The organism is Pararoseomonas baculiformis, from assembly GCF_017813395.1.
Taxonomy (GTDB): Bacteria; Pseudomonadota; Alphaproteobacteria; order Acetobacterales; family Acetobacteraceae; genus Roseomonas; species Roseomonas baculiformis.
Genome location: NZ_JAGIZB010000005.1, coordinates 112,774 through 167,079 on the forward strand (window position 1 = coordinate 112,774; position 54,306 = coordinate 167,079).

Sequence of the window (54,306 nt, forward strand, 5' to 3'; positions counted from 1 at the left end):
AGGGGGAAGCAGGGTGGATCATGCGAATCATCCGCAAACTCGAGAGCGCCCTTCTTCCATAAATGCAATTGGTTCGCAATAACGACACGGCGCCGAGCCGGCGCTATGTGTTTTCCCGGCAAGACGCGCGCCAGCGGGGCCACGGCATTCCGCCATGCGGCGGCCATCGCCTTGCCCTATCCTTCCGCGAAAGGGAGGCAGGCCGATGCAGACGCGGGATTTCGGCAGGCTGGCTATCACCGAGACGGGGCTGGGCCTGTCGCTCGCCTTCATCGCGGGCGCGGTGAATGCGGGCGGTTTCCTGCTGGTGGGGCAATACACCTCCCATATGTCCGGCATCCTCTCGGCCGTGGCCGATGCGGCGGTCACGGGATCGCTCGCCCTGGCCATGGCAGGGCTGGCGGCCGTGCTCTGCTTCATTCTGGGCGCCGCGGTTTCGGCGGCGCTGATCAACTGGGGCCGGCGCAACCCAGGGCATCACCCCTTCGCCCTTCCCCTGCGCCTGGAAGCGGGGTTGCTTCTGCTCCTGGGGCTGCTGGGCGGCCTCCTCAGCGCCGCGCCGGCAGCGGCGTTCGCCATTCCCCTTCTCTGCTTCCTGATGGGGTTGCAGAACGCCACCATCACCAAGATCTCCGGCGCCCGGATCCGCACGACGCACATGACCGGGGTCGTGACCGATCTCGGGATCGAGCTCGGCAAGCTCCTCTACTGGAACCGGCGCCCCCCGGGCCCGGGCGGCCATGTGGTCCGGGCGGACCGGGCGAAGCTGCGGCTCCTGTCCGGCATTCTCTCGGCCTTCCTGCTGGGCGGCCTGGTCGGGGCGATGTCCTTCCTCAGCCTCGGCTTCGTTTCCACCGTGCCGCTGGCCCTGGCTTTGCTGGCCCTTGCCCGGGCCATGATCAGGGCGGAGTTCCATGAACGGCTGGCCCGTCCTGTCGGTGACGCCCTGCGGGGACGGTGAGCCCCGCGCTGCGCGCATTTGTCGTCCCAGCTGCGAATGATTATCCTCTGCGACATCCCCTCCACCCGGAGATGTCATGTACCGCCGCAGCCTGCTGCGCCTTGGCGCCGTTCTCCCGACCTTTTCGCCCCTCCGGCCGGCCCGGGCGCAATCCCCCGGCCCGATCCGCCTGCGGGACATGGCGGGGCGCGACGTCACCCTGGCCGGGCCGGCCAGGCGCCTGCTCCTCGGCGAGGGCCGGCTGATCTCGACCATCGCCCTGCTGGAGCGCGACGATCCCACCAGGGTGGTGGCAGGCTGGATGGGGGAATTCCGGCGGCTGGACCCGCAGGGCTACGCCCAGCTGACCACGCGCTTCCCCTCGGCCGAGCGCATTCCCGTCGTCGGCGCCTCCTCCGCCGACAGCTTCTCCATCGAGAGCGCGCTGACCGCCCGGCCGGACCTCGTCATCCTCGGGCTGGACGGCCATGGGCCGGGCCAGGGCAGCGAGGCGGTGGCGCAGTTCACCCGCGCCGGCGTGCCCGTGATCTTCATCGATTTCCGGCAGGACCCGCTGAACAACACCCTTCCCAGCATCGAACTGATCGGGAAGGCGCTGGGCCGCGACCGCGAGGCGGCCGAATATGTCGCCTTCGCCCGGGAAAGGGCGGACCGCATCCGCACGCGGCTGGAGGAGGCCAGGCCCGCCCGCCCCCCGGTGCTGATGGAGCTTCGCGCAGGCGGCAACCGCGAGTGCTGCGGATCCCCGGGCAAGGGCAATCTGGGGGGCCTGATCGAGCTGGCGGGCGGCGTGAATATCGGGGCCGACATCATCCCCGGCGCGCTCGGGCCGCTGAACCTGGAATATGTCGTCTCGCGCGATCCGGCGGTCTACATCGCCACGGGCGGTGCCGGTGGCGAGGGCACCCAGCCCCGCGTGGGCCCGGGCGTGACGCCGGAGGAAGCCCGGGCCGCCCTGGCGCGCACGGTTTCCCGCGCTGGCATCTCCGGGCTTTCCGGGGTGAAGTCCGGGCGGGCCCATGCGCTGTGGCACAGCTTCTACGACAGCCCCTTCAACCTCCTGGCGCTGGAGGCGATGGCCGGCTGGATCCATCCGGCGCTGTTCCGGGACGTGGATCCGGCCGCGACCATGGCGGAGATGAACCGCCGCTTCCTGGCCCGTCTTCCCCTTGAGGGCACCTATTGGGCCTCGCTGCGATGAGCGCGGCGATGCTCTCGGCCGCGGAAGCCGCCTCGGGCTATCGCCGCCTGATGCTGCGGCGCTCCGTGCTCCTGGCGGCGCTAACCCTGGGCCTCGTCGCCGCCTTCCTGCTGGACATCGCCACCGGCCCGGCCCGGCTTCCCCTTGAGACAGTGCTGGAGGCGCTTCTGGCCGGGCGCGGCGCCGGCGGCCCCATGTCGGTCATCGTCTGGGATGTGCGCCTGCCCTATGCGGTGATGGCGATGCTGGTCGGGGCCGCGCTCGCGCTTTCGGGCGCCGAGATGCAGACCGTGCTCGACAATCCGCTGGCCAGCCCCTTCACCCTCGGCGTGTCCTCCGCGGCCTCGCTGGGGGCCGCGCTGGCCATCGTGCTCGGGCGCGGCATCCCCTTCGTGCCGCAGGACTGGCTGGTGCCGGCCAACGCCTTCGCCTTCGCGCTGGCCGCGATGTTCCTGCTGCAGTTCCTCGCGCGGCTGCGCGGGGCCGGCGTGCAGACCCTGGTGCTGTTCGGCATCGCCCTCGTCTTCGCCTTCAACGCGCTCGTCGCGCTGATCCAGTTCGTCGCCACGGAGCAGGCGCTGCAGCAGCTCGTCTTCTGGTCCATGGGCAGCCTCGCCCGCGCGACCTGGGACAAGATCGCCATCCTCGCGGCGGTTCTGCTGGTGGCCGTGCCCTTTTCCGCCCGGGCCGCCTGGCGGCTGACGGCGCTGCGGCTCGGCGAGGACCGGGCGCGCTCCTTCGGGGTGGATACCCATGCCACCCGGCGCGGCGCCTTGCTGCGGGTCAGCCTCCTCTCCGGCGTTTCCGTAGCCTTCGTAGGAACGATCGGCTTCGTCGGGCTGGTCGGCCCGCATGCGGCGCGGCTGATGGTCGGGGAAGACCACCGCTTCTTCCTCCCGGCCTCCGCGCTCTGCGGTGCCCTGCTGCTCTCGCTGTCCTCGGTGGCCGGGAAGCTCGTCATCCCGGGGCTGCTGGTGCCGATCGGCATCGTCACGGCGCTGATCGGCGTGCCGGTCTTCGTGGCACTCGTGCTCGGGCGGGGGCGCATGGCATGAGCGCGCCCGCCCTCACCGTGTCCGGCCTGCGCGTCGCCTATGGGCGCAAGGTGATCGTCAACGACCTGAGCCTGCCGCCCCTGCTGCCCGGCACGCTCACGGCCCTGGTCGGACCGAACGCGGCGGGCAAGTCCACCCTGCTGCGCGGAATCGCCGGGCTGGTTCCCGGCACGCGCGGCCAGGTGCGGCTGGGGGAACGCGACCTCCTGCGCATGTCCATCCCCGAGCGCGCGCAGCACCTGGCCTACATGCCACAGGGCCTGCCGGGCGGCGTGGCGCTGACCGTGATGGAGACGCTGGTGGGCGCGCTGCGCGCCGTGCCGACGGCCCTTGCTCCGGATGGCGCCAGCGCGGCGGCCCATGCCATCCGCGTGCTGGAACGGCTGGGCATCGCGCATCTGGCGCTCCGCACGCTGGACCGTCTCTCGGGCGGCCAGCGGCAGCTTGTCGGGCTGGCCCAGGCCCTGGCGCGGGAGCCCTCCGTGGTGATGCTGGACGAGCCGACCAGCGCGCTGGACCTCCGCCACCAGGTTTCCGTCATGGCCCTGGTGCGTGAAACGGTGCTGCGCAGCGGGCTGGTGGGCGTGGTCGTCCTGCATGACCTCGCCCTGGCCGCCCGCTTCGCCGACCGGCTGGTGGCCCTGAGCGAGGGCGCGGTGCAGGCGGACGGGACGCCCGCGGAGACGCTGACGCCCGATCTCCTCGCCCGCGTCTACGAGGTGGAGGCAAGGGTGGAGCGCTGTTCCCAGGGCCATCTGCTGGTGCTGGCGGATTCACCCATCCGGGGCGCCGCGTAGCGCGCCCTCAGGCCGGGCGCAGCATCCAGTCGGCGAGGGCCGCGAAGGTGGCCTTCGCGCCGCGCAGCACGCCGGAGGCGTCCGGCTCTGCCTCCAGCCGCTGCAGGAAAGCGCGCCACATCGCGCCCGTGGCGTCGCCATAGCCTGCAAAGTAGGAGCGGCCGCCCTCCCCCGGCAGGCCGAGCCTGTCGAGCGCCTTGAGGATCACCCGCCCGCCCAGGGTCGATCCTTCCATGACATAGAGGGAACCCATCGCCTCGGCACGCCCATGCAGGGCCGGCGGAGGGCAGGCCGGGAGGGATCTGGCCTCCAGGCCGAGGGTATGAAGGTCGTCCCGCAACAGGTGAAGCCGGCGGCGGGGGGCCAGGAAGGTCTCGTCCGAAAGCTCCGCCGCCACCCGCGGCTCCCAGCCTGCCCAGAAGCCGTAGAAGCGCGCCAGCACCTCGCGGTAGCGCTCCAGCGTCAGGCCGGGATCGGCCAGGCGCAGCCCGTCCTCCAGCCGGTCATGATCGATCCGCGTCCCGGCGCGGAGCCGGTCGCGGATGGAGAGGGTTTCGGCCTCCATCAGAGCATCGCCCGGATCCGGGTGGCCAGCACATCCATCGCGAAGGGCTTGGTCATCACCTGCATCCCCGGTTCCAACAGGCCGTTGCCGACGGCCGCGTTCTCCGCGTAGCCCGTGATGAACAGCACCTTCAGGCCCTGCCGAATCTCCCGCACCGCATCGGCCAGCTGGCGGCCATTCATCCCGCCGGGCAGGCCCACATCCGTGATCATCAGGTCGATCCGGCGCATGTTCCCGATGGCGCGGAGGGCCTGGGCCGCATCGGCCACCTCGACCACGCCGTAGCCGAGGTCGCGCAGCACCTCGCCCACCAGCATGCGCACCACGGGCTCGTCATCCACCACCAGCACCGTGCCGCCTTCCGGCGCCGTGGCCGGCGGCACCGCTTCCGCATCGGCCCCATCCGGCGCCGCATCCTCCATGGAACGCGGAAGATAGAGGCGCAGCACGGTTCCCTGCCCCGGCTCCGAATAGATCCGGACATAGCCGTTGGACTGCTTGGCGAAGCCATAGACCATAGAGAGGCCCAGCCCGGTTCCCTGGCCCAGCGGCTTGGTGGTGAAGAAGGGATCGAAGGCGCGCGCGATCACCTCCGGCGGCATGCCGGTGCCCGTGTCGGTGACGGAGATCGAGACATACTGCCCAGGCTCCAGGTCGTGGTGACGCTGCGCATAGGCCTCGTCCAGCCGCGCATTCGCCGCCTCGATGGTCAGGCGCCCACCATCGGGCATGGCATCCCGCGCGTTGATGGAGAGGTTGAGCAGCGCGTTCTCGAGCTGGTTGGCATCGCAATGCACCGTCCAGAGGCCGCCCGCCATCACCGTTTCCACCTGGATGGACGGACCCACCGTGCGGCGGATCAGCTCCTCCATCGAGGCGATAAGGCGATTCACGTCGGTCGGGCGCGGGTCCAGCGTCTGCCGGCGCGAGAAGGCAAGCAGCCGGTGCGTCAGTGCGGCCGCCCGGTTCGCCGAGGCCGTGGCAGCCTCGATATAGCGGTCCAGCTCCGTCACGCGGCCCTGGGCCATGCGGCTTCGCATCAATTCCAGGCTGCCCACGATCCCGGCGAGCAGGTTGTTGAAGTCATGCGCGATCCCGCCCGTGAGCTGGCCGACCGCCTCCATCTTCTGGCTCTGGCGCAGCCGGTCGTTCAGCTCGGCGATGCGGCTGAGGCTGCGGATGACCACCTCGGTGATGGCATGGCGCAGCGTGGCCGCCATCTCCAGCTCCCAGTCGGCCCAGGCGCGGGCATAGCCGAGCCGCTCCTCCACCCAGCGCTCGAAGGACTGGCGCGGCAGGATGGAGCCGCCCTCCGGAACCATGGGCCTGTGCGGATTGCCGCCCCAGCTCACGAGATGCGGCTCCTCCGGCCGGAACCAGAGGATCATGTCCGCCCGGTCGGCCGCCAGGAAAACGGCCAGCACGCCGCTCGCGACCGGCGCATGCACCCAATCCGGGAACGCCGCGGAGAGATGATCCGTGTGGAAGATCTCGTCGTCGCCGCGGGCGCGAAGCCAGTCGGCGAGGCTCAGGATATCGGCCTCCGGCGGTGCGGACCCCAGGCGCTCCACCATGCTGGAGCGTACCACCGCCGCCCCGACGCAACCGAAGAGCGAGGCGATGGTGACCGAGCCGGCGGTCAGCGCCGAGGTGACGTCATCCGCCTCCGCCATATGGGCCAGGAGCTCGGCCAGGCGGTGGGAGTCTGCGCGCCGGGCCTCGTCCACGCCGCGCTGCTCGGCGCCGCCGACGCGAAGGGCAAAGGCGTCCGTCAGGGCCGCCGCCGCGGCCCGCTGCCCGGGCGATGGCCGGTGGGGACGGCGGTGATGGCAGACCATCAGCCCCCAGAGCTGTCCCTCATGCAGGATGGAGAGGGACATGGAGCCGTCCACCCCCATGTTGCGGTGATACTGGAGATGAACCGGCGACAGGCTGCGGAGGCGGGAAAAGGAGAGGTCGATCGGCCGCTCCGGCATGCCGGGCGCCTCCCATCCGGCATCCCTGTGCAGCGCCACCGGCACGGCATCGCGCGAGGGAACCCAGCGGATCAGGCTGCGGCGGTACAGTTCCCGCGCCTGGGCGGGGATGTCGGAGGCCGGGAAATGCAGCCCGTCCAGTGACTGCGCCCAGTCCTCCACCTTGTCCTCGGCCAGGGTCTGGCCGTGCCAGTCCCGGTCGAAGCGGTAGATGAGAACCCGCTCATAGCCGGTGAGATGCCGGATCCCGGCCACGGCCACGCGCGCCAGCTCCTCCAGCCGGCCATCGGCGGCCCTGAGCCGGGCAATCTCCCGCTGCAGGGCGCGGCTGGCGGCCAGTGCCTCCGTCTCGTCGCGCGGCTCGACCGGCTCCAGCTCGATCAGCACCATGCCGTCCTGGCTGTGCACCGCCACTTCGAAGGCTCCGGCCGCGAGGACGATATCGGTTTCCCAGGGGGCCTCCCCCGGGATATCGCCCGTTCCCGCCTGCATCCGCAGCGATGCCGCGAACTCCCCGCCCAGTATCCCGGCCACATGCATGCCGAGCAGGGTGTTGGAGGAGATTCCGCCGGCCAGCAGGCCGGCATTCTCGCTGGCCGCGACGACCCGGAGGCCGTCGGACGGGTCCGCGACCAGAAGCACGCCATGGGGCTGGATGCTGCCGGGGATGTGGATCGGTTCCAGCGCGCAGAGCGAATCCGCGGTATCCGGAAGCAGGGCGGGAGTCTTTGCGGCAAGCCCACGCGGTGGCGGGGAGCGGAAGGTGGCGCTCATCCCGGCTGGCACGCGCCCCGAAGGAATCCGCCCGTGGATGATCCCCGGCCTTGCGCCGGCCCGCGGATGGCACGCCTGTCCAGGATAGAGCCAGGCCTTTCGGTCGCCCTCATGCGCTGTGTCGCCGCCTCAAGGACAGGCCCTGCCATCTGGCGGCATGGTGTGCGTTTCCAGGCTTGCGGCGGGATGGAAGCATGAAGGCGCCCCGGTGTCGTGCCGTGAGCCCCGCAAACCCGCGGGCCTCAACCATGCTCACCGCACCCCGCGATTGCCCGCAACCAGCCGGGCGATTTCGTCCACCCCCATGAAGCGCGGCGCGCTGCCGGCTGCCAGCGCGTCCAGGCTCGGCGAGGGAAGGCCCAGGCGGCTGGCATAGATCCAGGAATAGGCCAGCACGCGCTGCACATAGGCCCTCGTCTCGTTGAAGGGGATGCTCTCGATGAACAGGAACGGATCATCCCGGTGCCGGTTGGCGGGCATCCATCGAGAAAGATTCCCCGGCCCCGCATTGTAGGCGGCGAGCAGCCGGATCAGGTCGCCCTTCACATTCTCCTGGCCGGCGAGGTGAAGCAGGTAGCGCTGGCCAAGTTCGAGGCTGTAGCCAGGATTGTGCAGCCGGCGCAGCCCGCCGCCCTCGCGCAGGTTGGAATCCCCGGTGATGTAGGCGGCGGTGGCCGGCATCACCTGCATCAGCCCGCGCGCGCCGGCCGGCGAAACCGCGTCCGGATCGAAATTCGATTCCTGCCGCGCCAGCCCGTAGATGAGCGCTGGATCCGCGCGCCAGCCACCCTGCGGTTCCAGCCGCGGCACGGGGAAGCGCGCATAGTCACGCGGGCGCCCATCGGCCGCCTGCGCCTGGGAGGCGAGCATCGTCGCCAGTTCCGTCATCCCCGCGCCGGTGGCGGCGGCGAGCATGGCGCGCGCCAGGGCGGGGTTGCCGCCGGCCACGGACCAGAGGCGGCGCAGCTCCGCCTCCGCGCGGGCCTTCTGCCCGATCTGGATCAGGGCCAGGGCGCGCCAGCCCCCGGCGGTTTCCGCCAGGGCAGCCCCTTCCGCCTCGCCGGCCACCTCGCCTTCCCAGGCGAAGCCGGGCGGCAGCCCAAGGGCACGGCGCGCGACAAGGCCGTAGAAGGTGCGCGGCTCCTGCGCGGCCTGCAGCATCCAGGGGACATAGGCCTGGGGGCGCCGGGCGCGGACGGCCGCGCGTGCGGTCCAGAAGGCCGCCGCCGCGCGCATCACGGCCGGAGCGGTCTCCGCGCGGGCCGCGCGCTCGAAATAGGGCAGCGCGGTCTCGTACTGGCCGAGGCCCCAGGCAGAGAGGCCCGCCAGGTAGCTGGCCTGGGCGGGCGCCGCGGCAGAGCGCGCCGCCATGGAAGCTAGGCGGAAGGCATCCGCGTCGCGCCCGGCGGTGAAGAGCGAGAGCGCCATATCGGTCTGCAGCGCGGCCGCATAGGCCGGGGTCATGCCGCGCGTGCTGGCGATATGACGCAGTGCGTCCTGCACGTCGCCGCGGGCGGCCATCTCGGCCACGGTGCGGTCCAGCGCGGGGTTGCGGGTGATCGGCCGGGCTGCCGCGGCCGCCGGCTCGCGCTCCTCGGGCGGCACCTCCTGGCCAGGGGCCGGGACCTCCTCGGCAAGCGCGGTGCCGGGAAGGGGTGGGGGCGTCGCGTCACGCGGCAGGCGCGCGACCAGCATGGCGTGCAGCCGCGTGGCGTCCGGGTGATCGGAATGATCCGAGAGCCAGGCGCGCAGCTCGGCGGCGGTGGGCTCGATGCCGCCAAGGCGCCAGCGATCGGCGAGGACATGGCCGATCAGGCGCCGGTCATCCAGCCGCTCGGATTCACGGATGGCCTGCGCCACCTGGCCCCGCGCCTGCAGATCGAAGATGCGGCGCAGCCGGGCCGCATCCGAGGGCGCGAGAGGCTGGGGCAGGCCAGGCGCCGTCGGCGCGGCGACCCCGGCCAGGGGCGTGCGGGCGAAGGAGAGGGCAATCTCCTGCGGCGTATGCAGTTCCGCCAGCCGCGTGGAGGGCAGGCGCGACGGGGCGATCCGCTCCGGCACCGGGGAAGGCCGGGCCATGACCTGCCGCGGCTTGCTGCGGATTGCCTGCCGTGGCGTCGCCTTCGCCTGGTTGGCCAGCCTGCGCGCGGGGCCGGGGCGCAGGACGGTCCCCTGGGGCGCCAGGCGCCTCGGTGTGGCACGCGCATTCGCTCTCGCCGGAGCGTTGGCGTTGCGGGCCGGGGCGCCTCGCTGTGATGAATCGCGCGGCAGGACCTGCTCGCGCCGGGTCTGGCTCTCCTGTGCGCGCTGTGGTGCGGCCTGGGCGGCCGGACCGCAAAGGGCCATGGCCAGCAACAGGATCACCCGCGTCACGCGCACTCGCCGGGGGGGACGGCGACCGAGCCCGGGGGGGGAAGCTCGCATGGGGCGCAGCGTTAGGACCTTGTTCATGAGCGAGCAAGCCGCGAGCGCGTGATCGAATTTCACGATATCGTCTAGAATCAGAGACTTAGCCTCAATCAACCATTCACGTTCCGTTCATGCGGCGTCGGGACGGGCATCCAGGGCGCGCCGCAGGAGGCGCAGATCCGCCCAGGCATCACGCTTCCCCGCGGGCTGGCGGAGCAGATAGGCCGGATGCAGCGTGGCCAGGGTTGGCACCGGCCCGAGGCCCGGCACATCCAGCGAATGCCAGCGCCCGCGGAGGCGGGTGATCCCCTCGTTGCGGCGAAGCAGCGCCTTGGCCGCCGTGCCGCCGAGCAGGACGATGTGGCGCGGCCGGACCAGGGCGAGGTGGCGCAGCACGAAGGGCGTAAAAAGGTTCATCTCCGCATCCGTGGGGGTGCGGTTCCCCGGCGGGCGCCAGGGCAGGATGTTGGTCAGGTAGGCATTCCGGCTGCGCTCGATGCCGATGCTGGCCAGCATCCGGTCCAGCAGCTTGCCCGAGACGCCGACGAAGGGCTTGCCCTGCCGGTCCTCATCCGCGCCCGGCGCCTCGCCTACCAGCACCAGGCCGGCATCGGGCACGCCATCGGACAGGACAAGGTTGCCCGCCGTCTCGCGCAGCGGGTGGTTCAGGGCGGCCAGGGCTTCCCGCAGCGCCTCGATGCTGTCCGCCGAGGCCGCCAGTTCCCCGGCGCGCGTGGCGGCCGGGGCGAAGGCGGCGGCCGGCGTGGACGGCATGGGCGCCGGTCGCTGGGATGGGGGGGTGGGCGGCGCCGGAGCGGGCATGCCGGCTGCCGGCGGCTGCTCCCGCGGGCGGGTGCGGTCCAGCGGCGCCTCGTCCAGTGCCTCATCGGCACCCCAGGCGATCTGCAGTTCCAGCGCGGCGAGGAGGGCCGCGGTCTCGGCCTGATCCAGATCCATGGGAAGGGTATCGCTCCCGGGCGGCGCCTCGCGCAATGGCCGGGATGTGGATAGCGGGTTACGCGAAGGAGAAGGCGGAGCTAAATCCCCTGTCGCATCAGGAGGAGAGCCCGTGTCCGAACGCGAGAGCATGGAATTCGACGTGCTGGTGGTCGGTGGCGGCCCCGCCGGGCTGGCGACCGCCATCCGCCTGAAGCAGGTTTCCCCGGAAACCAGCGTCTGCCTCGTCGAGAAGGGGTCCGAGATCGGCGCCCATACCCTCTCCGGCGCGGTGCTGGAGCCCCGGGCGCTGGACGAGCTGTTCCCGGACTGGCGCGACGACCCGCCCGCCCTGGCGACCCCGGCCGGCGACGACCGCTTCATGTATCTGACGGCAAAGCGGGCCTTCAAGCTGCCCACCCCGCCGGCCATGAACAACCACGGGAACTACGTGGTCTCCCTGGGCAATGTGTGCCGCTGGCTCGGCGCCAAGGCCGAGGAGCTCGGCGTCGAGATCTATCCGGGCTTCGCCGCCTCCGACCTCGTGGTCGAGGATGGCGTGGTGAAGGGCGTGGTGGCCGGTGTCATGGGCATCACGCGCGAGGGCGAGGAAGGGCCGGACTTCCAGCCCGGCATGGAGCTGCGCGCGACCTACACCGTGTTCGCGGAGGGCTGCCGGGGTTCGCTGACCAAGCGGCTGTTCGAGATGTACGACCTGCGGAAGGACTGCCAGCCGCAGACCTTCGGCATCGGTATCAAGGAGCTCTGGGAAATCCCGAAGGAGAAGCACACGCCGGGCCTGGTGTGGCACTCCACGGGCTGGCCGCTGAAGAGCGACACCTATGGTGGCTCCTGGCTCTACATGCTGGGGGAGAACCTTGTCTCCATCGGCTTCGTGGTCGGGCTGGACTATCCCAATCCCTGGCTTTCGCCCTTCGACGAGTTCCAGCGCTTCAAGACCCATCCCGAGGTGCGGAAGTTCCTGGAGGGCGGCAAGCGCATCTCCTATGGCGCGCGCGCGCTGAACGAGGGCGGGATGCAGTCCGTGCCCCGCCTGGTCTTCCCGGGCGGCATGCTGGTGGGCGACACGGCCGGCTTCCTGAACGTGCCGAAGATCAAGGGCACGCACACCGCCATGAAGAGCGGCATGGTGGCGGCCGAGGCAATCGCCGCCGTGATCGGCCAGGAAGCGCGGCCGGAGGTGCTGGAGAGCTACCCCGAGGCCATCCGCCAGTCCTGGGTGTGGGATGAGCTGCATTCCGTCCGCAACATCCGCCCGGGCTTCTCGAAGTTCGGCTTCTTCGGCGGCATGGCCGCGGCGGCGCTCGACACCTATGTCTTCCGTGGCAAGGCGCCCTGGACCTGGGTGCACCATGCGGACCACGAGACGCTGAAGCCGGCCGACAAGATGGAGCGGATCGTCTATCCCAAGCCGGACGGGGTGCTGACCTTCGACCGCCTCTCCTCCGTGTTCCTCTCGAACACCAACCATGAGGAGAACCAGCCTGCGCACCTCGTGCTGAAGGATCCGGGCCGCTGGAAGGGCGTGAACTGGGACCAGTTCCGCAGCCCGGAGAGCCGCTACTGCCCCGCCGCCGTCTATGAGGCTGTGGGACCGGAAGCCGAGCGGGAGCTGAAGGGCACGCCCGATCCGGAAGCCACCGGAGAGGGCGCGCAGGTGGAAGCGGGGGATGCCGGGGCGCGCCTGGTGATCAACGCGCAGAACTGCGTGCACTGCAAGACCTGCGACATCAAGGACCCGACGCAGAACATTGACTGGCGCACGCCCGAGGGCGGCGGCGGGCCGAACTATATCGGCGGGATGTAGGCCGGAGGGCCGGTGGAGTTCTCCACCGGCCCTTCCCTTTTCCGGTCAGTCCACCGAGGCGCCGGAAGCCTGGATGATGGGCGTCCAGGCCGCCAGCTCGTCCCGCACGTATTTCTGCGCATCCTCCAGGAAGAGGCGTCCCGGGGCGGTGGCCGTGTCCTTGTAGCGGCGCAGCAGGTCTGGCGAGGCGAGGGATTCCTTCACCACCTCGGCCAGCTTCTCCACGATGGGGCGCGGCGTGCGGGCGGGGGCGGCGATGCCGGACCAGCCATCCACCACCAGGTCCGTGTAGCCCAGCTCCCGGAAGGTGGGGATGTCCGGGAAATCCGGCACGCGCTCGGGCCAGGAATGCGCCAGGGGACGCAGCGCGCCGGAGCGGATATTGGCGCTGGCCGCCGTCAGGCTGTCCACCATCAGCGGCAGGACGCCCGCCATCACATCGGTCGCAACCTGGGCCGCGCCGCGATAGGGCGCGTGCTGCATGGAGACACCGGCGGCGCGGCAGAAGCGCACCGCGGTGAGATGCGGCATGGAGCCGATGCCGGAGGTGCCATAGGTCAGCCCGTCCGGCTTCGCCTTCGCCTCCGCCACGAGGTCCGCCACGCTGCGGATCGGCAGGTCCGGGCGGACGAGCCAGAGATAGGGCGTGCTCATCACCATCGCGATATGCGCGAAGTCCGCCACCGGATCCCAGGTGATGCGCGGCCCGTAGAGCACCTTGCCCACCACCATGGCGCTGATGACCGAGAGGACGAGCGTGTAGCCATCCGGCGCGGCGCGCGCGACCTGCCCGGTGCCGAGCGTAGCCCCGGCGCCGGGCCGGTTCTCCACCAGCACGGTCTGCCCCAGCCGCTGCGACATCTCGGCCGCGAGAATGCGGGCGATGATGTCGGTGGTGCCGCCGCTGCCGAAGGGCACCACGAAGCGGATCGGTCCCGCCTTCGGCCAGGGTGCCTGGGCGAGTGCGGGCATGGCGAGGCCGCCTGCCAGCAGGGCGCCGGCGCCCCGGCGGGTGATGATGGGGTTCATGCGGCGGACTCCGTCCAGTTCCGGGTGATGTGCAGGAAGGCCGGCAGGGCGAGCGCGGCGAAGGTGAGGAGGAGGGGAGTCTGCGCCTCGTCGTAGCGGCCCGCCTCATCCAGCAGGTTCAGCCCGCCCAGCGTCTCCCCATTCCAGCGCACGGGCACGTTCACCGCGCCCTCGCATCCCAGGGACAGGATCAGCGGATGATCGGGGAAAGCGCGGATGATGTCCGCGCGGTCGCGCAGGAAGCGCGGGCGCCCGGCCACCACCACGGTCTCATGATACTCGCCGAAGGGCTCGATCGGCTTGTGGCCGCCGGCCGGATAGGCCTCGGGCTGGTTGGTGTAGTAGCGCTGCTTCTGCCCGGCCGCATGGTTCAGCACGAGCACGGTGAAGAGCTTGTGCCCGACCGTCGCGGCCAGGGCGCGGTCCAGCGCCTGCAACCCGGCCTGGGGCTGCCCGGGGGCCGCCATGGCCGCTGCAACGGCAGCCAGATGCGGGGCGGGGTCGTTCGTCGAGAGATCAGGCATCGGAGAGGTACGGGTTCCCAGCTTCGCGGATCGTCGCTGAGCCGCGCTTCGGTGACGTTAGCGCAAGGACTCGGGGTCGATCCACCGGACCGCCCCATCCGCCCCGGCGCTACAGGGAGCTGCCGCCGCAGATGGTGATCTGCTGCCCCGTGATGGCGCCAGCCTCCCCGGACAGGAGGAAGGCGGTGAGGGCCGCGACCTCCTCCGGCTGGATGAAGCGGCCGATCGGCGGCACGCGGGGCGGGACGCCCGCGCGGGCGGGGTCGCGCAGCATCGGCGTATCCGTGGCGGCGGGCGCCACCACATTCACGGTGATGCCGCGCGGGGCCAGCTCCGCCGCCCAGGAACGGGCAAGCGCCAGCATGGCGGCCTTGGTGGCCGCATACTGGCTGCGCCCCGCCGCGCCGGTGGCCGTGCGGCTGCCGATCAGGACGACGCGCCCGCCATCGCGCATCACCGGCACGACCAGGTTGGCCAGCCGTTCCGCCGCCGCGACGTGAAGGCGCCACATCGCCTCCCCGTCCCCGGCATCGAGCGCGCCGAGGCCGTTGGTGCGGAGCAGGCCGGCCGCATGCACCAGCGCATCCGGCCGCAGCCCCTGCACCGCCGCTTCCAGGCTGGCGGGATCGGAAAGGTCCGCCGCGCGATGGGCGAAGCCCGGCTCGGCCCGATCCGGGGCGGAGCGGCTGAGGCCGGTCACCCGCCACCCCTCCCGCAGCAGCCGGGCCGCGATGCTGGCACCGATGCCGGAGCTGACGCCGGTGACGACGGCGTGGCGGGTGGGGGCGGGCCCGTTCATGGGATGCGCGATCACTCCGGCTGGTAGTTCACGAGCTTCAGCAGCTCGCTGGCGCGGGTGATCTCGCTGGCGATGAAGCGCTTCGATTCCTCGATGCTCTCCGTCACCGGCTCCAGCACCTGGTTGGTCATGCGCTGCACGATGGCAGGCTCGCGCATCGTCTCCTGCATCAGGGCGTTGATGCGGCCGCAGATCTCCGCCGGGGTCCCCTTGGGCGCCCAAACGCCATACCAGGACTGGAACTCGTATCCGGGCAGGCCGGCTTCGCCCATGGTCGGCACGTCGCTCGCCAGGCCGGAGCGCTCGGGCGCCGCGATCCCGAGGACATTGATCTTGCCGTCGCCCCGGGCGGGCAGGATGGCGAAGCAGGGATCGATCAGCAGCTGCACATTGCCGCCCATCAGGTCCGTCAGGGCGGGCTGGGTACCGCGATAGGTCACCATGTCCAGATCCAGCCCGGTGCGGCGCAGGAACTCGATGGTGGCGAGATGGCCCGCGGAGCCGAGGGAGGAAATCGCGAAGTTCCACTCGCGCGGCTTGGCCTTGGCCGCCGCGATCACCTCCGCCAGCGTCTTCTCCCGCTTCTGGCCGGAAATCGCGAGGACGAGCGGCGCGCGGGCCGTGCGGGCGCAGACCTCCAGATCCTTCTGCGGATCGAAGTTGGCGCCCTTCAGCACCAGCGGCATCACCGCCGTGTTGAAGGCGGAGGCGAGCAGGGTGTAGCCATCCGGCGCGGCCTGCAGCACGGCATTGGTGCCCACCAGGCCCGCGCCGCCCGTGCGGTTCTCGGCCACCGCGGTCGCGCTCAGCTTTTCCGAAAGGCGCTGGGCCAGCAGGCGGCCCAGCGTGTCATTTGCGGCACCGGGCGGCCAGGGAATGATCACGCGGATCGGCTTGCCTTGCGGCCAGGCCTGCTGCGCATGGATGGCGGGGGAAGCCAGCACGCCGGTGCCGGCGGCGGAAGCGGCCAGAAGGAAATGGCGCCTGTTCATCGTGTCTCTCTCCCATTGAAAGGGCCGGCCCTTCTGCGGGACCGGCCCTGTTGCCGTTCAGGCCGCGAGAAGCTGGGCCGACTCCTTGGCGTTGAGGGGAACCAGCGGCGGGCGCAGGCGCGTCCAGCCCTGGTGGCCTGTTTCCTTCGCCAGCAGCACCTTCAGCGACGCCATCTGGGCGAATTTCGAGGCCTGGTTGCGCTTGGCCACCACGCGGGCCTGCGCCGCATCCACCTCGGCGGCCTTCGAAGGATCCTTCGCGTTCCGATAGATGAAGGCGAGGTCGGCGGCCACGAGGTTGGAGGTGGCGGTGATGCAGCCCGCGCCGCCCGCCCGCATCAGCGGCAGCAGCAGCGGGTCCGCGCCCGCCAGCACGGCGAAGCCGGGGAAGGCCTTCACCAGCATCTCCATGTTGGCGAAGTCGCCCGCGCTGTCCTTGATGCCGGTGAAGGTGCCGGGATAGCGCTTCAGCAGCGCCTCGATGATGTTGGCCGTGACCGGCACGGCCGACATCTGCGGGATATGATACAGAACCACGCGCAGGTCGCTGCTGCCGATCCGCTCCACGATCTCGGAATAGGCGGCGATCACGCCGGCCTCGCTCGGCGCCTTGTAGTAGAAGGGCGGCAGCATCACGACGGTGTTCACGCCGAGGGAAAGGGCGTGCTTCGTCAGCGCCACCGTCTCGGGGATGGCCACCACGCCCGTGCCGGGCAGCAGGCGGCCCGGCTCGATGCCGCCCTGCACGGACGCTTCCAGGATCGCCTTGCGCTCATCGGCGGAGAAGGAGTTGGCCTCCCCCGTGGTGCCGAGCAGCGCGATGCCATCGCAGCCCTGGGCGATCAGCCGCTTCGCATGGTCCACGAAGACGGGCAGGTCGGGATTCAGCGCATTGTCCAGCGGCGTCAGCGCCGCGGAAAAGACGCCGGTGGGATGAAGCATGCTCATGCGGGAACTCCGGTCCAGCCCTCGGCCACGCGGACGTATTTGATGGCCTGCCGGTAATAGGTGTAGGCGATGTGCAGCGCCCCATCCGGGGACTGCATGATGGTGGGGTAGGAGAACTCGCGGTTCGCCTTGTCCCGCGAATTGTTGGTCATGCAGTAGCCGTCGCCGGTCTCCAGGTTCCGGCGATACGGCCAGGTCCGGCCGCCATCGGTGGAGATGGCGAGCGTCATCGGCGCACGGGGCACGCCCCAGAAGGTGCTGCGCACGCCCTCCACCGGCACGGGCTCCGCGCGGTCGTCGCCCTCATCGCCCTCGATGTCGTCATAGAGGGAGAGGCGGCGCTCCCTGGCATCGGCCGCGCTGCTCTCGTTGAAAACCATGCCGATATGGCCATTGGCCAGCCGCACGGCCTGGATGGAGGAGTTGTTGTTCGGCAGCTCCGTCGTCTCGGGCGCCGTCCAGCTCCGGCCGAGATCGGTGGAGCGGGAGACATAGACATTGTCTGCCCAGCGGCTGCGATAGAAGGCGACGAGGCTGCCATCCTTCATGTCCAGCACGCTCATGTGCACGCAGCCCTCGCTGTTGGGCACGCCCACCTCGGTCCAGCTCCTGCCCTGGTCGGAGGAGATCTTCACCGCGCTGTAGTCCTTGTCCCCCACCCATTTCCGGCCGGGGGTGGTAAGGCAGACCCAGATGGGCAGCAGCCAGTCGCCATTTTCCAGCACCACCACCGGCTGGCGCATGAAGGTGCCGCCATCCGGGCGCGGGCCGAACAGCGTCTCGATCGGGCCCCATGTGTGGCCATGATCGGCGGATTTGCGGCAGCGGACGATGGCGGTGTCCTGGTTGCCGCTGATCTGCGCGGTCCAGATCAGCCAGAGCGTGCCGTCCGGCGCGGGGAAGAGCAGCGGGTTCTGCTCCGAGCGCGTCGGGTCGTCCGAGAGCTGCACCGGCTGGGTCCAGGTGTCGCTTCCGCGGGCGAGGCGGGAGAACTGCACGGAAATATCCGGCACGCCTTCCTGGGTTCCGCCGAACCACACGCAGGCGATGTCGCCATTCGGCAGTTGGGTCAGGTTCGCCGCATGGCTCTGCACGGTGGCGTGTGGGATGAAGGTCTCGATCCGCGCGGCATCGCCGGGATGCGGGGCGAGCCTGCCATTGGCGCTGAAATCGGGCGGAGGGCTGCCCGAGGGAGAGGTGGCGGCGGACATCAGTAGGCTGCCTCATACATGGCCAGAATCTCGTCCCGGCTGAGGTCACGGGGGTTGTTGTCCAGCAGGCGGCGGATGGCATGCGCCTCCGTCGCCATGGTGCCGAGGTCATCGCGCGGCACGTTCAGGCGGGAGAGGCGCATCTCCACGCCCAGGCGCTCGCAGAAGGCATGGGCGCCTTCCAGCACGGTGCCCGGATCCTGGGAGGCGGGGAGGCCCAGCGCCTCCAGCACCAGCGCCGTCTTCTCCGGCACGGCCGGGGCGTTATGGGCCAGGGTGTGCGGAAAGATCAGCGCGCAGGCCAGGCCGTGCGGAATGTGGTGCCGCGTGCCGAGCGGATAGGCCACCGCATGGCCCGCCGTGGTGTTCACGGGGCCCAGGCAGAAGCCGCCATACATGGAGGCCAGGGCGAGGCCCGCGCGCGCCTCCCTGTCCGACCCGTCCTTCACCGCGCGTGGCAGGAAGCGGCCGACAAGCCGGATGCCCTCCAGCGCGTAGAGGTCGATGATCGGATGCGCCTTCCGGCTGGTGAAGGCCTCGGCGCAATGGGCCATGGCATCCACGCCCGTCGCGGCGGTCACCGCGGGCGGCACGGTCATGGTCAGGTCGGGATCGACCACGGCGAGGTCGGCCAGCATGTGCCGGCTCTGGACCGCCAGCTTGTTCTGCGTGGCGGGATCGGTGACGAGGGAGCGCGTGCCGCCCTCGCTGCCCGTGCCCGCGGTGGTGGGCACCTGGATCAGCGCGGCGCTGCGGCGGCGCACCTTCTCGGGGCCGACGACATCATGCAGCGTCTGCCCGCTGCCCGGCAGCACGGCGACGAGCTTGGCCAGGTCCATGGCGCTGCCGCCGCCATAGCCGATGACGAGATCTGGCTTCATCGCCTCGGCGACCGCCAGCACCTTCTCCAGGTTTGGCAGGTCGGGCTCGGGCTTCACCTCCCCGAAGACGGTGACCTCGCCCGGAAGGCCGAGCAGATCGACGCGGCCCGCATTAAAGGCATCGGCCACCACCAGGATGCGCTTCAGGCCGCGCTCCTCCACCCAGGGGCGGATGACGGAAAGGGTGCCGGAGCCGAACTCGATGCGCTGCGGGCGGAGAAGCTCGATGGGGCTGTGGAGATCGGGCATCGCGTTGGTTCCGGCTGAAAGGGCTATCCGGCGCGGCGCAGGCCGATGGCGCCGAGGGAGAGGCGCACGCCCTCCGTCAGCTCCTCGGCCAGGCGGCGCAGATGGGGAAGGGCGGTTTCGACAAAGGCACCGATCGGCTGGCGCGCGGCCTGGATGGTGAGGCTGACCCCCGCCAGAGGCAGCCCATCCGTGCCGAGCACGGGCGCGGCGATGGTGCGGAGGCCATAGGCATTCTCGCCATCCGAAACGGCGTAGCCCTGGGCCCGCACCGCTTCCAGCCGCGCCAGCAGGGCGTCGAGATCCGTCACCGTGCGCTCGGAGAGCATCACCCGTTCCACCGCTTCCAGATGCTCGATCTGCCGGTGGCGCGGGAAGTGGGCGAGGATGGCGTGGCCCAGCGCGGTGGCATAGGCGCCCACCCGCGTGCCGGGGCGGCGCACCACGCCGCTCCGCTCCAGCCCCTGCTGGACGCGCTGCAGGTAGATCACCTCCCCGCCCTCGATCACGCCGAGGGAGCCGGCATCCGCCAGGCTGGGGACCAGCTCGCGCAGCAGCGGCTCCGCATGGCCCGGCAGGTCGTTGGCGGAGAGGGCGGCGAAGCCGAGTTCGAGGCAGCGCAGCGTCAGGCGGAAGCGCCGCGTGCCCGGCACGGCGCGCAGGTAGCCCAGGGCGATCAGCGTGTGGATCAGGCGAAAGGCGGTGCCACGGTCCAGCCCGGCCCGGGTGGCGACCTCGGTGACGGTCAGCTCCGGCAGGTCCGCCCCGAAGGCGCGCAGCACCGCGAACACCTTCGCCGCGGAGTGAACGAGGTTCTTGGGATTGCCGGTGGGGGCAAGCTGGCCGGGCGCGGCTGGCGCTTCGCCTCCTTCGCTCCTGGCCATCATCCCTCCTGAGCCGCTTTCCGCCGAAGTTCGGAATGCGAACAAATGTTGTTCTGTTGGGGCGAGTTTCAGCAGCCGCTGCGCGCTGCGTCAAGGCAAAGCTGCCGTCCCGTTCCGGCAGCCGGGCGAGGCCTGGCCGGGAGCCCTGTCGAGGCCGGAAGCACGGCTTTAGGAATCCCGCCGCAACGCCGTGCCCGGTGCACCGGGCAGCCATGGATGGAACAAGCCCGGATGCGCCCGCTGCTCGCCTCGGTCCTGCTCGCTGCCGCACTGGCCTTTGCCGCGCCCCCGGGGCAGGCCCAGCCCCTGGCGGATCTACGGGATGGGCGCTCCGGCCAGTTGGAGTTCCTCTCCGCCACGCCGACCGGGCCCAGCCAGATGCTGGCGGGCACATCGCCCGGCACCCCCATCACGGGCGTGCTGGCCATGCCGCCCCGGGCGCGCGGGAAGGTGCCGGCCATGATCATCTCCCATGGCAGCGGCGGCATCCGGCCCGGGCGGGAGATGGCCTGGGCAGAACGGCTGAACGCGCTGGGCATCGCCACGCTCGTGGTGGACAGCTTCACCCCGCGCGGGATCAGCGCCACTGGCGCCGACCAAAGCCGGCTCTCCCTCGCGGCCAGCGTTGCAGACGCCCTCTCCGCGCTCCGGCTGCTCTCGACCCATCCCGGGATCGATGCGTCGCGCATCGGCATCATGGGGTTTTCGAAGGGCGGCCAGGTGGCGCTGTACACGGCGCTGGAGCCCTTCCGCCGTGCCGTCCTGCCGGAGGGCCAGCGCTTCGCCCTGCATGTGGCCCTCTATTCCTCCTGCTCCATTCCCTACAAGGCGGAGGCGGTGACGGGCGCGCCCATGCTGCTGCTGCTCGGCGGCGCGGATGACTACACGCCCAGCGCCCATTGCACGCGCTACGCCGAATGGTTCCGCAGCAAGGGCAGCCCCGTGACCATGCGCGTGTTCGAGGGCGCGCATCACGGCTTCGACGTGCCGGAGCCGCCGCGTTTCCTTTCCATGGTGCAGTCCGCGCGGGATTGCGGCCTGGATATCGGGCTGGAAAGCCGGGAGGGGCGGATCTGGCACACGGGCGAAACCATCCCGGGCGATGCCATCCCGCGTTACCTCCGTGGCTGCATGCAGCGGGGCGGCACCTTTGGCGGGGATGGCCGTGCCCTGGCCGCCGCCATTCGCGAGGTGGAGGAGGCGGTTCGCCAGAACCTGCTGCGCTAGCCCGGCGGCGGCAGGGCAGCCCCAGCCTTCCGGCGCTGCACGGCGGTGGCAACCATCTCCTTCACCCCTCCCCGATCAGCAGGTGCAGGGCGCGCAGGATCAGGGCGCGCTCCGCCTCGTCGAAGGGCGCGAGGCGCTCGCGCTGATGCGCCAGGGCGGCGGCGAGCACCGGCTTCACGCGCGCCCGGCCCCTGGGGGTGAGATGGATCAGTACGCGGCGGCGATCCTCCTCCGTCGCCTTGCGGCGAACCAGCCCATCCGCCTCCATCCGGTCCAGCACCTTGGTCATGCTGGGCTGCTTCATCAGCGCCATGTCCGCCAGCTGCCCGACGCCCAGCCCATCCACATCCGTCAGGCAGGCCAGCACCCGCCATTCGGCCACGGAGAGGTCCCATTGCCGCAGGGAGGCGTGGAAGCTGGACGAGACCGAATGACTGGCCCGGGCGAGGAGATAGGGCAGGTATTCCTCGGTGAAGGCCACGGGCGGATTGCATCCCTTTTCATCTATCTTGACCGGCACGCCCTGTTTGCGCCCGAATGGCCGCGCACGCACAGGGTTTCCGAAGCATGTTTGCGGACCGCATCGAGCACAAGTGGATCGAGGCCTTCGCCGAGGTTCTGGCGAAATGCGCCGTGAAGCCCGGCGAGGCGGTGGCGATCCTGTCTGAGACGCAGTCGCGCGCGCTGAACGTGCATCTCGCGGAACTCGCCCTGCTCCAGCTCGGCGCACGGCCTTTCCACCTGGTCGTGCCCACGGGGCGGAACCCCTATCCCGTGCCCGTCCGCTCCACCGGGGCCAGCGAGGCGATCGGCGGGCTGGAACCCGTTGTGGGCGCGCTGGCCGCCAGCGGGCTGGTGGTGGACCTGACGGTGCAGGGGCTGATGCATGCCCGTGAAACCGCCGCCATCCTGAAAGGCGGCGCCCGTATCCTCTCCATCTCGAACGAACACCCCGAGGCGCTGGAGCGCATGCGCCCGGACGAAGCCCTGGCCGCGAAGGCGAAAGCCGCGACCAGGATGCTGCGCGGCGCCAGGCGAATGAGCGTGCGATCGGAAGCCGGCACGGCGCTGGAGATCGACATGGCCGGCGCCACCACCGTGGGTGTCTGGGGTTGGACGGACCGGGCGGGCACCCTGGCCCATTGGCCCGGCGGGCTGGTGGTGAGCTTCCCCGCGGCCGGCACGGTGAACGGCACGCTGGTGCTGGACACGGGCGACATCAACCTGACCTTCAAGCGGTACCTCGCCGCCCCGATCCGCCTGACCATCGAGAGGGACTATGTCACCGCCATCGAGGGCAGTGGCCCGGATGCGGAGATGATGCGCCAGTCCTTCGCCGCCTGGGGCGACAGGGAAGCCTATGCCGTCTCCCATGTCGGCTTCGGCATGAACCCCGCGGCGCGGTACGAGGCGCTCTCCATGTATGGCCAGCGCGACACCAATGGGACGGAGCTGCGGGCCGTTTCCGGCAACTTCCTCTTCTCCACGGGCGCGAACGAGTTCGCGGGCCGCTACACGCCCGGGCATTTCGACATCCCGGTCATGGGCACGGACATCCTGGTGGATGGCACCCCCGTGGTGGTGAAGGGCGCGCTGCAGGACGTGTTCGGCTGATTTTGTGCTGGACAGTTATATGACATTTCATATGATCCGGGGCAGGCAGGGCTGGTGCAGGCATGGCGGGTAAGGCTTCGGTCGTGATGCTGCACGGGATCGGCGCGGATTCGCGGCTGTGGCAGCCCCAGGCCGGGAGCTTTGCCGAGCGCGGCTACGACCCTGTTCCGCTGGACTTCCCGGGATATGGCGCCCGCCCACCGGTCGGGGCGATGGATTTCGAAGGGCTGGCCGCCGATGTGGAAGCCGCCATCGCCGCGCGCGGCCCGGGGCGTGTGGTGCTGCTTGGCCATTCCATGGGCGGCATGGTGGCCCAGGCCCTGCTGCGCCGCCGGCCCGGTGCCTATGCTGCCGCCATCCTCTGCGCCACCAGCCCGGCCTTCGGGAATCCCTCGGGCGAGTTCCAGCAGAAATTCGTCGCCGCCCGGCTGAAGCCGCTGGATGAGGGCCGGACCATGGCTGACATGGCGGAGGAGAACTTCGCCCATCTCACCGGCCCGCGCGGCGCGGGAACGCCCTGGCGGGACCATGCCATCGCCGTGCTGGGCGCCACCCCCTCCCCCACCTTCCGCGCCGCCGTGCGCTGCCTTGTCACCTTCGACGAGCGCGCCGCGCTCGGTGCCATCCGCATTCCCGTGCTGTGCCTGGCCGGGGAGGCCGATACCAACGCCCCGGCCCCGGTGATGGAGCGCATGGCCGGGAAGATCCCGGGCGCCGAATACCGCTGCATGCCCGGCATCGGCCACCTGCCGAACATCGAGGCGCCGGAGGAATTTGACGCGATCGTCCTGGATTTCCTGGACCGCCACCTGAACGAGAGGAATGCGTGATGGACAGCCTGCCGAGCGAGCTGGCCCAGGACGAGCCGATCTTCGCGCCCGAGGCCTTCAACCTCACCCCCCAGCAGGCGGAGCTGACCGCCCGCGCCCGCCGCTTCGGCAAGGCCGTGCTCGCGCCCCGCGCCGCGGAATACGACCGGGAGGCGCGCTTCCCGATCGAGAACTTCCGGGACATGCACGGCGAGGGCCTGCTGCGCATCTGCGTGCCGGAGGAGGATGGCGGAGAAGGGGCGGATTTCACCACCTACTGCCTCACCGCCGCAGAGCTGGGCCGCTATTGCGGCGCCACCGCGCTTTCCTGGAACATGCATGTCTGTTCCACCCTCTGGTCCGGCCTTCTCTCGGAAGACCTGGAGATGCCCGAGGGGGAGCGTGCCGCGCATCGCGCACGCCGCGCGAAGCACTACGCCCGGATCGTGAGGGACGGGAAGATCTACTCCCAGCCCTTCTCCGAAGGTGGCGCCGCGGCCGCCGGGGCCGTCGCCTTCGGCACGGAGGCCCGCCCGGTGGAAGGCGGCTACATCATCAACGGCAAGAAGATCTTCGCCAGTCTTTCGGGCTCCGCCGACTATTACGGCATTCTCTGCACCGAGCGTGTGGGCGACGAGGCGGCGAGCCGCCGCAACACCCTCTACCTCGCCGTTCCCGCCGATGCGCAAGGTGTCTCGGTGGTGGGCGACTGGGATCCGCTGGGCATGCGCGGCACGGTCTCCCGCACGCTGCTGCTGAAGGACGTCTTCGTGCCAGAGGACGCGATGCTGATGCCGCGCGGCGTGTATTTCCAGGCCGCGGGCCGCTGGCCGCACATGTTCATGACGCTGACGCCCACCTATATGGGCCTGGCGCAGGCAGCCTATGACTTCACCGTCTCCTATCTGCGCGGTGAGCTGCCGGGCATGCCGCCGGTGAAGCGCCGGATGTTCCCCACCAAGCAGATCGCGGTGGCGGAGATGCGGGTCATGCTGGAGCAGACCAAGGCGCTCTGGTTCCAGGCCATCCGCGAGGCCCGCCCCGACCCGACGCGGGAGCAGGTGCAGCGCGCCTATGCCGCGCAATACACGGTGATGGAGAACGCCAATGCGCTGGCGGCCAAGGCCATCCGCACCTGCGGCGGCCAAGCCATGCTGAAGAGCCTGCCGCTGGAGCGCATCTACCGCGACAGCCGCTGCGGCTCCCTCATGCTGCCCTGGACCGCCGAGATCTGCCTGGACCGGCTGGGCCGCGACACGCTCTACAAGCCCGGAGAGAAGGACGACTGAGCGGGTGACGAACCTCGCCACCCTCATAGACCGCAACGCCGGCTTCGCGCCGGACAAGACCGCGATCCGCTTCGAGGGGCAGGCGATAACCTATGCCGCCCTTTCGCGGGATATCGCGCGGGCGGCCTTCCTGCTGCGCACCCGCTACGGCGTGGGCAAGGGCGACCGGGTGGCGGTGCTGGCATCGAACCACCCCGCCTATCTCATCCTGCTCTATGCCTGCGCGCGGCTGGGCGCGATCCTGCTGCCGCTGAACTGGCGCCTCGCCGCGGCGGAGCTGGGATATATCCTCGGCCATGCCGAGCCGCGCGTGGGCTTCGTGGAACCGGGTTTCGCCGAAACCCTGCGGCAGGCCGCGCCGGACCTGCCCGCGGCGCCGCTGGACATACCGTATGCAGGCGCGGATGCGGATGGCCCGGGCGTGCTCGAGGATCCTCTCCTCCTCGTCTACACCTCCGGCACCACCGGCCGCCCCAAGGGGGCGCTGCTGCGGCAGGAGGCGCTGTTCCACAACGCGGTGATGAGCCAGCACATGCATGGCATGGTCGCGGAGGACCACATCCTCTCCGTCCTGCCTTTCTTCCATGTGGGCGGGCTGAACATCCAGACCACGCCGGCGCTCCAGGCCGGCGCCACCGTCACCATCCATTCCCGCTTCGTGCCCGAGGCCGTGCTGGCCGCCATCGCGCAGGACCGGCCGAGCCTCACCCTGCTGGTTCCGGCCACCCTCCGCGCCCTGCTAGCCCTGCCCGGCTGGGCGGATGCGGACCTCTCCCCGCTGCGCGCCATCAGCACGGGATCCGAGCCCGTGCACCAGGCGTTGATCGATGCCGTCACGGCGCGTGGCCTGCCGCTGCTGCAGGTCTATGGCGCGACGGAGAGCTGCCCCATCGCCATCTACACGCGCCTGGGCGGCGATCTCTCGCGCGGCTCCTCCACCGGGCTCCCCGGACTGCTCTGCGAGGCGCGCATCGCTGATGATGCCGGGCGGGAACTGCCCCATGGCATGGCGGGCGAGGTGATGCTGCGCGGCCGCAACATCTTCTGCGGCTACTGGCGGGACGAGGCCGCCACGCGCGAATGCATGCAGGACGGATGGTACCGCACCGGCGACATCGGCACGCGGGACGAGGAGGGCTATTTCTTCGTCCATGACCGCCGCAAGAACATGATCATTTCCGGCGGGGAGAACATCTACCCCGCGGAGGTGGAGCGCGTGCTGCTGGAGCACCCGGCCATCGCGGAAGCCGCCGTGCTCGGCGCGCCCGACCCGAAATGGCAGGAGGTGCCGGTCGCCTTCCTCGTCCTCCGCGCCGGCGCGGTGCTGGAGGAGGAGGCGGTGCGCGCGCATGTCTCGGCCCGGCTGGCGCGCTTTAAGGTGCCGCGCCGCGTGGTCTTCACCGATAGCCTGCCCCGCACCGCCCTGGGCAAGGTGCGGCATTTCGAGCTTCGTCCCCTGATCGGAACCGACGCATGACGCTACGCATCGCCGTCCTCGGTGGCGGCAATGGCTCCTTCGCCGCCGCCGGGGACATGGCCCTGGCCGGGCATGAGGTGCGGCTTTGGCGGCGCGACGCGGCGGCCGTGGAGGCGCATCGCGCGGCGGGCAGCACCATCGCCGTGAAGGATTCGAAGGGCGTGCATGAGGCGCGGCTGGCCCTCCTCACCACCGACATGGCCGAGGCGGTGCGCGGCGCGCAGCTGATCCTCTGCCCGGCCCCGGCCACGGCCCAGGCCGATATCGCGCGCCTCCTGGCGCCCTGCCTGGAAGATGGCCAGGTGGTGTTCCTGCCACCCGGCACGCTCGGCACGGTGCTGATGGCGCACACCCTGCACGAGAGCGGCCGCCGGCCGGAGGTGGCCTTCGCCGAAACCGGCACCCTCCCCTGGCTCGCCCGCAAGCACGGGCCGCACCAGGTGGCCGTCACGGTCCGCGCCGTGCGCCTGCCCGTCGGCGTCTTTCCGCTGGACCGGGCGGAGATGGCGCTGAAGGTGATCGGCACCGCCTTCCCCGGCGTGATCGAGCCCTGCGGCGATGCGCTCTCCGGCGCGCTGATGAATGCGGGCGCCATCATCCATCCGCCACTCATCGTCATGAATGCCGGCCCGCTCGAGCATTTCGAGAAATGGGACATCCACAACGAGGGCACGGTCCCCGCCATCCGCCGCACCACCGACGCGCTGGATGCCGAGCGCATGGCGGTGCGCGAGGCCCTGGGCTACGGCCCGCCGCATTATCCGCTGGCGCATCACTACGCCAAATCGGGCGAGGAATGGATGTATGGCCGCGCCTCCCATGACCGGCTGACGGAATCCGGCGATTGGCGGGAGCGGATCATCCTCACCGAGCATCGCTACATGACGGAGGATCTGCGCCTCGGCCTGTCCCTCATCATCTCCGCGGCCGCGCTGGCGGGGGTGGAGGTGCCGCTGGCCAAGGGCTTCTCCGCCATCGGCGCCGCCATCCGCGGGGATGCTCCGGATCATGGTGGGCGGAGGCTCGCGGATGTCGGGCTGGGCGGGTTGGACCGTGCGGGCATCGATCGGGTGCTGCGCCATGGCTTCGCCTGAACGCATCCCGGTCGCCTGCCTTGGCGCGGGGCGGATGGGGCGCGGCATCGCCGTGCAATTCGCCTATGCCGGGCACGAGGTGGTGCTGCTGGACGCGAAGCCCCGCCCGGCGGAGGCCTTCGAGGCCCTCCAGAACGAAGCCCTGGCCGAGATCGGCGCCGCGCTGCGCACCCTGGGCGAGCTGGGCCTTTTCGATCCGGTCCTGGCGGAGGCGCTGCTCGCCCGCGTGCGCGTGGTGCCGGATTCCGGCGCGGCGGAGGCCCTGGGCAGCGCCGGCATCGTCTTCGAGGGCGTACCGGAGGTGCTGGATCTCAAGCGCGAGGCCCTGGCCCGCGCCTCGGCCCTGATGGCCCCGGATGCCATCCTGGCCTCCACCACCTCCACCATCCTGGTGGATGACCTCTCCCCCGCCGTGGCAGGGCCGGAGCGGTTCCTGAACGCCCATTGGCTCAACCCGGCCTATATCATCCCGCTGGTCGAGGTATCGTCCGGCCGCGCCACGGCGCCGGAGACGGTCGCGCGGCTGAACGCCCTGCTGGAATCCGTGGGCAAGGTGCCCGTGACCTGCGCGGCCAGCCCCGGCTTCATCGTGCCCCGCATCCAGGCCCTGGCCATGAACGAGGCCGCCCGCATGGTGGAGGAAGGCGTCGCGAGCGCCGAGGACATCGACAAGGCCGTGAAATACGGCTTCGGCTTCCGCTTCGGCGTGCTGGGGGTGCTGGAGTTCATCGACTGGGGCGGCGGCGACATCCTCTACCATGCCAGCCGCTACCTCACCGGCGCGCTGGGGCATGAGCGCTACCGGGCGCCGGAAATCATCGAGCGCAACATGCAGGAAGGCCGGATCGGGCTTCGCACCGGGCAGGGTTTCCTGAATTATGACGGCCAGGATATCGAATCCTATCGGCGGCGGCGCCTCGGCGCCCTCGTCGATCGACTGCGGGCCGAAGGGCTCGCCAAACCACCCGTGTTGCCGGACTGAACTGGCGCGGAGCAGGACGACGAGGGGCGAAGCAGGTCAGCACGGCGGCACGCGGATAACCAAGGCGGAGACTGCTGCATGTTGGGTCGTAGGGGGTTTGCCGGTTTGGCGCTGGGCGCCGGTGGCGCGGCGCTGGCTTCACGCGCGTGGGCGCAGGGCCACTGGCCGGACCGGCCGTTGCGCTGGGTGGTCGGCTATGCGCCGGGCGGCGCGAGCGACGTGTTCGCGCGCATGATGGCCCGGCAGATGACGCCTGGCCTGGGCCAGAGCATCGTGGTGGAGAACCGCCCCAGCGGCGGCGCCATCGTGGCGACCGAGAGCGTGGTGCGCGCCCCGGCCGATGGCTACAGCCTGCTGCATGTCGACAATGGCGTGCTGATCTACAACCCGGCCCTCTATGCACGGCTTCCCTTCGATCCGGACAAGGACCTGACCAGCGTCGGCTTCATCGGCCGCTTCCCCATGCTGCTGGTGGTTCGGCAGGACAGCCCGCACGCGGATTTCAAGGCCCTGCTGGCCACGGCGAAAACCCGCGCGGTCACCTATGGCACGCCCGCCGTCGCCTCCCCGCACCAGCTCACCATGGAGGTGGTGAAGCGCCGCTCCGGGCTGGAGGCCACGCATGTTCCCTATCGCGGCACGCCGGCCACGCTGAACGGCGTGCTGGATGGTTCGGTGGATTGCGCGGTGCTGGATGCCAGCAGCGCCCTTCCGGCGATCAAGGGTGGCCGGATCCGCGCTCTGCTCGTCGCGGGGGACCGTCGCGCGGCCAGCCTGCCGGATGTGCCCACCGCGATCGAGCTCGGCTTCCCGGACACGGTCGCCTATGGCTGGCAGGGCGTCTGCGTCGCGGCGGGCACGCCGCCCGCCATCGTCGCGCGGCTGAACGAGGCCATGCGCGCGGCCGTCGCCAGCCCGGAGATGACGAAGCACATGCAGGAGATGGGGGTGGAGGCGGTGCCCCACAGCCCCGCGCAGATGGCCGAGTTCGTGCGGGCGGAAAACGCCACCTGGCGCCCCCTCATCCAGGAACTCGGCATCCGGCTGGACGGCTGAGGGGCCGCTCAGGTCCCGCAGAAGGTCATGTAGGGAACCTCGCCTGCCGGGGGCGGAACATCCGCCTCCGGTTGGTCCTCGAAGGGCCGGGACAGGCTTTCCAGAAGGCGTTCAAAGGGCCCCAGGTCATCCTGCTGCATCGCGGCCGCCAGCGCCTCCTCCACCATGTGGTTGCGCGGGATCACGGCCGGGTTCACCGCCCGCATGGCCGCGGCGCGGGCGGCCGGATCGCCACCCTCCTCGGAAAGGCGCGCACGCCAGGTCGCGGCCCAGGCGTCATAGGCCGCGGGATCAGAAAAGAGGGCGCGCACCGCCGCGTCGCCCTCCGGCGTTTCCGCCGCGCGGCAGAGGCGGCGGAAGGTCAGCGTGAAATCGGCGCCGTTGGCCGACATCGCCTTCAGCAGCTCGCCCGCCAGGGCCACATCGCCCATGTGGTCCCCGGGCAGGCCGATCTTCGCGCGCAGCCCGCCGAGATAGGCGGCCTCGAAGGCCGGGGCGAAGCCGTTCAGCACCTCAGTGGCGACGGCCAGCGCGGCTTCCTCGCTCTCGCCCAGCAGCGGCAGCACGGCCTCGGCCAGCCGGGCCAGGTTCCACTGCATGATCCGGGGCTGGTTGCCATAGGCATAGCGGCCGAGCTGGTCGATGGAGCTGAACACGGTCGCCGGGTCGTAGGCGTCCATGAAGGCGCAGGGGCCGTAGTCGATCGTCTCGCCGGAGATGGAGGTGTTGTCGGTGTTCATCACCCCATGGATGAAGCCGATCAGCATCCATTGCGCGACCAGCGCCGCCTGGCGCGCCACCACGCCTTCCAGCATGGCGCGATAAGGGTTCTCAGCCCCCGCCGCCTCGGGGTAGTGCCGGGCAATGGCATGGTCCGCCAGGACCCGCAGCCCTTCCACATCCCCCCGCACCGCGAAGAACACGAAGGTGCCGACGCGGATGTGGCTGGAGGCGACGCGGGTGAGCACCGCGCCGGGCAGCGGCGTCTCGCGCATCACGGGCTGGCCGGTGGCCACCGCCGCCAGGGCGCGGGTGGTGGGCACGCCCAGCACCGCCATGGCCTCGCTGACCAGGTATTCCCGCAGCACCGGCCCCATGGCCGCCCGCCCGTCGCCGCCGCGGGAGAAGGGCGTGCGGCCGGAACCCTTGAGCTGGATATCGAAGCGCTTTCCGTCCGGCGCCACCACCTCGCCCAGCAGGATGGCGCGGCCATCGCCGAGCTGGGGCACGAGGTTGCCGAACTGGTGCCCGGCATAGGCGGTGGCAATGGGCTCCGCCCCCTCCGGCACCCGGTTCCCGGCGAGGATCTCGGCGCCCTCGGGCGTCGCCAGGGCGGCAGGGTCCAGCCCCAGCCGCTCGGCCAGGGCCGTGTTCAGCTTCAGCAGCCTTGGCGAGGCCACCGGCGTGGGGTCCAGCCGCGCACGGAAGCGGTCCGGCAGGCGGGCATAGGAATTGTCGAAGGGGAAGCGGATCGCCTCGCCCTTCCGGGCCGCCTCAAGCGTGCCGGGATCCGAAATGCTCATGATCACGGGCAGATCGCGGCGGGCAGGCCCGGAAACAAGGCCAGGGGGCATCGCGTCCCCGTGAGATTCACCCCGGCTCGCGTCGCGACAGGGCCGCCAGCCGCGCCGCCGCCCCGGCATTCGCCTCGTCCTCGATGGCGCGGTAGTTCCGCACCACCGCCTCCCCCAGGGGCGTGAGCCGCGCCCCTCCTCCGCCCGGGCCGCCGGCTGCGGTCTCGGCCACAGGCTGGCCGAGGCCGTTGTTGAGCGCCTCGACCAGTTCCCAGGCGCGGCGATAGGACATGCCCAGCGCCCTGCCGGCGCCGGAGATGGAGCCGGCGCGGGCGATTTCCTCCAGCAGCCGCACCTTTCCCGGCCCGATCCGCACCCCGCCGCCGAGATCGATGCGGATGCTCAGGCGCGGGCCGGGCGCGCCGCCCCGGGGCTCGCCCTTCGCGGGGGCCATGGGCGGCGGCCCCGGGTCAGTTCCGGCGAACGGAAAGCTGGGTGAGGGCCATGGTCAGCTCCATGCGCCCCACCTCCCACTCGGCGGCCACGGCATGGATGATGGCCTGCATGCGCTCGCGCCGCGCGGGCGTGCCCGGGGGCAGGCTCCGCACGAGGTCATCGGCATCCAGCGCGGCCTGCGCGGCGGCGATGGCGCTGGCCATGCCGGAGGGATCCGGGGTGGGGGTGTCGTCGCTCATCCGCCCATCCTAGCCCGCCGCATCGGGAAAGGTGATTCCTTCCGGCCGGGTCGTTCCCGGCCGGAAGAAGGCCCGGTCAGTCGGCCGAGGCGCCGGAGTTCTGGATCGTCTCCCGCCACATCGGGCGCTCGCGCGAGGCGCGGGCGGCCGCATCGGCCGGCGTGGTCCAGATCGGCTTGGCGCCAACGCGGGCGAAGCGCTCGCGCTGGGTGCTGTCCTCCACCGCGGCCTTCAGCGCGGCATTCAGCCGCTCCACCACCGCATCCGGGGTGGCGGCGGGAACCACGAAGCCGCCCCAGACAGTGACGGTGAAATTGTCGATCCCGCCCTCGGCCATGGTCGGCACGTTCGGCAGGGTCGGCCAGCGCTCGGCGCTCGTCACGGCCAGGGCGCGGATCTGCCCCGCCTCCACCAGCGCCTGGTAGGAGGCGACGCCGTCGATCGCGAAATCGATATCGCCGCTCAGCAGCGCCGGCTGGATCTGCGCCGCGCCGCGATAGGGCACATGCACCGCCTCGATCCCCAGGCGCGAGAAGAGCATGGCGGAGGAGAGATGCGTGGTGGTGCCGACGCCGGTGGAGCCATAGGTGATGCCGCCGCGCTTGGCCTTCGCCCAGGTGACGAATTCCTGCATTGTCTTCGCCTGCACCTTGCCCGGGGCGACGACGGCGATGTTGGGGAATTCCCAGCCCAGCGAGACCGGGCGGAGATCCTTCTCCACGTCATAGGGCACGGACTTGTAGAGATACTGGTTGATCGAGAAGTTGCTGACCGTACCGGCGCCGACCGTGTAGCCGTCCGGCGCGGCCTTCGCCACGGCGTCGATCCCGATATTGCCGCTCGCGCCCGGGCGGTTCTCGATCACCACGGGCTGGCCGAGCGTGCCGCTCATATGCTCGGCATAGAGGCGCGCGATCACGTCGGTCGCACCACCCGGCGGATAGGGAACGATCAGGCGGACCGGCCGCGCGGGCCAGTTCTGCGCGCGGGCGATGGAGGGCAGGGCGAGCGCCGCGCCGATGGCGGAGCCCAGAAGCGTGCGACGGTTCATGAAGCGGTTTCCTCTCTGGCGGATCATGCGGGCCGTTCAGGCCTCGGGGGGGAGCACCTTGCCGGGGTTCATCATCCCGGCGGGGTCGAGCAGCGCCTTGACGCGCCGCATCAGCGCGATCTCGGCGGGATCGGTCACGCGGCCCAGCCGCGCGCGGTTGCTGATGCCGATGCCGTGCTCGGCGCTGATCACGCCGCCCAGCGCCGCCGTCTCGTCATCCACCACCGTGTTGATGCGCAGCGCGACGGGCGCGGCGGCCGTGGCATCGGGGAAGCGCGCGGCATCGAGGATGGCGAGGACATGGATGTTGCCGTCGCCGATATGCCCGTGCATCACCACGCGCGCATCCGGCACCTGTTCCAGGATCCGCCGCTCCACCTTGCGCGCGAACAGCGCCTGGTTCTCCAGCGGCACCACGCTGTCATGGCTGACGACATAGCCGGCGCGCTTGCTGCCTTCGGACACGCTGTGGCGGATCTTCCACAGCGCATGGGCCTGGGCCTGGCTTTCCGCGATCACGGCATCCGTCACCAGCCCTTCCTCGAAGGCGGCGCCGAGCACCTCCTCCAGCGGCGTGCGGAGATCGGTGCCGGCGAGCGTGTCGGTCAGCTCGATCAGCAGGTACCAGGGCGCCTCCAGCGCGAAGGGGATGGAGACATCGGGCACATGCTCGGCGATCACCTCGATCTGGCCGCGCGACATGGCCTCCAGACTCGCCAGCCGGTCGCCCACCATGTCCCGCAGGCGGCCCATCAGGGTCAGCGCCGCCTCGATCTCCGGCAGCGCCACCATGGCCAGGGCCGAGGCGCGCGGGCGGGGGAAAAGCTTGAGGGAGGCCGCGGTGATGATGCCCAGCGTGCCCTCGGCCCCGATGAAGAGCTGCTTCAGGTCATAGCCGCTCGAATTCTTGCGCAGTCCCTGAAGGCGGTTGAGCACGCTGCCGTCGGGCAGAACCACCTCCAGCCCCAGCACCAGCTCCCGCGTGTTGCCATAGCGCAGCACGGCGGTGCCGCCGGCATTGGTGGCGATGTTGCCGCCGATCTGGCAGCTGCCCTCGGCGCCCAGGCTGAGGGGAAAGAGCCGGTCCACCCCCGCCGCCGCTTCTTGGATGGTCTGCAGGATGCAGCCGGCCTCGACCGTGATGGAGTTGGCCAGGGCGCTGACCGCACGGATGCGGTTCAGCCGGTCCAGCCGCAGCACCACGGCGCGGCCGGAGGCATCCGGGGTGGCGGCGCCGCACATGCCGGTGTTGCCGCCCTGGGGCACGAGGGCGACGCCGTGGCGCGCGCAGAGCTTCACCACCTCCGCCACCTCGGCCGTGCTGGCGGGCTTCACCACCGCGGCGGCCCGCCCGTGATAGCGGCCGCGCCAGTCCACCACATAGGGTTCCTGGTCCTCGTCCGGGGCAGTCACGTATTGGCGGCCCAGCAGGGCGGCCAGCTCCGCCACCAGGGCGGTGTTCTCGGCGACGGCGAGGCTCATGGGGCGGGGCGGCTCCATCCTGCGGGCGCGGGAGGACGGATCAGGCTGTTCACGCATCCTCCTGATCCCTTTGCAGCGGCACGCCATCGGGGCGGCCAGTCCTACACATGACTGAAACGGGCGCCGCGTATTGCGCGCTTTGAGCACAAATGTCGAGCGTTATCTGCTCGAAAGGTCACGAGCGCTTTCTAAAAGCCGCTCTCCAAATGCTCCAGCTTGCAAGTCGTGCGCGAAATGCGCAGAAATTTCGTTGACTTTCGGTGCATGGCGGCCGAAGCAGCACTCTATTCCCGCGCATCCGGCGCGAGGGCGCCCTGCGCAGGCCGCCGTGGAGACCCGATGCAGATCCCCAGCCGGCATGCCCCCGAAACGCTTCCGGACGGCATGGTCGCACCGCGCGCGGACCGGGCGACATGACCCGGAACTGGCTGATCCTGGCCGATGACCTGACCGGCGCAGCCGATTGCGGCATCGCCTTCGCCCGCCGCGGGCTGGAAGCCTCGGTCGGCTGGCACGGGGTGGAAGCGCCCCTGGGAGGGGCGGTGCTGGCGGTGGATGCCGACAGCCGCCGGCTTTCCCCGGAAGCCGCCGCGGCCCGCCATGCCGCGCTGCTGCGGGCACGGCACCGGCCCGGCCAGGGGCTCATCAAGAAGATCGATTCCACCCTGCGCGGGCAGCCCGCCGCCGAGCTGGCCGCGACCATCCGCGCCCTGCGTAATGACGGGCGCCCGGCCCTGGCCATCCTGGCCCCGGCCTTCCCGGCCACCGGGCGCACCACCCTGGATGGCCGCGTCCATCTGGATGGGGAAGCGCTGGAGGCCACGCCACTCTGGGCGCGGGACCACAGCTATGAGAACGCGGCGCTGACCGAGATCCTGGCCTCGGTTGACCTCTCCTCCCGCCTCCTGCCCCTCGGCCTCATGCGCCAGGGCGAGGCCGCGCTGGCCAGGGCGCTGCGGGACGCCATGGCGGATGGGCTGGACGCCGTAGTCTGCGACGCCGTGCTGCCCGGGGATCTGGATGTCCTGGCCCGCGCCAGCCTGCCGCTGGCGGGGCAGGTGTTCTGGGTCGGATCGGGTGGCATCGCGGCCGCCCTGGCCGCCGCGATGCCGGATGGCCACCAGGCCCCTCTCCCCTCCCCCGCCTCACTGCGCGGTGGCGTGCTGGTCGTCGTCGGCAGCGTCGCCGAGGCCTCCCGCGCCGCGGCGGAGCGGCTGGCTGCTGAAGCCGGGGCACCGCGCTTCGAGGTGCCGCCCGCCTTTCTGCTCGCCGGCCCCGCCGATCCGCTCTGGCGCCCCCTTGCCGCCTCCATCACGGATGCCCTCGAAGCCGGCCGCGACACGCTCGTGGTCATCAGGGCCGATGCCACGGCCGACCTCGCGCAGGGCGCGGCGCTGGCCGAAGGGCTGGCCGGCCTGCTGGGCCCTGCCGCCGCCCGCATGGGCGGGCTCTTCGCCACAGGCGGGGAGACGGCCTGCGCGCTGCTCAGCCATCTCGGCGTCCACGGCATCCGCCTGCTGGAGGAGGTCGAGCCCGGCGTGCCGCTCGGCATCACCCAGGGGGCGATCGAGGTGCCGGTGATGACCAAGGCCGGCGCCTTCGGCGATGCCGGAACCATCCTCCGCAGCCTTGCCAGGCTGCGCCATCTCTCAACGGAAAGCGCGACATGAGCCAGAGTGACACCCGCCCCGTCGTCGCCATCACCATGGGCGACGCCTCCGGCATCGGGCCGGAGATCATCATGAAGGCCCTCGCGCGGGAGGACGTCTATGGGATGTGCCGCCCGCTGGTGGTGGGCGAGGCCACGCGCCTGCGCGAGGCCGATGCGGTGGTGAAGACCGGCCTGGCGGTGAACGCGCTGCAGGCTCCCGCCGGCGCCCGCTACCAGCGCGGCACGGCCGATGTGATCGACCTCGGCCTCATCCCTGCCGGCCATCCCTTTGGCCAGCTCTCCCCGCTCTCGGGCGAAGGCGCCTATCGCTACATCGAGCGCGCCACGCGGCTGGTGGAGGCCGGCGAGGCCGACGCCATCTGCACCGCCCCGCTCTCCAAGGAGGCGCTGCACGCCGCCGGCCACAAATATCCGGGCCATACCGAGCTGCTGGCGCATCTGACCGGCACGCCGGAAGTATCGATGATGCTGGTGGCGCCGAAGCTGCGCGTCATCCACGTCACCACCCATATCGGCCTGATGGATGCCATCCGGAAGATCGAGCCGGGGCTGGTGGAGCGCGTGATCGCGCGCGGCCACGCCACGCTGGTGAAGTCCGGCATCGCCGATCCGCGCATCGGCGTTTGCGGCATCAACCCGCATGCGGGCGAGAACGGCCTCTTCGGCCAGGGCGAGGAGGAGGAGAAGATCATCCCCGCCGTGCAGAAGTGCCAGGCCAGGGGCTGGAAGGTGACGGGCCCGCTGCCCGCGGACACGCTGTTCTTCCGCGCCGCCCGCGGCGATTTCGACCTGGTGGTGGCCATGTATCACGACCAGGGCCATGGCCCGGTAAAGGTGATGGGGCTGGAGGCCGGGGTGAACATCACCGTCGGCCTGCCCGTGATCCGCACCTCCGTGGACCATGGCACCGCCTTCGACATTGCGGGCAAGGGCATCGCCGACGAGGGCTCGCTGGTCGAGGCGCTGAAGCAGGCCGTGGACCTGGCGCCGAAGCGGAGGATGCAGGCGGCCTGATGCGGGCCGGGGGAGGCGGCGCCTTCGCCCGCCTCCCTCGTCGCGGGACGCTCAGCGCCCGGCGGCCAGCCGGCAGAGCCGCTCCGTCAGCCGGTAGGAATCCACGAAGGCGCTGACGGGCAGGAACTCGAAGCGCGAATGGAAGTTCAGCGCACCCGTGAAGTAGTTGGGTGTGGGAAGCCCGCGCGCCGAGAGCGCCGAGCCATCCGTGCCGCCGCGCATGGCCACCACCTTCGACGCGATGCCCAGCTCCCCCATTGCCCGGAAGATCAGCTCCACGCTCGAGCGGTCATTGCCCATGGCGGAGTCGATGTTGCTGTAGCTGTCCTCGATCCTGCAGGCGATCCGCGCGCGCGGGTGCCGGGCCCGGATCTGCTCGACCGCTTCCCCCACGAAGCGCTTGCGGGCGGCGAAGCTCTCGGCGTCGAAATCCCGGATCGACATCTCAAGCCGCGCGGTGGCCTGGTTGCCGGTGATGCCGTTGAACCACCAGTAGCCCTCGCGGCCCTCGGTTTGCTCGGGGGTCTGGAACGGGTCGAACAGCGCCATCAGCTCGGTCGCGACCAGGATCGGGTTCACCAGCACGCCCTTGGCCGACATGGGATGGGCGGTGACGCCGGTGATCTCGATCGACACCTGGGCGGCGTTGAAGGTCTCGTACACCACCTCGCCGCGCTCGCAGCAATCGATGGTGTAGGCGAAAGCGGCCGGGAAGCGGGAAAGGTCCAGCACCTTCGCGCCGCGCAGGCCGATCTCCTCGTCGGGCACGAAGGCCACGGCGATGTCGCCATGCGGCCGCGGCTCCCGCTTCAGCTCGGCCAGGAGGGTCATCACCACGGCGACCGCGGCCTTGTTGTCCGCGCCCAGCACGCTCGTGCCATCGCTGAACAGGATCTCCTCCCCGCGATAGGGAAGGATCTCCGGATGCTCCGCCGCGCGCAGCCAGATCCCCTCCGCCGGGTTCAGCAGCAGGTCGCCGCCCTCGTAGCGCAGGCGCTGCGGCCGGATCCCGGGGGAAAGCCCCACATCCACCGTGTCCAGATGCGTGACGAAGCCGATGCAGGGGGCCTCGCTCATCGTGCCGGGAAGGAGCGCCGTGACGATGCCGTTCCCGTCCAGATGGATATCCGAAAGGCCGAGCATGCGCAGTTCCTGCACCAGCAGTTCCGCCAGCCGCCGCTGCCCCGGCGTGCTCGGCAGCGTCGTTGCCCGCGCATCGCTCTGGCTCGTCACCGCGAGATAGCGGAAGAAACGCTCGATCAGCTGTTCTGCGATGGGCCCGGCCACAACGACGCTCCAAGGTCAGGGGCGGGCTCGTCTTGTCCGCCCGGAAGGGCAGGTTAGCGGCCTTTCCACGGGGGCACCACGCCGCGCCCCGGGGATCGCCGCGCCGCGCGAAGCATCCTAAGTTCCGCGGCCATGAGACACAGGCGGACCCGCCACGACGAAATCCTGGCCGCCATCGCCAGCGGCGACGCGGATGTGGATGTGCTGGCCGCGCGCTTCGGCGTCTCCGCCTCCACCATCCGCCGGGACCTGAACGCCCTTTCCGCCAAGCGGGCCATCGCCCGTACCTATGGCGGCGCCATCCTGGCCGCGCCGGCGCTGGAGACGAGCCTTCGCGCCCGCACCGGGCAGCACCGCGCGGCGAAGGCGGCCATTGCCCAGGCCGCGCTGCCGCTGATCGGGGATGGGGGCACGGTGATCCTGGATGGCGGCTCCACCGTGGAGGCCCTGGGGCGGCTGCTGCGCGGGCGGGCGCTGCGGGTGGTCACCACCAACCTGCCGCTGATCCCCGTGCTGGCGGATTCACCGGGCATGGAGCTGGTGGTGCTGGGCGGCACGGTGCGGCCCATCAGCGTCAGCACCGTCGGCCCGCTGGCGGAACAGGCGCTGCGCCATGTCACGGCCGACCGGGTGTTCATGAGCGCCGATGGCGTCCTGCCCGGCCGCGGCGTCTGCGAAGCCACGCTGGAGCAGGTGGCGCTGAAATCGTTGATGATACGCCAGGCGCGGGAAGTGGTGGTGCTGGCCGATGCCTCGAAGCTCGGACGCGAGGGTCAGCCCTTCTGGGCGCCGCTTCCGCCAGGCTGGGTGCTGGTGACCGATGCGCCGGAGGAAGCCTGCGCCCCCTTCGCCGCGGAAGGCGCCCGCGTGATCCGCGCGGGCTGATCCTCAGCCCTCCAGCAATCGCTCCACCCCATCGCCAAGCCGGATGAGCCCGCCTTCCAGCACCCGCGCGATGATGCCGCCATGTCCGCGCGTGGCGTTGTAGCCGCCCGGGCCCAGTTCCTCCTCCATGCGGGAACAGGGGTGGCACTCGCCCGAATATTCCAGCACGGCCCCGCCGACGCGGAAGCGGCGATGCTTCAGCGCGCCCAGGTTGATCCCCTGCACCACGATGTTCCGCCGTAGCCGCTCCGGCAGGACCGCATCCATCGAGAGATAGGCACCGATGGCGCTCAGATGCTCGGCCGCGATCAGCGTGACCTGGCGGGCGCCGTTGCGGTTGCTGGCATAGCGGTCCCCCGCCAGTCCCTGGCCGGGTGCCGCCAGCACCTCCTCCACCGCCCGCACCGGCGCCCGGCGGGCCGGGCGCAGGCCGATCCAGGCCACGCGCCCCGGCGCCACCGGCCCGTCGATCAACCGGGCCAGCATGGAGCCGGGCGCGGGAGCATGGGACCGGCCATCCGTCATGATCATGCCCGGCTTCTAGCCCCGCCCGAGGGCCCGGGCCCAGTGCCGAAGGCTTTCCGGGTTGATGGGATGTCCCGCGGCCTCGTTGCGGGCCGTGACGGCCGCATGGAAGCCCCTTGCCTCCTCCGGCCCCAGCAGGTTCCGCGTGGCGGCGATGATCCGGCTGATGCGGAGATGGTTGTGGTCGAAGGGCCTGAGCCAGTGATCCGTGGCGGCGTAGAAGCGTTCCATCCGGGCGAGCGCCGCGCGGAGGCCTTCCTGCGCCTGGGCATCCCCGCGGATGGCGGCGGCCTCCTCCTCGCCCAGCACGGGGGCGCCCGGAGCGGCGCGGCTCGGCTGCGGCAGGGGGAAGAGCCACTGGATGAAGTCGTGCAGGGCCTCGATCCGGTCATCATCGAAGGCCAGCACATCGGCCAGGAGGCGCCCCCGGCCATCTGGGCCTTCGCCCCGCAGGAAGCGGTGGATGGTTCCCGGCATGGCGCGCCTCAGCCCCCTTCCGCCCCGGCGCGGAAGACAAGGAGGAGGTTGTTCGCCGGCATCTCATGGACCTGCGGCGGGCCGAAGCCCCGCGCCGCGGCCAGTTCCGCCACCGCCTCCAGGTCGCGAACGCCCCAGGAGGGGTCGCGCGCGCGGAGATCCTCGTCAAAGGCCGCGTTGCTGGGGGCGGTGTGCCGGCCACCCCGGCGATAGGGGCCGTAGAGGATCAGCGGCGCCCCCGGCGCCAGCCGCGCCGCCGCGCCGCGGAACAGCCCCAGGCAGGCTGCCCAGGGCGCGATATGGATCATGTTGATGCAAAGAATGGCATCCGCCGCCAGGGCCGGCCATTCGCCCACGGCATCCAAAGCCAGGGCGGGGCGGATATTCGCCACCCCCGCGCCCCAGGCATCGATGCTGGCGCGGGCGGCCGGATCGGGGTCGCTGGGCTGGAAGGTGAGGCCGGGCAGGGCCTCCGCGAAATGGCGGGCATGCTCCCCCGTGCCGCTCGCCACCTCCAGCACCACGCCCTTTTCCGGCAGCGCTTCCCGCAGGACCGCGAGAATGGGCTCCCGGTTGCGGGCGGCGGCGGGGGCGTGGCGCCGGGCGTCATCCGTTGTCTGGCTCATGCCCCCAGCCTAGCGCCGCTCACCGCCCTGTCACCCGCGCCGCCCTGGCGCGCCGGCCGGAAAGCGGGGGAAAAGGCCCGTGGAGCCCTTTCCCAGGAGTCGATCCGCATGGCCGCCCAGGTCACCGACAACGCCGCGCGCCACCGCTTCGAGATGCAGGAGGGCGAGGCCACCGCCATCATCGCCTACCGCCAGGCCGGGCCGGGCCGGATCGATATGCTGCACACGGAGGTGCCGGAAAGCCTTTCCGGCCAGGGCGTGGGGTCGCGCCTGGTCCAGGGTGCGCTGGACCTGGCCCGGGCCGATGGGCTGAAGGTGGTTCCCAGCTGCTCCTTCGTGGCCGCCTATATCAAGCGGCACCCGGAATACGCGGATCTGGTGGCGGAACGGGGCTGAGCCCCGCCCTCACCCGGCCTTGCGCAACGCCCGGACATGGTCCCGGTGCCAGCGCATATAGCCCGGCCCCACCTGCCCCAGCCGGTCCCGCAGCAGCGCATGCGCGTCGCGCAGGCGGTGGAAGGGGATGAAGGGGTAGAGGTGGTGCTCGGCATGGAAGGGCATCTCCCACATCAGCAGCCGCACCGGCGCGATGGTGAGCATGGTGCGGGTGTTGGTCAGCCCGTTGGCATCCTCGGTGCAGCCGGTGTGCTCGGTCAGCAGGTAGAGGCGCAGCAGGGGCTGGCCAAGAAGCTGGGGCCCCACCCAGAAGAGCAGCACCGCTTCCCAGCCGAAGGCAAACCCTGCCGCCAGGGCCAGCGCCACCGTCAGGGCTGAGCCGGCCCGGATGCTGGCGATCACGCGCGGCGCGACCGCCGGGTGGATGAAGGGATAGGCCGAGAGATCGCCCTTCCAGCCCCGTGCCCAGATGGTGAGCTGTGCCTTCCAATAGGTCAGGCCCACCATGCGGGCGAGATAGCCCGGCAGGTCGCCCGGGGGCGGCGGGGAGAGCTCCGGGTCGTGCTCCGGGTCCTGGGTATGCTTGTGATGGGCCAAATGGAATTGCTGGTAGAAATGCCAGTTCCGCAGGGCCGTCAGCGCCACCAGCCAGCCAATCACGGCATTGGCCCGGCGGGATCTGAAGGCGGTGTAGTGGCAGGTTTCGTGCAGCGGGGCGAAGAGCGCGGCCTGCACCGCCCCGGCCAGCAGCATGGCCGGCAGCACCAGCACCCCCGGCGCCATGGCCACCAGACAGCCCGTGGCCAGGATCAGGCCCAGATGGATCGCGGCCCGCGCGGCACCCCGCGCATCGGAGCGGGTGTTGAGATGCATCATCTCCCGCGGCTTGGGCGCCGCCGTCGCCATGCTCATCCCCGGGCTCCCCGCCATGACACCCGGGCGACAAGCAAGAGCCGCGCCGCCCGCCGGCATTCAGGCTTGCGCAACCGGGCGGGAGAGGCCAGGAGATTCCTTCCCATGCCCCATCCCCCGCTGACCGAGACCCAGGGCCCAGGCCCGGCCGGAACCATGCCGCCCGCCGGCGGGGCGGTGGTCAGCCTGCGCGATGTCACCAAGCGCTATCCCAACGGCACCCTGGCCGTGGAGGGGCTCGACCTGGACATCGCGGCGGGTAGCTTCGTCAGCCTCCTCGGCCCCTCCGGCTGCGGGAAAAGCACGGTGCTCCGCATGATGGCGGGGCTGGCGCCCCTCACCGCCGGGCATATCGCCTGGCCCCAGGCGGCCCCCAGGCTGGGCTTTGTCTTCCAGGAACCCACTCTGATGCCCTGGCAGACCGCCCTGGACAACGTGGCCCTGCCGCTGAAGCTCTCGGGCATGGCGCGAGCCGGGCGCCATCGCCGCGCGCGGGAGATGCTGGCCCTGGTGGGCCTGGCCGAGGCGGCCGGGCGCTACCCCCGGGAGCTCTCTGGCGGGATGAAGATGCGCGTCTCCATCGCCCGCGCCCTGGCGACGGAGCCCGACCTGCTTCTGCTGGACGAACCTTTCGCCGCGCTGGACGAGATCACGCGCTTTCGCCTGAACAACGACCTGCTGCGGCTGTGGGAGGCGCATCGCTTCTCCGCCGTCTTCGTCACGCATTCCGTGTTCGAATCCGTCTATCTCTCGCAGCGCGTGGTGGTGATGGCGGCAGGCCCCGGGCGGCTCTTCGCGGACCTGCCGATCGAGGCGCCCGCCGCGCGGGACGAAGCCTTCCGCACCTCTCCCCACTACGCCGCGCTGTGCCGCACCGTCTCCGAGGCGCTGGCGGGAGGCATGGCCGCATGAGCAAGCGCCCGATCCGCATCCTCGGCCTGGCCCCCGAGGCCTGGCCGCGCCTCCTGATGCCGCTGATGATGGGCATGTTGCTGCTCGGCGCCTGGGAATTCGCCGTGCGGCATTTCGGCGTGCCCCCCTATGTCCTGCCTGGCCCGCTTTCCATCGGCGATGCGCTGGTGACGAACTGGCCCAGCCTTGCCGCCGCGCTGATGGTGACGCTGCGCATCACCGTGCTGGCGCTGCTGGTGGCGGTGACGGCGGGCGTGGTGCTGGCCGTGCTGTTCAGCCAGTCCAAATGGGTGGAGATGACCTTCCTGCCCTATGCGGTGATCCTGCAGGTCACGCCCATTGTCGCCATCGCGCCGCTGATCATCATCTGGGTGGACAATGTGCAGGCGGCGCTTCTCATCTGCGCCTGGATCGTCGCGTTTTTCCCCATCGTCTCCAACACCACCATCGGGCTGAACAGCACGGACCGGAACCTGGTGGACCTGTTCCGCCTCTATGGCGCCACGCGCTGGCAGACACTGGTGCATCTGCGCCTGCCCGCCGCCATGCCATTCTTCCTCGCGGGGCTGCGGATCTCGGGCGGGCTGGCGCTGATCGGGGCGATCGTCGCGGAATTCGTGGCCGGGGCGGGCGGGGCCAGCTCCGGCCTGGCCTACCGCATCCTGGAGGCGGGCTACCAGTTGCAGATCCCCCGCATGTTCGCGGCGCTGGCGCTGATCTCGCTGGCGGGGGTGGTGATCTTCCTCGCGCTCTCGCTCCTCTCGCACCTCATCCTGCGCCGCTGGCATGAAAGTGCCCTGAGCCCGGATCGCTGAGCGGGTTGCGCTTTGCCGCCCCGCCACAAACATGGCGGGGAGCATGACGATCCTCAAAGCCGCGCTGCTGCTCTTCGCCCTTTTCTACCTCCTGCCCCTCGGAGTCTCCGCCGCCATCTACCAGGCTCGCATGGCCGGGACGGATTGGTGGAACGCGGATCGTTCCAGCGCCGGCCTTCTGCCGCCCGCGCGCAACCCGGGCGCGGTGGTGCGCGTCTTCGCGGCGCCCACGGTGCGGTGGCGCGGCATCTTCGCCGTGCATTGCTGGATCGTCTTCAAGCCCGAGGGTGCAACCGCCTACACCCGCTACGACTACACCGCCTGGGGCGACCCGATCCGCCTGAACGGCTTCGCGCCGGATGGCCGCTGGTTCGGGCAGGCGCCGCAGGTGGTCTATGCCGCCGATGGCCCCGCCGCCGCATTGATGATCCCGCGCATGCAGCAGGCCATCGCGGGCTATGCCTGGCGCAACCAGGGCGACTACCGCGCCTGGCCCGGGCCAAACTCCAACACCTTCGTCGCGGCCGTGCTGGATTCCATCCCCGGCATCGGCGTCACCCTGCCGCCGAACGCCATCGGCAAGGATTACCCCTATGACGGGCGGTGGCTGCGCGCCTCGCCCTCCGGCACGGGCATCCGCCTCTCGTTGGGCGGCTATGCGGGCGTGACCCTGGGCTGGGTGGAGGGGCTGGAGGTGAACATCCTCGGCGCCGTCGCCGGGATCGACATTCGCCGCCCCGCGATCAAGCTGCCCGGGCTGGGGCGGATCGGGATGCGCGGGCCGGACGGATCGGGGGTGCCAACGCCCGTCGCGGCCTCCTCCGGGGCGGATTAGTCCTTTCGGACGGCGGGATTTCTGATCTGCCGGGTTCCGGAGAGGGCTCTGCCCTCTCCGGACCTCACCAGCCAAGGGCCTGAGGCCCTTGGAACCCCGTCTGGCTGCCGCGGTAGGGTGCAACACGGGGTTTCTGCCCCTGCTCCTGCCCTTGCAGTTGCCTCCGGTCATAGACCGGAGGCGCACCACCAGCCGAACCGCCCCAACTGATAGAAAAAGATGATGGTGAGGGGTCCGGGGAGAGGAAGAATTCTTTCTTCCTCTCCCCGGGGGCCACAAGCGGCGACGGATCAGGACAACAACGCGCCCCCCGTCAGATCACCCGGATCGGCGCCCCCGCCAGATAGGCCGCAATATCCTCCACCGCCCCCTGGTAGAAGGTGGCGAGGTTGCCGCGCGTGACGTAGCCGAGATGCGGCGTCAGCACCGTGTTCGGCAGGGCGGCGATCGAGGCGCCGGCGGCCAGCGGTTCCTCGTCGAACACGTCCAGCCCCGCACCGGCGATACGGCCCTCGCGCAGCGCGGATTCCAGGGCCTGGCTGTCCACCAATGGCCCGCGGGAGGTGTTCACCAGAAAGGCGCCCGGCTTCATCAGCGAGAGTTCCGCCGCGCCGATGGTGTGGCGCGACCGCGCGGAGAGGACGAGATGCAGCGTCACCACGTCAGCTTCCCGCAGCAGCGCCTCCTTCTCCACTCGTTCGGCGCCATGGGCGGCGGCGGTTTCGGCGGTCAGGTTCTGGCTCCAGGCGATGACGCGCATCCCGAAGGCCAGCGCCACCTTCGCCACGCGCTGCCCCTGCTTGCCCAGCCCGATGATGCCGAGGGTCTGCCCCTCCAGCCCCTCGCCCAGAGCCGTCTGCCAGCGCCCCTCGCGCAGGCTGCGGTCCTGGGCCGGGATGTCTCGCACCAGGGCCAGGATGAGCCCCCAGGTCAGCTCCGCCGTCTGGGAGACGCCGCCTCCCGTGCCGCAGAAGGTGATGCCGCGCTCCTTCAGCGCCCCGGAATCCACGGAGAGGTTCCGCCCCGCCGTGGTCACCAGCAGCTTGAGGTTCGGCAGACGCTCGATCAGCGAGCGCGGAAACGGCGTGCGCTCCCGCATCAGCACGATGGCGTCATAGGGGGCAAGGCGCGCGGCGAGCGCGTCCTCATCCTTGATCGTGTCCCGGAACACATCCACGGGCACGCCGAGCGAGCCCCAGTCGGCAAGGGAGAGCGCGACGCCCTGGTAGTCATCCAGGACGGCGATGCGGCTGAGGCTGCTCATGCTTCGTCATCCACCCCGGTGAGGAAGTCGAAATCGACGCCCTGGTTTGCCTGCAGCACCGTGTCGTGGAAGAGCTTGGCATAGCCGCGCTTCGGCGCCGGGCGCGGCGGCTTGAAATCTTCGGCGCGGCGATCGAGCTCGGCCTGGTCAACGAGCAGCTCGATGCGACGGTTCGCGGTATCCAGCCGGATCCGGTCCCCGGTCCGCACCAGGCCGAGCGGGCCGCCCACCGCGGCCTCCGGCGTGATGTGCAGCACGATGGTGCCGAAGGCCGTGCCGGACATGCGCGCATCGGAAATGCGGACCATGTCTTTCACCCCGGCCTGGGCGAGCTTCCTCGGGATGGGCAGGTAGCCCGCCTCCGGCATGCCCGGCGCACCCTTGGGACCGGCATTCTGGAGGACCAGCACGTCATCGGCGTTCACGTCGAGCGACGGGTCGTCGATGCGGTTGGTCATGTCCTCCACGCTGGTGAAGACCACCGCGCGGCCCTCGTGCTGGAGAAGGGAGGGCGTGGCGGCGGAATGCTTGATCACCGCGCCGCCGGGGCAGAGATTGCCGCGCAGCACGGCCATGCCGCCGGTCTGCTTCAGCGGGTTGTCGCGCGAGCGGATGACGGTCTGGCCCGGCACCTCCTCGGCCAGGTCCAGATAGTCGCGCAACGTGCCGCCGAGCACGGTCGGCGCATCCAGTTCCAGATGCGGCTCCAGCTCCTTCAGCAGGCGCGGCACGCCGCCGGCATGGTGCAGATGCTCCATGTAGTGGTCGCCCGAGGGCTTGAGGTCGATCAGCACCGGCACGCGGCGGCCAATCTCGTCGAACTCCTCCAGATCCACCTTCAGCCCCGCCCGGCCCGCCATGGCGGCCAGGTGCACCAGCCCGTTGGTGGAGCCGCCGATGGCCTGCAGCACTGTCATGGCGTTGCGGATGGAGGCCTGGGTGATCAGCGCCCGTGGCACTGGTCCCTTCCGCCGCGCCATCTCCACCGCCACCCGGCCGCTGGCCTCGCCGCAGCGCAGGCGCTCGGCATGGGGGGCCGGGATGGCGGCGCTGTAGGGCAGGGAAAGACCCAGCGCCTCGATCATGCAGGCCATGGTGCTGGCCGTTCCCATGACCATGCAGGTGCCGACCGAAGGCGCCAGCCGGCCGGAGATGACCTCGATCTCCGGCTCGTCGATCTTGCCCGCCCGGTGTTGGCCCCACATGCGACGGCAATCGGTGCAGGCGCCCAGCACCTCGCCCCTGTGGTGGCCCACCACCATCGGCCCCACCGGAACCACGATGGCCGGGATGCCGGCCGAGGCCGCGCCCATGATCTGGGCCGGAAGCGTCTTGTCGCAGCCACCGATCAGCACCACCGCATCCATCGGCTGGGCCCGGACCATCTCCTCCGTGTCCATGGCCATCAGGTTGCGCAGGTACATGGAGGTCGGGTGGGCGAAGCTCTCGTGGATCGAGATGGTCGGGAAGGCCATGGGCAGCCCGCCCGAGAGCATCACCCCGCGCTTCACCGCCTCGATCAGCTGGGGCGCGTTGCCATGGCAGGGATTGAAGTCGCTGGCCGTGTTCGTGATGCCGATGATCGGCCGGTCCAGCGCATCATCCGAATAGCCGGCCGCCTTGATGAAGGCCTTGCGCAGGAAGAGGGAGAACCCCGCATCCCCGTAGCTCGTCAAACCCTTTCGCAGGCCTGTGGACATACGTCGTTCCCCTCCGTTCTGCCGCATAGGCTAGAGCGGATCGGCGCCGGTTGAAATCCGCCCCGGTCAGGGCGCGTAGGAGGTCGGCAGGGCCGTGGTGTACTTGATCTGCTCCATCGAGAAGCTGGAGCTGACATCGTAGAGGTCGGCGATCTCGATCAGCCGCTTGTACACCCCGTCATAGGCCGCGATGTCCGGCACCACCACGCGCAGCAGGTAGTCCACGCTGCCGCTCATCCGGTGGAACTCCAGCACCTCCGGGATCCCGGCCACGGCCCGGCAGAAGCCCTCCGCCCAGGCCATGCTGTGACGGTTGGTGCGGATGGTCACGAAGACCGTCACCCCCACCCGCATCTTGGCGGCATCCAGCAGCACCACCCGGCGCCGGATCACGCCTTCCTCCTCCAGCCGCCGGATCCGGCGCCAGCAGGGCGAGGGGGAGAGCCCGGCCCTTTCCGCCACCTCAGCCACGGAAAGCGTCGCGTCCTCCTGAAGGCATTCGAGGATCTTGCGGTCGAAGGCATCCATGGGGAATGGCTTTTCGTGAAACCCGGCGATCCGGGGCATGGCTTTGCGTGATTCTGCGGAAGCCGAGCAATAAACGCAATCCGTTGTCATGCGATCGTCACTATCCTTCCCAGGACCTCGCAGGGAAGATCGACATGCCCCGTCCCTCCTTCACGGAACATCCGGCCGCGGTCGGCGAGACCTATCTGGAACACATGCACACCGCCGCATGGTTCGGCTGGCGCATGTTCCTGGGTTCGCTCGCCTGCTTCGTGCACGCGATCCTGCCCTTCCTGTTCACCAGGACCGGCTCGGCCACGATCACCCAGCTGCATGACAGGATGGTGGTGAACCGCGTGAGGGCCGAGCGGGCGGCCCTGGCCGAGGCCCGCCAGGGCGCCTGAGGCGGCGCCCTTCAGCCGCCGCAGGCGTGGTCGCGGCAGGCCTGGGCCGTGTCGTAGAACTCGCGGAAATCGACCACCTGCCCATCCACCAGGCGGATGAAATCGGCCTTGGCGTAGCGGTAGCTCTGCTCGCTCCGGCGGTAGCGGATCTGGACGGTGGCCAGGGTGGCGATCCACTCGCCCTGGGCGATCACCTGCTCCACCTCATAGCGGGTGACCTCCGCCTCGGCGTCCAGCGCCGCGAAATAGGCCCGGACGCCCTTGGGCCCCTTCCGGCTACCCGCCCAGGGCAGCAGCCCGTCCCCGACGGAATTCCAGCTCACGCCCGGCGCCAGGGCTTCGAACAGGGCACCCCTGTCGCCTTGCGCATAGCGGCCGTAGATCTCCTGGACGCGCGCCAGGTTGCGCGCCGTGAGGCTTTCTTCGCCCATCGTCCCGTTCCCCGCCCTTGGCCAGAGACTGCGCCCGCGCGGGAAGGGATTTCAACAATGCCGTGGGGCAGCGGTCACGCCGCCTCCAGCTTCTCCGCCAGTTCCAGCCACTCCTCCTCCAGCTTGGCGACGATGTCGGCGATGGCGGCGCGGCGGGTATTGGCCCAGGTGATGTCCGAGGGCTTGAAGCGGGCATAGGTCTCGGTATCGGAGAGCTTCCTCTCCAGCAGCCGGTCCTCCAGCCGCAGCTTCTCCATCCGCGCCTCGATCTCCTTCACCCGCTCCCGGATGGGGGCCAGGGCGGCGCGGGCGGCGGCACGGCTGGCGGCGGTGGGCCTGGCCGGGGCATCGGCATCGGCCTTGGCGGCGCGGGCTTCGCTGCGGGCATCCCGTGCGCGGCCGGCAAGCCAGGCGCGGTAATCTGCCAGGTCGCCGTCGAAGGGCTTCACCGCCCCATCGGCCACCAGCCAGAGGCTGTCCGCCGCCAGCTCCACCATATGCGGGTCATGGGTGATGAGGACCACGGCGCCCTTGTAGTCGGCCAGGGCGCGGACCATCGCCTCGCGCGCGTCGATGTCCAGGTGGTTCGTCGGCTCGTCCAGGATCAGCAGCTGCGGGGCGTCCCGGGTGGTGAGGGCCAGCAGCAGCCGCGCCTTTTCCCCGCCCGAGCAATCCCTGATCAGCGTCGTCGCCCGGTCCTCGTCCAGCCCGAAGCGGGCGAGCTGGGCGCGGGTCTGGGTGACGGTCGCCTTGGGCATGGCGGCCTGCATATGGCTCAGCGGCGTGCCGTTCGGGTCCAGCGCCTCGGCCTGGTGCTGGTCGAAATAGCCGATCTTCAGGCGCTGGGTGCGCCGCACCTCGCCCGACTTCTCCTGCAGCTTGCCCGCGATCAGCTTGGCCAGGGTGGACTTGCCGTTGCCATTGGCGCCCAGCAGCGCAACACGGTCCTCCTGGTCCAGCCGCAGGGTCAGCCCGCGCAGGATGGTGCGGTCCCCATAGCCCACGCTGGCGTCGTACATGGTCAGGATGGGCGGCGGGACCTCGGGCGGGTCCGGGAACTCGAAGCGGGTGGAGCCGTCCTCCATCACCTCGACCACGGGCGCCAGCTTTTCCATCGCCTTCAGGCGGGACTGGGCCTGGCGCGCCTTGCTGGCCTTGGCGCGGAAGCGGTCCACGAAGGCCTGCATATGCGCGCGCTGGGCCAGCACCTTCTCGTTCGCCGCCGCCTGCTGGGCCATGCGCTCGCCGCGGATCCGCACGAATTCCGAATAGCCGCCGGGATAGGTGGTGATCTTGCCGCGATCGAGATGCGCGATGCTGTCCACGCATTCGTCCAGCACCTCCCGGTCATGGGAGATGATGATGGCGGCGCCGGGGAAGCGCTTCAGCCATCCCTCCAGCCAGAGGGTCGCTTCCAGGTCCAGGTGGTTGGTGGGCTCGTCCAGCAGCAGCAGGTCGGGCTCCAGCGACAGGGCGCAGGCCAGGGCCACGCGCATCCGCCAGCCGCCCGAGAATTCCTTCACCGGCCGGAGCTGGGCGGTGGCATCGAAGCCCAGGCCCGCCAGCACCGTGGCGGCGCGTGCCGGGGCGGAATCGGCGCCGATGGCGATCAGCCGCTCCTGCACCTCGGCGGCGCGGGCGGGATCGCCATGCTCCAGCTCGTGCAGAAGCTCGGCCCGCTCCGTGTCGGCGGCCAGCACCGTGTCGATCAGGGACACATCCGTGCCCGGCTGCTCCTGCGCCACATGGGCCATGCGGGCGCGGGCGGCGATCCGCATCTCGCCCCCATCGGGCTGCAACGCGCCGGTCAGCACCCGGAACAGGGTGGATTTGCCGGCGCCGTTCCGCCCCACGAGCCCCAGCTTGCGGCCGGGATCGAGCTGCAGGTTGGCGCCATCGAGCAGGGTGCGGCCGGCCAGGCGGATGGTCAGGTCGCGAAGTGCCAGGACAGTCATGCCCGGCTTCTAGCCCGCCCGGAGCGCGGGCGAAACGCCGATGCGCGCCGCGTGCCCCGCGGAAGCAGCAACTCTCGATTCCCCCTGGCGCATCCCGCCCTTCGTGTTAGGGCGGCGCAACAGCAACTCGGGATTAACCATGGTTTCGTCCAGGCACGACCGGCCCAGCGCCCTCAGACAATTCCTGGAGGGTCAGTCCTCCGCCGGCCTCGTGCTCATGGGGGCCGCCGCCCTGGCGCTGGTCATCGCGAACTCGCCGCTGTCCGCCGCCTATGAGGCGGTCCTGCACGCCTATGTCGGGCCGCTCTCTGTCAGCCACTGGATCAATGACGGGCTGATGGCCGTCTTCTTCCTGCTGGTCGGCCTTGAGATCAAGCGCGAGGCGCTGGACGGGCAGCTTTCCACCTGGCCCCGCCGGGCGCTGCCGGGGATCGCGGCCGCGGGCGGCATGGCCGTGCCCGCCCTTGTCTATCTCCTGCTCAACAGTGCCGAAACGGCCCATGGCTGGGCCATCCCGGCCGCGACCGACATCGCCTTCGCCCTCGGCGTCATCTCCCTGCTGGGCAACCGGGTCCCGGCCTCTCTCCGGGTGTTCCTGGCCGCGCTGGCGATCATCGACGACCTCGGCGCCGTGGTGATCATCGCCCTGTTCTACACCGCCGGCCTCTCCCTGCCGGACCTGGCCGGGGCTGCGGCGGTGGTCGCGGTGCTGTTCGGGATGAACCGGGCCGGGGTGCTGAAGCTCTGGCCCTACCTGCTCCTCGGACTCGTGCTCTGGGTGCTGGTGCTGCGCTCGGGCGTGCATGCCACCCTGGCCGGGGTGTTCCTCGCCCTCGCCATCCCCCTGAAGCCCACCCCCGGCGCTCCGGACGGCGATTCGACCAGCCCGCTGCACCGGCTGGAACACGCGCTGCACCTGCCCGTGGGCTTCATCATCGTGCCGATTTTCGGCCTGGCGAATGCGGGCGTCACCGTCATCGGCCTGCCCGCCTCCGCCCTGGCGGCCCCTGTCACGCTCGGCGTGGGGCTTGGGCTGCTGGTCGGGAAGGCGGTCGGGGTTTTCGGGGCCTCGCTTCTCTCCGTCCGGCTGGGGCTGGCCGACATGCCCGCCTATGCCAGCCGCACCCAGCTCTTCGGCACGGCCCTGCTCTGCGGCATCGGCTTCACCATGAGCCTCTTCATCACCCTCCTCGCCTTCCCGGGGGACGCCCTCCTCCAGGCCGAGGCAAAGATCGGGATCCTGGGCGGGTCGCTGGTTTCCGGCCTGCTGGGCTACGCCCTGCTCCGGTTTGCCCGGCCGGACTTCCCGCCCACGCTCTCCCGCTGAGCCGGGCAAGGCGGGAACGGAGAAGAATCAGAGGCAAGGCGGGGGAAGCCCCCGGCATCTCCGCCTTGCCCCCTTGCCGAACGGCGCCCGCGCCGCTACCCGGCCCCCGACTCAAGAGCAGGAAACCCTGACCATGGCCACCGAGCGCACCTTCAGCATCCTCAAGCCCGACGCGACCCGCCGGAACCTGACCGGCAAGATCAACGCCGTCTTCGAGGAGAAGGGCCTCCGGATCGTCGCCCAGAAGCGCATCCAGATGACGCAGGAGATGGCCGAGACCTTCTACGGCGTCCACAAGGAGCGCCCCTTCTTCAAGGACCTCGTCTCCTTCATGACCTCGGGCCCCGTGGTCGTGCAGGTGCTCGAGGGTGAGGACGCGGTGGCCAAGAACCGCGAGATCATGGGCGCCACCAACCCGGCCAACGCCGCCGAGGGCACCATCCGCAAGCTCTTCGCCGAGAGCATCGAGGCGAATTCCGTGCATGGCTCGGACAGCCCGGAGAACGCGGCGACCGAGATCGCCTATTTCTTCGCCGGCCACGAGATCGTCGGCTGAAATTGGAAAGGGGCCGGGGAGACACGTTCTCCCCGGCCCCTCGCCGTTTGCACGGAAAGCGCGCCGGCCCTGCCGGCGCGCTTTTTTCATCCGAAGCTGATGCCGGTGTCGCGCATCAGATCCTGGATCAGCCGGCGCTCGCTGGTCAGCCGGGCGGAAAGCTTGTCGGCCTCGGCCGGCACCGGGGAAGCGCCCATGGCGCCCAGGCGCCGGCGCACCTCCTCGTCATCCGTGGCGAAGTTCACGGCCTCCTCAAGCCGGCGGCGAACCGGCTCCGGCGTGCCGGCGCGGCAGAACACGGCGTTCCAGCTCGTCAGGTCGAAGCCGGGATAGCCGGATTCGGCGATGGTGGGCACGTTCTCCACCCCCATGCGGCGCCCGCTGGTCAGGGCGATCGCCCGCGCCCGCCCGGCTTCCAGCACCGGGGAGAGGGAGTTCAGCGAGAGATAGCCGGAGGGCAGCGTGCCCGCCGCAAGATCCCGCGCCACCTCGGCCCCGCCGCGATAGGGGATGTGCTCCATCCTCGTTCCCGACCGATGCGCGAGAAGCGCCCCGGCCAGATGCCCCGTATTCCCCACCCCCGGGGAGCCGAACGGCATGCCCCCCTCGGTGATCCGGGCCTGGTCCACATAGCCCTTCAGGTCCGTGATACCGGTCGAGCGGGTCACGGCCAGGATATAGGGCACCTCCGCCACCATCCCGACCGGGGCGAAATCCTTCTCGTAGTCGAAGGGAAGGTTCCGGTGGATGAACTGGGCGATGATGAAGGAGGCGGCATCGAAGAGCAGGGTGTGGCCGTCTGCCGGGGCGCCGGCCACCTGCCCGGCCGCCAGCGCGCCCCCCGCTCCGGTGCGGTTCTCCACCACCACGGACTGTCCCAGGAACTCCGAAAGGCGGGGCTGGATCAGGCGGGCCATAGTGTCCGAGTTGCCGCCGGCGGCGAAGGCGGTGACGATCCGGATCGGCCGGTTCGGGAAGCTGCCGGTGCCTTGCGCCAGCACGGCCGGGGCGGGCAGCAGGCTGGCGCCCGCCAGCATGGCGAGATGACGGCGGCGCAGCCCGGGGCCTGCATTCTGCGGCATGGACGTTCCCTCTTTCCTCTTCAGCCCGGCGCCTTGGCAGCACCGTTACTTGGGCCGATCTTGCGCCCGCACGCCGCCCTGGTCGAGGCAGGAGATGCCATGCCCCCCACCCTCCGCCCGTTGCGCCCGGACGAGATGCCGGCGCTTGTGGCGCTGCACGCCGCCTCCTTCGCCGCCCTGGCCACCGCCTATCCGCCGCATCTCGTGCCGGCCTATGCCGCCATGCTGCGGGCGCCGGATTACCCGCCCGAGGTCCTGGCCAGCGATCTCTGGGTGGCGGAGCGGGACGGACGCCTGCTCGGCAGCGCGGGATGGTGCCCTGGTGAGGATGGGGCCGCCCGCATCCGCAAGGTGTTCGTCCACCCGGACGCGGCGCGGCAGGGGTTGGCGACCCGTCTTGTCCGGGCGGCAGAGGCAC

54 protein-coding genes (2 of these 54 cut by a window edge) are annotated in these 54,306 nt (G+C 70.7%); 24 read left to right on the top strand and 30 right to left on the bottom strand.

From position 1 onward, the window contains the following. Nucleotides 1–22, bottom strand: the 5' end (the start) of a protein-coding gene (locus J8J14_RS06645) for a TonB-dependent siderophore receptor (protein ID WP_209378690.1). It extends 2,171 nt beyond the left edge of the window; 22 of the gene's 2,193 nt are visible here — the first part of the coding sequence; the start codon lies at nucleotides 20–22; its stop codon lies beyond the left edge, outside the window. Nucleotides 23–205: 183 nt separating this feature from the next. On the opposite strand from J8J14_RS06645, the gene J8J14_RS06650 reads away from it, so the two are divergent. From J8J14_RS06650 to J8J14_RS06665, 4 genes are all read left to right on the top strand, one after another. Then, nucleotides 206–961, top strand: coding sequence for a YoaK family protein (locus J8J14_RS06650; protein ID WP_209378691.1), 756 nt, complete (start codon nucleotides 206–208; stop codon nucleotides 959–961). A gap of 76 nt (nucleotides 962–1,037) precedes the next feature. Beyond that, nucleotides 1,038–2,162, top strand: coding sequence for an ABC transporter substrate-binding protein (locus tag J8J14_RS06655; protein ID WP_209378692.1), 1,125 nt, complete (start codon nucleotides 1,038–1,040; stop codon nucleotides 2,160–2,162). After that, a complete protein-coding gene (locus J8J14_RS06660; RefSeq protein ID WP_209378693.1) occupies nucleotides 2,159–3,217 on the top strand; it encodes a FecCD family ABC transporter permease in 1,059 nt (352 codons plus the stop codon). Before J8J14_RS06655 ends, J8J14_RS06660 begins: the two co-directional genes overlap by 4 nt. Further along, nucleotides 3,214–4,014 (top strand): ABC transporter ATP-binding protein, encoded by an 801-nt coding sequence (locus J8J14_RS06665; protein ID WP_209378694.1) that lies wholly within the window; start codon nucleotides 3,214–3,216, stop codon nucleotides 4,012–4,014. The genes J8J14_RS06660 and J8J14_RS06665 overlap by 4 nt, the downstream gene beginning before the upstream one ends. Nucleotides 4,015–4,021: 7 nt before the next feature. On the opposite strand, the gene J8J14_RS06670 is transcribed toward J8J14_RS06665, so the two are convergent. The 4 genes from J8J14_RS06670 to J8J14_RS06685 all read right to left on the bottom strand — a co-directional run bounded on the left by J8J14_RS06670 (nucleotide 4,022) and on the right by J8J14_RS06685 (nucleotide 10,695). Continuing rightward, nucleotides 4,022–4,579 (bottom strand): biliverdin-producing heme oxygenase, encoded by a 558-nt coding sequence (locus tag J8J14_RS06670; protein ID WP_209378695.1) that lies wholly within the window; start codon nucleotides 4,577–4,579, stop codon nucleotides 4,022–4,024. Continuing rightward, nucleotides 4,579–7,329 carry an ATP-binding protein gene (locus tag J8J14_RS06675; RefSeq protein ID WP_209378696.1) on the bottom strand — a complete coding sequence of 917 codons (2,751 nt, stop codon included), beginning with the start codon at nucleotides 7,327–7,329 and terminating at the stop codon, nucleotides 4,579–4,581. Before J8J14_RS06675 ends, J8J14_RS06670 begins: the two co-directional genes overlap by 1 nt. 252 nt (nucleotides 7,330–7,581) lie before the next feature. Beyond that, nucleotides 7,582–9,702, bottom strand: coding sequence for a lytic transglycosylase domain-containing protein (locus J8J14_RS06680; RefSeq protein ID WP_342452405.1), 2,121 nt, complete (start codon nucleotides 9,700–9,702; stop codon nucleotides 7,582–7,584). Between the two features lie 165 nt (nucleotides 9,703–9,867). Next, entirely contained in the window at nucleotides 9,868–10,695 is an 828-nt protein-coding gene (locus tag J8J14_RS06685; protein ID WP_209378697.1) for a uracil-DNA glycosylase, read from the bottom strand. Between the two features lie 130 nt (nucleotides 10,696–10,825). Between J8J14_RS06685 and J8J14_RS06690 the strand changes: the two genes are divergently transcribed. After that, nucleotides 10,826–12,502: an electron transfer flavoprotein-ubiquinone oxidoreductase gene (locus J8J14_RS06690; RefSeq protein WP_209378827.1), complete on the top strand. Its 1,677-nt coding sequence runs from the start codon at nucleotides 10,826–10,828 to the stop codon at nucleotides 12,500–12,502. A gap of 45 nt (nucleotides 12,503–12,547) precedes the next feature. On the opposite strand, the gene J8J14_RS06695 is transcribed toward J8J14_RS06690, so the two are convergent. From J8J14_RS06695 to J8J14_RS06730, 8 genes are all read right to left on the bottom strand, one after another. Beyond that, a complete protein-coding gene (locus tag J8J14_RS06695; RefSeq protein ID WP_209378698.1) occupies nucleotides 12,548–13,531 on the bottom strand; it encodes a Bug family tripartite tricarboxylate transporter substrate binding protein in 984 nt (327 codons plus the stop codon). After that, a complete protein-coding gene (locus tag J8J14_RS06700; protein WP_209378699.1) occupies nucleotides 13,528–14,055 on the bottom strand; it encodes a GAF domain-containing protein in 528 nt (175 codons plus the stop codon). Before J8J14_RS06700 ends, J8J14_RS06695 begins: the two co-directional genes overlap by 4 nt. A 109-nt stretch (nucleotides 14,056–14,164) precedes the next feature. Next, entirely contained in the window at nucleotides 14,165–14,854 is a 690-nt protein-coding gene (locus tag J8J14_RS06705) for an SDR family NAD(P)-dependent oxidoreductase (RefSeq protein WP_209378700.1), read from the bottom strand. 11 nt (nucleotides 14,855–14,865) lie between these two features. Next, nucleotides 14,866–15,846: a Bug family tripartite tricarboxylate transporter substrate binding protein gene (locus tag J8J14_RS06710; RefSeq protein WP_209378701.1), complete on the bottom strand. Its 981-nt coding sequence runs from the start codon at nucleotides 15,844–15,846 to the stop codon at nucleotides 14,866–14,868. Between the two features lie 57 nt (nucleotides 15,847–15,903). After that, entirely contained in the window at nucleotides 15,904–16,794 is an 891-nt protein-coding gene (locus J8J14_RS06715; RefSeq protein WP_209378702.1) for a dihydrodipicolinate synthase family protein, read from the bottom strand. After that, nucleotides 16,791–18,005: a sialidase family protein gene (locus tag J8J14_RS06720; RefSeq protein ID WP_209378703.1), complete on the bottom strand. Its 1,215-nt coding sequence runs from the start codon at nucleotides 18,003–18,005 to the stop codon at nucleotides 16,791–16,793. Before J8J14_RS06720 ends, J8J14_RS06715 begins: the two co-directional genes overlap by 4 nt. Then, entirely contained in the window at nucleotides 18,005–19,135 is a 1,131-nt protein-coding gene (locus J8J14_RS06725) for an iron-containing alcohol dehydrogenase (protein WP_209378704.1), read from the bottom strand. The genes J8J14_RS06720 and J8J14_RS06725 overlap by 1 nt, the downstream gene beginning before the upstream one ends. Before the next feature lie 23 nt (nucleotides 19,136–19,158). Continuing rightward, entirely contained in the window at nucleotides 19,159–20,016 is an 858-nt protein-coding gene (locus tag J8J14_RS06730) for an IclR family transcriptional regulator (protein WP_209378705.1), read from the bottom strand. A gap of 216 nt (nucleotides 20,017–20,232) precedes the next feature. On the opposite strand from J8J14_RS06730, the gene J8J14_RS06735 reads away from it, so the two are divergent. Continuing rightward, on the top strand, nucleotides 20,233–21,243 hold the full coding sequence (locus J8J14_RS06735; protein ID WP_209378706.1) for a dienelactone hydrolase family protein: 1,011 nt from the start codon (nucleotides 20,233–20,235) through the stop codon (nucleotides 21,241–21,243). 61 nt (nucleotides 21,244–21,304) lie between these two features. On the opposite strand, the gene J8J14_RS06740 is transcribed toward J8J14_RS06735, so the two are convergent. Next, nucleotides 21,305–21,724 carry a MarR family winged helix-turn-helix transcriptional regulator gene (locus tag J8J14_RS06740; protein ID WP_209378707.1) on the bottom strand — a complete coding sequence of 140 codons (420 nt, stop codon included), beginning with the start codon at nucleotides 21,722–21,724 and terminating at the stop codon, nucleotides 21,305–21,307. A gap of 86 nt (nucleotides 21,725–21,810) precedes the next feature. Between J8J14_RS06740 and J8J14_RS06745 the strand changes: the two genes are divergently transcribed. The 7 genes from J8J14_RS06745 (at nucleotide 21,811) to J8J14_RS06775 (ending at nucleotide 29,564) form a co-directional block, all read left to right on the top strand. Continuing rightward, nucleotides 21,811–22,857, top strand: coding sequence for a M29 family metallopeptidase (locus J8J14_RS06745; RefSeq protein ID WP_209378708.1), 1,047 nt, complete (start codon nucleotides 21,811–21,813; stop codon nucleotides 22,855–22,857). 62 nt (nucleotides 22,858–22,919) lie between these two features. Continuing rightward, nucleotides 22,920–23,687, top strand: coding sequence for an alpha/beta fold hydrolase (locus J8J14_RS06750; RefSeq protein WP_209378709.1), 768 nt, complete (start codon nucleotides 22,920–22,922; stop codon nucleotides 23,685–23,687). Beyond that, complete coding sequence (locus J8J14_RS06755) at nucleotides 23,687–24,955, top strand: acyl-CoA dehydrogenase family protein (protein WP_209378710.1); 1,269 nt, start codon at nucleotides 23,687–23,689, stop codon at nucleotides 24,953–24,955. Before J8J14_RS06750 ends, J8J14_RS06755 begins: the two co-directional genes overlap by 1 nt. 4 nt (nucleotides 24,956–24,959) lie before the next feature. Further along, entirely contained in the window at nucleotides 24,960–26,432 is a 1,473-nt protein-coding gene (locus J8J14_RS06760) for a class I adenylate-forming enzyme family protein (protein ID WP_209378711.1), read from the top strand. Further along, entirely contained in the window at nucleotides 26,429–27,526 is a 1,098-nt protein-coding gene (locus J8J14_RS06765; RefSeq protein WP_209378712.1) for an NAD/NADP-dependent octopine/nopaline dehydrogenase family protein, read from the top strand. Before J8J14_RS06760 ends, J8J14_RS06765 begins: the two co-directional genes overlap by 4 nt. Continuing rightward, complete coding sequence (locus J8J14_RS06770; protein WP_209378713.1) at nucleotides 27,513–28,508, top strand: 3-hydroxybutyryl-CoA dehydrogenase; 996 nt, start codon at nucleotides 27,513–27,515, stop codon at nucleotides 28,506–28,508. Before J8J14_RS06765 ends, J8J14_RS06770 begins: the two co-directional genes overlap by 14 nt. A gap of 78 nt (nucleotides 28,509–28,586) precedes the next feature. Next, the gene (locus tag J8J14_RS06775; protein ID WP_245215501.1) at nucleotides 28,587–29,564 is read left to right on the top strand and encodes a Bug family tripartite tricarboxylate transporter substrate binding protein; all 978 of its coding nucleotides are present in this window, start codon (nucleotides 28,587–28,589) and stop codon (nucleotides 29,562–29,564) included. Between the two features lie 8 nt (nucleotides 29,565–29,572). Here the strand turns inward: J8J14_RS06775 and J8J14_RS06780 are convergent, their stop codons facing one another. From J8J14_RS06780 to J8J14_RS06800, 5 genes are all read right to left on the bottom strand, one after another. Next, a complete protein-coding gene (locus tag J8J14_RS06780) occupies nucleotides 29,573–31,087 on the bottom strand; it encodes a protein adenylyltransferase SelO (RefSeq protein ID WP_209378714.1) in 1,515 nt (504 codons plus the stop codon). 67 nt (nucleotides 31,088–31,154) lie between these two features. Further along, nucleotides 31,155–31,532 (bottom strand): winged helix-turn-helix domain-containing protein, encoded by a 378-nt coding sequence (locus J8J14_RS06785; protein ID WP_209378715.1) that lies wholly within the window; start codon nucleotides 31,530–31,532, stop codon nucleotides 31,155–31,157. Between the two features lie 16 nt (nucleotides 31,533–31,548). Beyond that, nucleotides 31,549–31,773, bottom strand: coding sequence for a hypothetical protein (locus J8J14_RS06790; protein WP_209378716.1), 225 nt, complete (start codon nucleotides 31,771–31,773; stop codon nucleotides 31,549–31,551). Between the two features lie 76 nt (nucleotides 31,774–31,849). Further along, nucleotides 31,850–32,824 (bottom strand): Bug family tripartite tricarboxylate transporter substrate binding protein, encoded by a 975-nt coding sequence (locus tag J8J14_RS06795; RefSeq protein ID WP_209378717.1) that lies wholly within the window; start codon nucleotides 32,822–32,824, stop codon nucleotides 31,850–31,852. Between the two features lie 36 nt (nucleotides 32,825–32,860). Further along, nucleotides 32,861–34,306: an FAD-binding oxidoreductase gene (locus tag J8J14_RS06800; protein WP_209378718.1), complete on the bottom strand. Its 1,446-nt coding sequence runs from the start codon at nucleotides 34,304–34,306 to the stop codon at nucleotides 32,861–32,863. 413 nt (nucleotides 34,307–34,719) lie between these two features. Between J8J14_RS06800 and J8J14_RS06805 the strand changes: the two genes are divergently transcribed. Both J8J14_RS06805 and pdxA read left to right on the top strand, forming a co-directional pair. Next, complete coding sequence (locus tag J8J14_RS06805; protein ID WP_209378719.1) at nucleotides 34,720–35,976, top strand: four-carbon acid sugar kinase family protein; 1,257 nt, start codon at nucleotides 34,720–34,722, stop codon at nucleotides 35,974–35,976. Continuing rightward, nucleotides 35,973–36,992, top strand: coding sequence for a 4-hydroxythreonine-4-phosphate dehydrogenase PdxA (pdxA, locus tag J8J14_RS06810; RefSeq protein ID WP_209378720.1), 1,020 nt, complete (start codon nucleotides 35,973–35,975; stop codon nucleotides 36,990–36,992). Before J8J14_RS06805 ends, pdxA begins: the two co-directional genes overlap by 4 nt. Nucleotides 36,993–37,043: 51 nt before the next feature. Here the strand turns inward: pdxA and pepT are convergent, their stop codons facing one another. Beyond that, on the bottom strand, nucleotides 37,044–38,279 hold the full coding sequence (gene pepT / locus J8J14_RS06815) for a peptidase T (protein WP_209378721.1): 1,236 nt from the start codon (nucleotides 38,277–38,279) through the stop codon (nucleotides 37,044–37,046). 132 nt (nucleotides 38,280–38,411) lie between these two features. Between pepT and J8J14_RS06820 the strand changes: the two genes are divergently transcribed. Beyond that, on the top strand, nucleotides 38,412–39,164 hold the full coding sequence (locus J8J14_RS06820) for a DeoR/GlpR family DNA-binding transcription regulator (RefSeq protein ID WP_209378722.1): 753 nt from the start codon (nucleotides 38,412–38,414) through the stop codon (nucleotides 39,162–39,164). 3 nt (nucleotides 39,165–39,167) lie between these two features. Here the strand turns inward: J8J14_RS06820 and J8J14_RS06825 are convergent, their stop codons facing one another. The 3 genes from J8J14_RS06825 to J8J14_RS06835 are packed head-to-tail and all read right to left on the bottom strand — an operon-like array spanning nucleotide 39,168 to nucleotide 40,792. Next, entirely contained in the window at nucleotides 39,168–39,695 is a 528-nt protein-coding gene (locus J8J14_RS06825; RefSeq protein ID WP_245215502.1) for an MOSC domain-containing protein, read from the bottom strand. A 9-nt stretch (nucleotides 39,696–39,704) separates the two neighbouring features. Next, entirely contained in the window at nucleotides 39,705–40,166 is a 462-nt protein-coding gene (locus tag J8J14_RS06830; protein WP_209378723.1) for an opioid growth factor receptor-related protein, read from the bottom strand. A gap of 8 nt (nucleotides 40,167–40,174) precedes the next feature. Next, nucleotides 40,175–40,792 (bottom strand): DUF938 domain-containing protein, encoded by a 618-nt coding sequence (locus J8J14_RS06835; protein WP_209378724.1) that lies wholly within the window; start codon nucleotides 40,790–40,792, stop codon nucleotides 40,175–40,177. 108 nt (nucleotides 40,793–40,900) lie between these two features. On the opposite strand from J8J14_RS06835, the gene J8J14_RS06840 reads away from it, so the two are divergent. After that, a complete protein-coding gene (locus tag J8J14_RS06840; protein ID WP_209378725.1) occupies nucleotides 40,901–41,188 on the top strand; it encodes a GNAT family N-acetyltransferase in 288 nt (95 codons plus the stop codon). A 9-nt stretch (nucleotides 41,189–41,197) separates the two neighbouring features. On the opposite strand, the gene J8J14_RS06845 is transcribed toward J8J14_RS06840, so the two are convergent. Then, nucleotides 41,198–42,100: a fatty acid desaturase gene (locus J8J14_RS06845; RefSeq protein WP_209378726.1), complete on the bottom strand. Its 903-nt coding sequence runs from the start codon at nucleotides 42,098–42,100 to the stop codon at nucleotides 41,198–41,200. 105 nt (nucleotides 42,101–42,205) lie between these two features. Between J8J14_RS06845 and J8J14_RS06850 the strand changes: the two genes are divergently transcribed. Genes J8J14_RS06850 through J8J14_RS06860 form a run of 3 tightly spaced genes read left to right on the top strand, consistent with a single transcriptional unit; the run spans nucleotide 42,206 to nucleotide 44,662 of the window. Further along, complete coding sequence (locus tag J8J14_RS06850) at nucleotides 42,206–43,012, top strand: ABC transporter ATP-binding protein (protein WP_245215503.1); 807 nt, start codon at nucleotides 42,206–42,208, stop codon at nucleotides 43,010–43,012. Further along, nucleotides 43,009–43,827 (top strand): ABC transporter permease, encoded by an 819-nt coding sequence (locus J8J14_RS06855; RefSeq protein ID WP_209378727.1) that lies wholly within the window; start codon nucleotides 43,009–43,011, stop codon nucleotides 43,825–43,827. Before J8J14_RS06850 ends, J8J14_RS06855 begins: the two co-directional genes overlap by 4 nt. Nucleotides 43,828–43,870: 43 nt before the next feature. After that, nucleotides 43,871–44,662 (top strand): DUF3750 domain-containing protein, encoded by a 792-nt coding sequence (locus J8J14_RS06860; protein ID WP_209378728.1) that lies wholly within the window; start codon nucleotides 43,871–43,873, stop codon nucleotides 44,660–44,662. 313 nt (nucleotides 44,663–44,975) lie between these two features. Here J8J14_RS06860 and J8J14_RS06865 read toward each other — a convergent pair whose 3' ends face one another. The 3 genes from J8J14_RS06865 to J8J14_RS06875 all read right to left on the bottom strand — a co-directional run bounded on the left by J8J14_RS06865 (nucleotide 44,976) and on the right by J8J14_RS06875 (nucleotide 48,154). Further along, nucleotides 44,976–45,926: a D-2-hydroxyacid dehydrogenase family protein gene (locus J8J14_RS06865; protein WP_209378729.1), complete on the bottom strand. Its 951-nt coding sequence runs from the start codon at nucleotides 45,924–45,926 to the stop codon at nucleotides 44,976–44,978. Then, on the bottom strand, nucleotides 45,923–47,626 hold the full coding sequence (locus J8J14_RS06870) for an IlvD/Edd family dehydratase (RefSeq protein WP_209378730.1): 1,704 nt from the start codon (nucleotides 47,624–47,626) through the stop codon (nucleotides 45,923–45,925). Before J8J14_RS06870 ends, J8J14_RS06865 begins: the two co-directional genes overlap by 4 nt. A 66-nt stretch (nucleotides 47,627–47,692) precedes the next feature. Then, nucleotides 47,693–48,154, bottom strand: coding sequence for an Lrp/AsnC family transcriptional regulator (locus tag J8J14_RS06875; protein ID WP_209378731.1), 462 nt, complete (start codon nucleotides 48,152–48,154; stop codon nucleotides 47,693–47,695). Between the two features lie 134 nt (nucleotides 48,155–48,288). Between J8J14_RS06875 and J8J14_RS06880 the strand changes: the two genes are divergently transcribed. Beyond that, the gene (locus J8J14_RS06880; protein WP_209378732.1) at nucleotides 48,289–48,537 is read left to right on the top strand and encodes a DUF6356 family protein; all 249 of its coding nucleotides are present in this window, start codon (nucleotides 48,289–48,291) and stop codon (nucleotides 48,535–48,537) included. A gap of 11 nt (nucleotides 48,538–48,548) precedes the next feature. Here J8J14_RS06880 and J8J14_RS06885 read toward each other — a convergent pair whose 3' ends face one another. After that, nucleotides 48,549–48,968, bottom strand: coding sequence for a nuclear transport factor 2 family protein (locus J8J14_RS06885; RefSeq protein WP_209378733.1), 420 nt, complete (start codon nucleotides 48,966–48,968; stop codon nucleotides 48,549–48,551). Nucleotides 48,969–49,042: 74 nt separating this feature from the next. Continuing rightward, nucleotides 49,043–50,923, bottom strand: coding sequence for an ABC-F family ATP-binding cassette domain-containing protein (locus J8J14_RS06890; protein ID WP_209378734.1), 1,881 nt, complete (start codon nucleotides 50,921–50,923; stop codon nucleotides 49,043–49,045). Nucleotides 50,924–51,062: 139 nt separating this feature from the next. Here J8J14_RS06890 and nhaA point away from each other — a divergent pair, with 139 nt between their 5' ends. Beyond that, a complete protein-coding gene (gene nhaA, locus J8J14_RS06895) occupies nucleotides 51,063–52,250 on the top strand; it encodes a Na+/H+ antiporter NhaA (protein ID WP_209378735.1) in 1,188 nt (395 codons plus the stop codon). A gap of 133 nt (nucleotides 52,251–52,383) precedes the next feature. Beyond that, nucleotides 52,384–52,806 carry a nucleoside-diphosphate kinase gene (ndk, locus tag J8J14_RS06900; protein WP_209378736.1) on the top strand — a complete coding sequence of 141 codons (423 nt, stop codon included), beginning with the start codon at nucleotides 52,384–52,386 and terminating at the stop codon, nucleotides 52,804–52,806. Between the two features lie 86 nt (nucleotides 52,807–52,892). On the opposite strand, the gene J8J14_RS06905 is transcribed toward ndk, so the two are convergent. Beyond that, nucleotides 52,893–53,888 (bottom strand): Bug family tripartite tricarboxylate transporter substrate binding protein, encoded by a 996-nt coding sequence (locus J8J14_RS06905; RefSeq protein ID WP_209378737.1) that lies wholly within the window; start codon nucleotides 53,886–53,888, stop codon nucleotides 52,893–52,895. A gap of 99 nt (nucleotides 53,889–53,987) precedes the next feature. Between J8J14_RS06905 and J8J14_RS06910 the strand changes: the two genes are divergently transcribed. Next, nucleotides 53,988–54,306 carry the 5' portion of a GNAT family N-acetyltransferase gene (locus J8J14_RS06910; RefSeq protein WP_209378738.1) on the top strand. 155 nt of this gene lie beyond the right edge of the window, so 319 of the gene's 474 nt are visible here — the first part of the coding sequence; the start codon lies at nucleotides 53,988–53,990; its stop codon lies off the right edge, out of view.

Coding starts and splice junctions, on each gene's coding strand:
- J8J14_RS06650 (WP_209378691.1), top strand. CDS start 206: ATGCAGACGCGGGATTTCGGCAGGCTGGCTATCACCGAGACGGGGCTG.
- J8J14_RS06655 (WP_209378692.1), top strand. CDS start 1,038: ATGTACCGCCGCAGCCTGCTGCGCCTTGGCGCCGTTCTCCCGACCTTT.
- J8J14_RS06660 (WP_209378693.1), top strand. CDS start 2,159: ATGAGCGCGGCGATGCTCTCGGCCGCGGAAGCCGCCTCGGGCTATCGC.
- J8J14_RS06665 (WP_209378694.1), top strand. CDS start 3,214: ATGAGCGCGCCCGCCCTCACCGTGTCCGGCCTGCGCGTCGCCTATGGG.
- J8J14_RS06670 (WP_209378695.1), bottom strand. CDS start 4,579: ATGGAGGCCGAAACCCTCTCCATCCGCGACCGGCTCCGCGCCGGGACG.
- J8J14_RS06675 (WP_209378696.1), bottom strand. CDS start 7,329: ATGAGCGCCACCTTCCGCTCCCCGCCACCGCGTGGGCTTGCCGCAAAG.
- J8J14_RS06685 (WP_209378697.1), bottom strand. CDS start 10,695: ATGGATCTGGATCAGGCCGAGACCGCGGCCCTCCTCGCCGCGCTGGAA.
- J8J14_RS06690 (WP_209378827.1), top strand. CDS start 10,826: ATGGAATTCGACGTGCTGGTGGTCGGTGGCGGCCCCGCCGGGCTGGCG.
- J8J14_RS06695 (WP_209378698.1), bottom strand. CDS start 13,531: ATGAACCCCATCATCACCCGCCGGGGCGCCGGCGCCCTGCTGGCAGGC.
- J8J14_RS06700 (WP_209378699.1), bottom strand. CDS start 14,055: ATGCCTGATCTCTCGACGAACGACCCCGCCCCGCATCTGGCTGCCGTT.
- J8J14_RS06705 (WP_209378700.1), bottom strand. CDS start 14,854: ATGAACGGGCCCGCCCCCACCCGCCACGCCGTCGTCACCGGCGTCAGC.
- J8J14_RS06710 (WP_209378701.1), bottom strand. CDS start 15,846: ATGAACAGGCGCCATTTCCTTCTGGCCGCTTCCGCCGCCGGCACCGGC.
- J8J14_RS06715 (WP_209378702.1), bottom strand. CDS start 16,794: ATGAGCATGCTTCATCCCACCGGCGTCTTTTCCGCGGCGCTGACGCCG.
- J8J14_RS06720 (WP_209378703.1), bottom strand. CDS start 18,005: ATGTCCGCCGCCACCTCTCCCTCGGGCAGCCCTCCGCCCGATTTCAGC.
- J8J14_RS06725 (WP_209378704.1), bottom strand. CDS start 19,135: ATGCCCGATCTCCACAGCCCCATCGAGCTTCTCCGCCCGCAGCGCATC.
- J8J14_RS06730 (WP_209378705.1), bottom strand. CDS start 20,016: ATGGCCAGGAGCGAAGGAGGCGAAGCGCCAGCCGCGCCCGGCCAGCTT.
- J8J14_RS06735 (WP_209378706.1), top strand. CDS start 20,233: ATGGAACAAGCCCGGATGCGCCCGCTGCTCGCCTCGGTCCTGCTCGCT.
- J8J14_RS06745 (WP_209378708.1), top strand. CDS start 21,811: ATGTTTGCGGACCGCATCGAGCACAAGTGGATCGAGGCCTTCGCCGAG.
- J8J14_RS06750 (WP_209378709.1), top strand. CDS start 22,920: ATGGCGGGTAAGGCTTCGGTCGTGATGCTGCACGGGATCGGCGCGGAT.
- J8J14_RS06755 (WP_209378710.1), top strand. CDS start 23,687: ATGGACAGCCTGCCGAGCGAGCTGGCCCAGGACGAGCCGATCTTCGCG.
- J8J14_RS06765 (WP_209378712.1), top strand. CDS start 26,429: ATGACGCTACGCATCGCCGTCCTCGGTGGCGGCAATGGCTCCTTCGCC.
- J8J14_RS06770 (WP_209378713.1), top strand. CDS start 27,513: ATGGCTTCGCCTGAACGCATCCCGGTCGCCTGCCTTGGCGCGGGGCGG.
- J8J14_RS06775 (WP_245215501.1), top strand. CDS start 28,587: ATGTTGGGTCGTAGGGGGTTTGCCGGTTTGGCGCTGGGCGCCGGTGGC.
- J8J14_RS06780 (WP_209378714.1), bottom strand. CDS start 31,087: ATGAGCATTTCGGATCCCGGCACGCTTGAGGCGGCCCGGAAGGGCGAG.
- J8J14_RS06785 (WP_209378715.1), bottom strand. CDS start 31,532: ATGGCCCCCGCGAAGGGCGAGCCCCGGGGCGGCGCGCCCGGCCCGCGC.
- J8J14_RS06790 (WP_209378716.1), bottom strand. CDS start 31,773: ATGAGCGACGACACCCCCACCCCGGATCCCTCCGGCATGGCCAGCGCC.
- J8J14_RS06795 (WP_209378717.1), bottom strand. CDS start 32,824: ATGAACCGTCGCACGCTTCTGGGCTCCGCCATCGGCGCGGCGCTCGCC.
- J8J14_RS06800 (WP_209378718.1), bottom strand. CDS start 34,306: ATGAGCCTCGCCGTCGCCGAGAACACCGCCCTGGTGGCGGAGCTGGCC.
- J8J14_RS06805 (WP_209378719.1), top strand. CDS start 34,720: ATGACCCGGAACTGGCTGATCCTGGCCGATGACCTGACCGGCGCAGCC.
- pdxA (WP_209378720.1), top strand. CDS start 35,973: ATGAGCCAGAGTGACACCCGCCCCGTCGTCGCCATCACCATGGGCGAC.
- J8J14_RS06820 (WP_209378722.1), top strand. CDS start 38,412: ATGAGACACAGGCGGACCCGCCACGACGAAATCCTGGCCGCCATCGCC.
- J8J14_RS06825 (WP_245215502.1), bottom strand. CDS start 39,695: ATGATCATGACGGATGGCCGGTCCCATGCTCCCGCGCCCGGCTCCATG.
- J8J14_RS06830 (WP_209378723.1), bottom strand. CDS start 40,166: ATGCCGGGAACCATCCACCGCTTCCTGCGGGGCGAAGGCCCAGATGGC.
- J8J14_RS06835 (WP_209378724.1), bottom strand. CDS start 40,792: ATGAGCCAGACAACGGATGACGCCCGGCGCCACGCCCCCGCCGCCGCC.
- J8J14_RS06840 (WP_209378725.1), top strand. CDS start 40,901: ATGGCCGCCCAGGTCACCGACAACGCCGCGCGCCACCGCTTCGAGATG.
- J8J14_RS06845 (WP_209378726.1), bottom strand. CDS start 42,100: ATGAGCATGGCGACGGCGGCGCCCAAGCCGCGGGAGATGATGCATCTC.
- J8J14_RS06850 (WP_245215503.1), top strand. CDS start 42,206: ATGCCCCATCCCCCGCTGACCGAGACCCAGGGCCCAGGCCCGGCCGGA.
- J8J14_RS06855 (WP_209378727.1), top strand. CDS start 43,009: ATGAGCAAGCGCCCGATCCGCATCCTCGGCCTGGCCCCCGAGGCCTGG.
- J8J14_RS06860 (WP_209378728.1), top strand. CDS start 43,871: ATGACGATCCTCAAAGCCGCGCTGCTGCTCTTCGCCCTTTTCTACCTC.
- J8J14_RS06865 (WP_209378729.1), bottom strand. CDS start 45,926: ATGAGCAGCCTCAGCCGCATCGCCGTCCTGGATGACTACCAGGGCGTC.
- J8J14_RS06870 (WP_209378730.1), bottom strand. CDS start 47,626: ATGTCCACAGGCCTGCGAAAGGGTTTGACGAGCTACGGGGATGCGGGG.
- J8J14_RS06875 (WP_209378731.1), bottom strand. CDS start 48,154: ATGGATGCCTTCGACCGCAAGATCCTCGAATGCCTTCAGGAGGACGCG.
- J8J14_RS06880 (WP_209378732.1), top strand. CDS start 48,289: ATGCCCCGTCCCTCCTTCACGGAACATCCGGCCGCGGTCGGCGAGACC.
- J8J14_RS06885 (WP_209378733.1), bottom strand. CDS start 48,968: ATGGGCGAAGAAAGCCTCACGGCGCGCAACCTGGCGCGCGTCCAGGAG.
- J8J14_RS06890 (WP_209378734.1), bottom strand. CDS start 50,923: ATGACTGTCCTGGCACTTCGCGACCTGACCATCCGCCTGGCCGGCCGC.
- nhaA (WP_209378735.1), top strand. CDS start 51,063: ATGGTTTCGTCCAGGCACGACCGGCCCAGCGCCCTCAGACAATTCCTG.
- ndk (WP_209378736.1), top strand. CDS start 52,384: ATGGCCACCGAGCGCACCTTCAGCATCCTCAAGCCCGACGCGACCCGC.
- J8J14_RS06905 (WP_209378737.1), bottom strand. CDS start 53,888: ATGCCGCAGAATGCAGGCCCCGGGCTGCGCCGCCGTCATCTCGCCATG.